53 protein-coding genes (1 of these 53 running past the window's edge) are annotated in these 57671 nt (G+C 56.0%); 23 read left to right on the top strand and 30 right to left on the bottom strand.

Annotated features, from left to right (window positions below; translation table 11 throughout):
* Positions 1-299 carry the final stretch of a TRAP transporter large permease gene (locus tag QT230_RS13000; RefSeq protein WP_308322279.1) on the top strand. 964 nt of this gene lie to the left of the window's left edge, so the window shows 299 of its 1263 coding nt (coding positions 965-1263); its start codon lies off the left edge, out of view; the stop codon is at positions 297-299.
* A gap of 61 nt (positions 300-360) precedes the next feature.
* Here the strand turns inward: QT230_RS13000 and QT230_RS12995 are convergent, their stop codons facing one another.
* From QT230_RS12995 to QT230_RS12975, 5 genes are read right to left on the bottom strand one after another with little or no spacing between them, the layout of a single operon-like run.
* A complete protein-coding gene (locus QT230_RS12995) occupies positions 361-2817 on the bottom strand; it encodes a hypothetical protein (RefSeq protein ID WP_308322278.1) in 2457 nt (818 codons plus the stop codon).
* Positions 2817-3653, bottom strand: a complete 837-nt coding sequence (gene kduI / locus QT230_RS12990) for a 5-dehydro-4-deoxy-D-glucuronate isomerase (RefSeq protein WP_308322277.1) — start codon at positions 3651-3653, stop codon at positions 2817-2819. Before kduI ends, QT230_RS12995 begins: the two co-directional genes overlap by 1 nt.
* Before the next feature lie 34 nt (positions 3654-3687).
* Entirely contained in the window at positions 3688-4428 is a 741-nt protein-coding gene (gene kduD / locus QT230_RS12985) for a 2-dehydro-3-deoxy-D-gluconate 5-dehydrogenase KduD (protein ID WP_308322276.1), read from the bottom strand.
* A gap of 57 nt (positions 4429-4485) precedes the next feature.
* Positions 4486-5808, bottom strand: a complete 1323-nt coding sequence (locus QT230_RS12980; RefSeq protein ID WP_308322275.1) for a TRAP transporter large permease — start codon at positions 5806-5808, stop codon at positions 4486-4488.
* Position 5809: 1 nt separating this feature from the next.
* Entirely contained in the window at positions 5810-6316 is a 507-nt protein-coding gene (locus tag QT230_RS12975) for a TRAP transporter small permease (protein ID WP_308322274.1), read from the bottom strand.
* A gap of 176 nt (positions 6317-6492) precedes the next feature.
* On the opposite strand from QT230_RS12975, the gene QT230_RS12970 reads away from it, so the two are divergent.
* From QT230_RS12970 to QT230_RS12960, 3 genes are all read left to right on the top strand, one after another.
* On the top strand, positions 6493-7509 hold the full coding sequence (locus QT230_RS12970) for a LacI family DNA-binding transcriptional regulator (RefSeq protein ID WP_308322273.1): 1017 nt from the start codon (positions 6493-6495) through the stop codon (positions 7507-7509).
* Between the two features lie 117 nt (positions 7510-7626).
* Positions 7627-8598, top strand: coding sequence for a TRAP transporter substrate-binding protein (locus QT230_RS12965; RefSeq protein ID WP_308322272.1), 972 nt, complete (start codon positions 7627-7629; stop codon positions 8596-8598).
* A 134-nt stretch (positions 8599-8732) separates the two neighbouring features.
* A complete protein-coding gene (locus QT230_RS12960; RefSeq protein WP_308322271.1) occupies positions 8733-9821 on the top strand; it encodes a glycoside hydrolase family 88 protein in 1089 nt (362 codons plus the stop codon).
* Between the two features lie 206 nt (positions 9822-10027).
* Here QT230_RS12960 and QT230_RS12955 read toward each other — a convergent pair whose 3' ends face one another.
* Positions 10028-11080, bottom strand: a complete 1053-nt coding sequence (locus QT230_RS12955) for a GlxA family transcriptional regulator (RefSeq protein WP_308322270.1) — start codon at positions 11078-11080, stop codon at positions 10028-10030.
* 428 nt (positions 11081-11508) lie between these two features.
* Here QT230_RS12955 and dctP point away from each other — a divergent pair, with 428 nt between their 5' ends.
* From dctP to QT230_RS12940, 3 genes are read left to right on the top strand one after another with little or no spacing between them, the layout of a single operon-like run.
* The gene (dctP, locus tag QT230_RS12950; protein ID WP_308322268.1) at positions 11509-12537 is read left to right on the top strand and encodes a TRAP transporter substrate-binding protein DctP; all 1029 of its coding nucleotides are present in this window, start codon (positions 11509-11511) and stop codon (positions 12535-12537) included.
* A 58-nt stretch (positions 12538-12595) separates the two neighbouring features.
* The gene (locus tag QT230_RS12945; RefSeq protein ID WP_308322266.1) at positions 12596-13102 is read left to right on the top strand and encodes a TRAP transporter small permease; all 507 of its coding nucleotides are present in this window, start codon (positions 12596-12598) and stop codon (positions 13100-13102) included.
* Entirely contained in the window at positions 13102-14385 is a 1284-nt protein-coding gene (locus QT230_RS12940; RefSeq protein ID WP_308322265.1) for a TRAP transporter large permease, read from the top strand. The genes QT230_RS12945 and QT230_RS12940 overlap by 1 nt, the downstream gene beginning before the upstream one ends.
* 107 nt (positions 14386-14492) lie before the next feature.
* On the opposite strand, the gene QT230_RS12935 is transcribed toward QT230_RS12940, so the two are convergent.
* On the bottom strand, positions 14493-15548 hold the full coding sequence (locus QT230_RS12935; protein ID WP_308322264.1) for a substrate-binding domain-containing protein: 1056 nt from the start codon (positions 15546-15548) through the stop codon (positions 14493-14495).
* Positions 15549-15677: 129 nt separating this feature from the next.
* On the opposite strand from QT230_RS12935, the gene QT230_RS12930 reads away from it, so the two are divergent.
* The 6 genes from QT230_RS12930 (at position 15678) to QT230_RS12905 (ending at position 23048) form a co-directional block, all read left to right on the top strand.
* A complete protein-coding gene (locus tag QT230_RS12930; RefSeq protein ID WP_308322263.1) occupies positions 15678-16172 on the top strand; it encodes a formate dehydrogenase subunit gamma in 495 nt (164 codons plus the stop codon).
* Complete coding sequence (locus QT230_RS12925) at positions 16169-17725, top strand: NADH-ubiquinone oxidoreductase-F iron-sulfur binding region domain-containing protein (protein ID WP_308322261.1); 1557 nt, start codon at positions 16169-16171, stop codon at positions 17723-17725. Before QT230_RS12930 ends, QT230_RS12925 begins: the two co-directional genes overlap by 4 nt.
* Positions 17722-20607 carry a formate dehydrogenase subunit alpha gene (fdhF, locus tag QT230_RS12920; RefSeq protein ID WP_308322260.1) on the top strand — a complete coding sequence of 962 codons (2886 nt, stop codon included), beginning with the start codon at positions 17722-17724 and terminating at the stop codon, positions 20605-20607. The genes QT230_RS12925 and fdhF overlap by 4 nt, the downstream gene beginning before the upstream one ends.
* Complete coding sequence (gene fdhD / locus QT230_RS12915; protein ID WP_308322259.1) at positions 20604-21446, top strand: formate dehydrogenase accessory sulfurtransferase FdhD; 843 nt, start codon at positions 20604-20606, stop codon at positions 21444-21446. Before fdhF ends, fdhD begins: the two co-directional genes overlap by 4 nt.
* A gap of 11 nt (positions 21447-21457) precedes the next feature.
* Positions 21458-21703 (top strand): formate dehydrogenase subunit delta, encoded by a 246-nt coding sequence (locus QT230_RS12910; RefSeq protein WP_308322258.1) that lies wholly within the window; start codon positions 21458-21460, stop codon positions 21701-21703.
* 418 nt (positions 21704-22121) lie between these two features.
* Positions 22122-23048, top strand: a complete 927-nt coding sequence (locus QT230_RS12905) for a YihY/virulence factor BrkB family protein (protein WP_308322257.1) — start codon at positions 22122-22124, stop codon at positions 23046-23048.
* Positions 23049-23065: 17 nt separating this feature from the next.
* Here the strand turns inward: QT230_RS12905 and ureG are convergent, their stop codons facing one another.
* From ureG to QT230_RS12855, 10 genes are all read right to left on the bottom strand, one after another.
* The gene (ureG, locus tag QT230_RS12900) at positions 23066-23704 is read right to left on the bottom strand and encodes an urease accessory protein UreG (protein WP_308322256.1); all 639 of its coding nucleotides are present in this window, start codon (positions 23702-23704) and stop codon (positions 23066-23068) included.
* A gap of 31 nt (positions 23705-23735) precedes the next feature.
* The gene (locus tag QT230_RS12895; protein WP_308322255.1) at positions 23736-24467 is read right to left on the bottom strand and encodes an urease accessory UreF family protein; all 732 of its coding nucleotides are present in this window, start codon (positions 24465-24467) and stop codon (positions 23736-23738) included.
* A complete protein-coding gene (ureE, locus tag QT230_RS12890; RefSeq protein WP_308322254.1) occupies positions 24457-24984 on the bottom strand; it encodes an urease accessory protein UreE in 528 nt (175 codons plus the stop codon). Before ureE ends, QT230_RS12895 begins: the two co-directional genes overlap by 11 nt.
* Before the next feature lie 9 nt (positions 24985-24993).
* Entirely contained in the window at positions 24994-26709 is a 1716-nt protein-coding gene (ureC, locus tag QT230_RS12885) for an urease subunit alpha (protein WP_308322253.1), read from the bottom strand.
* Complete coding sequence (locus QT230_RS12880) at positions 26706-27026, bottom strand: urease subunit beta (protein WP_308322252.1); 321 nt, start codon at positions 27024-27026, stop codon at positions 26706-26708. The genes ureC and QT230_RS12880 overlap by 4 nt, the downstream gene beginning before the upstream one ends.
* 116 nt (positions 27027-27142) lie before the next feature.
* Positions 27143-27445, bottom strand: a complete 303-nt coding sequence (locus tag QT230_RS12875; protein ID WP_007112420.1) for an urease subunit gamma — start codon at positions 27443-27445, stop codon at positions 27143-27145.
* Positions 27446-27482: 37 nt separating this feature from the next.
* Entirely contained in the window at positions 27483-28367 is an 885-nt protein-coding gene (locus QT230_RS12870) for an urease accessory protein UreD (protein WP_308322251.1), read from the bottom strand.
* A 456-nt stretch (positions 28368-28823) separates the two neighbouring features.
* The gene (locus QT230_RS12865) at positions 28824-29387 is read right to left on the bottom strand and encodes an SCO family protein (protein WP_308322250.1); all 564 of its coding nucleotides are present in this window, start codon (positions 29385-29387) and stop codon (positions 28824-28826) included.
* Positions 29388-29423: 36 nt separating this feature from the next.
* Complete coding sequence (locus QT230_RS12860; protein ID WP_308322248.1) at positions 29424-29864, bottom strand: copper chaperone PCu(A)C; 441 nt, start codon at positions 29862-29864, stop codon at positions 29424-29426.
* Between the two features lie 24 nt (positions 29865-29888).
* Entirely contained in the window at positions 29889-30227 is a 339-nt protein-coding gene (locus tag QT230_RS12855; protein WP_308322247.1) for a hypothetical protein, read from the bottom strand.
* A 181-nt stretch (positions 30228-30408) separates the two neighbouring features.
* Between QT230_RS12855 and QT230_RS12850 the strand changes: the two genes are divergently transcribed.
* From QT230_RS12850 to QT230_RS12820, 7 genes are all read left to right on the top strand, one after another.
* Positions 30409-30594 (top strand): hypothetical protein, encoded by a 186-nt coding sequence (locus QT230_RS12850; RefSeq protein WP_308322246.1) that lies wholly within the window; start codon positions 30409-30411, stop codon positions 30592-30594.
* Between the two features lie 166 nt (positions 30595-30760).
* Positions 30761-31729, top strand: a complete 969-nt coding sequence (locus tag QT230_RS12845) for a metal ABC transporter solute-binding protein, Zn/Mn family (RefSeq protein ID WP_308322245.1) — start codon at positions 30761-30763, stop codon at positions 31727-31729.
* Between the two features lie 23 nt (positions 31730-31752).
* A complete protein-coding gene (locus tag QT230_RS12840) occupies positions 31753-32535 on the top strand; it encodes a metal ABC transporter ATP-binding protein (protein WP_308322244.1) in 783 nt (260 codons plus the stop codon).
* A gap of 3 nt (positions 32536-32538) precedes the next feature.
* A complete protein-coding gene (locus QT230_RS12835; RefSeq protein ID WP_308322243.1) occupies positions 32539-33633 on the top strand; it encodes a metal ABC transporter permease in 1095 nt (364 codons plus the stop codon).
* The gene (locus QT230_RS12830; protein ID WP_308322242.1) at positions 33630-34550 is read left to right on the top strand and encodes a metal ABC transporter permease; all 921 of its coding nucleotides are present in this window, start codon (positions 33630-33632) and stop codon (positions 34548-34550) included. Before QT230_RS12835 ends, QT230_RS12830 begins: the two co-directional genes overlap by 4 nt.
* 227 nt (positions 34551-34777) lie before the next feature.
* A complete protein-coding gene (locus tag QT230_RS12825) occupies positions 34778-35167 on the top strand; it encodes a DUF2946 family protein (protein WP_308322241.1) in 390 nt (129 codons plus the stop codon).
* Positions 35168-35313: 146 nt separating this feature from the next.
* Positions 35314-36654 carry a PepSY domain-containing protein gene (locus QT230_RS12820; protein WP_308322238.1) on the top strand — a complete coding sequence of 447 codons (1341 nt, stop codon included), beginning with the start codon at positions 35314-35316 and terminating at the stop codon, positions 36652-36654.
* A 79-nt stretch (positions 36655-36733) separates the two neighbouring features.
* On the opposite strand, the gene QT230_RS12815 is transcribed toward QT230_RS12820, so the two are convergent.
* From QT230_RS12815 to QT230_RS12800, 4 genes are all read right to left on the bottom strand, one after another.
* Positions 36734-37279, bottom strand: a complete 546-nt coding sequence (locus QT230_RS12815; RefSeq protein WP_308322236.1) for a copper chaperone PCu(A)C — start codon at positions 37277-37279, stop codon at positions 36734-36736.
* A 150-nt stretch (positions 37280-37429) separates the two neighbouring features.
* Positions 37430-38929: a sodium/proline symporter PutP gene (putP, locus tag QT230_RS12810; RefSeq protein ID WP_308322235.1), complete on the bottom strand. Its 1500-nt coding sequence runs from the start codon at positions 38927-38929 to the stop codon at positions 37430-37432.
* A gap of 265 nt (positions 38930-39194) precedes the next feature.
* A complete protein-coding gene (locus QT230_RS12805) occupies positions 39195-39989 on the bottom strand; it encodes a pyrroline-5-carboxylate reductase (protein WP_308322234.1) in 795 nt (264 codons plus the stop codon).
* Positions 39952-40638 (bottom strand): TetR/AcrR family transcriptional regulator, encoded by a 687-nt coding sequence (locus tag QT230_RS12800; protein WP_308322233.1) that lies wholly within the window; start codon positions 40636-40638, stop codon positions 39952-39954. Before QT230_RS12800 ends, QT230_RS12805 begins: the two co-directional genes overlap by 38 nt.
* Before the next feature lie 144 nt (positions 40639-40782).
* On the opposite strand from QT230_RS12800, the gene QT230_RS12795 reads away from it, so the two are divergent.
* Positions 40783-42819, top strand: coding sequence for an NADH:flavin oxidoreductase (locus QT230_RS12795; protein WP_308322231.1), 2037 nt, complete (start codon positions 40783-40785; stop codon positions 42817-42819).
* Between the two features lie 250 nt (positions 42820-43069).
* On the opposite strand, the gene QT230_RS12790 is transcribed toward QT230_RS12795, so the two are convergent.
* From QT230_RS12790 to QT230_RS12775, 4 genes are all read right to left on the bottom strand, one after another.
* Positions 43070-46291 carry an HsdR family type I site-specific deoxyribonuclease gene (locus QT230_RS12790; RefSeq protein WP_308322229.1) on the bottom strand — a complete coding sequence of 1074 codons (3222 nt, stop codon included), beginning with the start codon at positions 46289-46291 and terminating at the stop codon, positions 43070-43072.
* Positions 46292-46382: 91 nt separating this feature from the next.
* On the bottom strand, positions 46383-47321 hold the full coding sequence (locus tag QT230_RS12785; RefSeq protein WP_308322228.1) for a hypothetical protein: 939 nt from the start codon (positions 47319-47321) through the stop codon (positions 46383-46385).
* A complete protein-coding gene (locus tag QT230_RS12780; protein WP_308322227.1) occupies positions 47318-48715 on the bottom strand; it encodes a restriction endonuclease subunit S in 1398 nt (465 codons plus the stop codon). Before QT230_RS12780 ends, QT230_RS12785 begins: the two co-directional genes overlap by 4 nt.
* Complete coding sequence (locus tag QT230_RS12775; protein WP_308322226.1) at positions 48705-50276, bottom strand: class I SAM-dependent DNA methyltransferase; 1572 nt, start codon at positions 50274-50276, stop codon at positions 48705-48707. Before QT230_RS12775 ends, QT230_RS12780 begins: the two co-directional genes overlap by 11 nt.
* Positions 50277-50471: 195 nt before the next feature.
* Here QT230_RS12775 and QT230_RS12770 point away from each other — a divergent pair, with 195 nt between their 5' ends.
* Both QT230_RS12770 and QT230_RS12765 read left to right on the top strand, forming a co-directional pair.
* Entirely contained in the window at positions 50472-50921 is a 450-nt protein-coding gene (locus tag QT230_RS12770) for an antitoxin Xre/MbcA/ParS toxin-binding domain-containing protein (RefSeq protein ID WP_308322224.1), read from the top strand.
* Positions 50918-51382: an RES family NAD+ phosphorylase gene (locus tag QT230_RS12765; protein WP_308322223.1), complete on the top strand. Its 465-nt coding sequence runs from the start codon at positions 50918-50920 to the stop codon at positions 51380-51382. Before QT230_RS12770 ends, QT230_RS12765 begins: the two co-directional genes overlap by 4 nt.
* A gap of 16 nt (positions 51383-51398) precedes the next feature.
* On the opposite strand, the gene urtE is transcribed toward QT230_RS12765, so the two are convergent.
* The 5 genes from urtE to urtA form a co-directional block, all read right to left on the bottom strand.
* On the bottom strand, positions 51399-52106 hold the full coding sequence (gene urtE / locus QT230_RS12760) for an urea ABC transporter ATP-binding subunit UrtE (RefSeq protein WP_308322222.1): 708 nt from the start codon (positions 52104-52106) through the stop codon (positions 51399-51401).
* The gene (gene urtD / locus QT230_RS12755; protein WP_308322221.1) at positions 52106-52945 is read right to left on the bottom strand and encodes an urea ABC transporter ATP-binding protein UrtD; all 840 of its coding nucleotides are present in this window, start codon (positions 52943-52945) and stop codon (positions 52106-52108) included. Before urtD ends, urtE begins: the two co-directional genes overlap by 1 nt.
* Positions 52942-54120, bottom strand: coding sequence for an urea ABC transporter permease subunit UrtC (urtC, locus tag QT230_RS12750; RefSeq protein WP_308322220.1), 1179 nt, complete (start codon positions 54118-54120; stop codon positions 52942-52944). Before urtC ends, urtD begins: the two co-directional genes overlap by 4 nt.
* Positions 54121-54123: 3 nt before the next feature.
* Complete coding sequence (urtB, locus tag QT230_RS12745) at positions 54124-55755, bottom strand: urea ABC transporter permease subunit UrtB (RefSeq protein ID WP_308322219.1); 1632 nt, start codon at positions 55753-55755, stop codon at positions 54124-54126.
* A gap of 93 nt (positions 55756-55848) precedes the next feature.
* Positions 55849-57210 carry an urea ABC transporter substrate-binding protein gene (gene urtA, locus QT230_RS12740; protein ID WP_308322218.1) on the bottom strand — a complete coding sequence of 454 codons (1362 nt, stop codon included), beginning with the start codon at positions 57208-57210 and terminating at the stop codon, positions 55849-55851.
* Positions 57211-57671 lie beyond the last annotated feature (461 nt).

The raw sequence follows: 57671 nt of genomic DNA, 5'->3' as shown, positions 1-57671 counted from the left end.
TGCTCACCGGGGTGTTTATCGAAACCGCCAGTGCGCTGATTATTCTTACGCCAGTGCTGCTGCCGCTGGTGCTGCAGCTGGGGATTGACCCGATCCACTTTGGTTTGATTATCGTGGTGGGGCTCTCCATTGGCATGATTACCCCGCCGGTGGCGATTAACCTCTATGTGGCCTCTTCGATCACGCAACTGCCGCTGGAGCGCATTACCCGAGCGATCATCCCTTACCTGCTGGGGTTGATCGGGGTGCTGCTATTGGTGGTCTATGTGCCGATTTGGATGGGCTGGTCGGGGGGTTAAACCAACGACAGCCCCCCCCGCATAGGCTTTCCAGATTGTCGTAACCGCTACCGTGCACGCGTTAGTCGAGAAGCTCACGATATCCAGTCAGTGTGAAAGCACTGGGGTTTATTAAGCGCCCTTCGGCCTCCACCCGGCCATCGTCGTGGAACAGCACTCGACCGTAATCAGGGTCTTCGACGACCCAGGCCTGCTGCTCGCGCACGGGATCGATCTGGTGGCGCGCCAGGAAGTCTTCCGCAGAGGAGCCGCGCCCCAGCCGCACGACCCACCAGCTGCGCTGCCCGGGGACACGTATTTCGTGATGGGCGGAAGCGCCGCGCTGCATCAGCCGCGGGGCTCCGCTGGTGGTCAGCGCCAGCACGCCGCGTCCCGAACGGGCCACCGCGCCGCGCTCGTTGAGCTGCCACTCGTCGAACACCGGAGTGGGGAACCAGCAGTGGGTGAAATTCGGCTGGCTGTCGTGGCCTTCGAACACCACAATGGCCAGGTTGCGGTACTGCTGGACGCGGGGAATACTGGCCGAGCCACCCCAGAACGAGGGGCGACCGAAGCCCGCCTGCACCCGTTCACCAGGATGATTGATCCAGGTCTGGGCGTGCGGATCAGTACCGATACGTGCATGAATCAGCGTCTCCTGATAGCCCCACTCGAACCAGCGGTAGCGGGCGGCGCTGCCCATGGCAGTGTCGCGGGTCTTGTAGTGATAGAGCCGGGAGAAGCCGTTCTCGCCCTGCTGATAGATCCACTCTTGGCCCTCGTCGGCCTGCCAACAGGCTCGCTGGCCCAGTGTCTCGGGCAGCGTTAGACCGTGATCGCGCAGGCACAGCGCCAGTTGCGCCAGGCAATGGACATGGGAGCCGAAACTACCTTTGCGCCACAGCAAACGCGCCAATCCGGTCAGTTCCAGGGTATCGGCGACGCACAGCGAGTGCTGATAGCTGCGTCCCTGAGCACCGGTGAGAAAACCCTGGTGGGCGGAGTTGGCGACGATCGTGACCAGCCGTTCGATGGCACGCGCGGCACGCTCGCGCAGGATATCGTCGGGGCTGAGGGCGTGGATGGCGGTAAAACCCTTGAGGTCGATCGGGAAGTAGGGGGCAGAGTTAAACTCGGCCATCTCCGCACTCTCGAAATGGTCGAACCACGCCATTAGCCTCTGTCGCCCCGTCTCGCGCTGCTCGGCACCGATTCGCCCCGAGCGCCGGAAACGAGATTCCGAATGCAGATGACCGGCGAGATAACAGGCGGTGTGGAAAAGCAGCGCGTGGTTCTCGGAGAAGTACCACTGCACATCGTTGCCCGGCTCGTCCATCCAGTAGCGGTAGTCAAGGATGGCGGCATCGATACGTGCTAACAGCGTTGGCGACAGCCGGTGACCGTGATTGATACGCGACCAGAGCAGCGGCACCAGCGAGAAGTCGGCGCAGTCATGGCACTGCTCGATGGCCGGCAGCTCCGCCTCGATGATTCCTTCAGCGGTGGCGTGCATCGCCTCGCTGCCCTCGTCGAGACAGGCCAGCGCCCGCTCGGTATCCGACTCGGCGTTGGCGGCGATCCAGCCGAGCGCCTCTTCGATTCGGCCGGTCAACGTTTCGGCGGGGATGCCGAGCGCGGAGCGGTGAGTGATCTCGGCACCCAACCGCAGCGTGGTGGTGAAGCCTCCGTGGTTGACGGTGATATCGAAATAGCGATAGTCGGCCGGTAGCTCGCGGGATGGGCATAGACGCACCCGCTCGGCGCCAGCAGGAATCTCGAAAGCTATCTGCCGTTTTCCGTGAGACATGAAGTGCCCGGCAATTTCCGCCCTGGCCGCCACGCTTCGCGTAAACGGGTGGGGACAGACCAGCTCGATCTCCTCGCCATCGTAGACGGCGCGATCAAGGTGCATTGCCTCCAGGGCGCGCTCTACCTCGCGCACCGTCTCGGCTTCGGTCTCGAAGGGATAGCCAACCTGGGCGGCGGGCCCGGAAAGCCAGATGAGGGAGAGGCGAATCACCGCGTCGCGTTCGCAGAGATCCTCGAACTGAAAGACAATATCATTGTTGCCGACCTGCAACTCGGCCTTGATCTCAGTCTCGGCCATCGCGTTGCGGGTCGCTGGCGAGAGCCAGCCGGCGCTCCGGCCATTGACGTAAATGCGGGCTGTGCCACAGATCCCCGCGCGCAGATGGGCCGTGCCCGCCTGTTCGGCTTTAATGGCGGTCCGCGCCCAGCCACGGATGCGTGTAGGGCGGAACCAGAACCCCGACAAGTCCAGCCATGGCGAACCCATTGGCAGCACGTTGCGTGCTCCCTGCCAGTCAGGTAACGGTTGCGGTTCGGGTGGTCGATCGCGCCGCTCGGCTATATAGGCAGTACGGCAGGGATAGGTGTGCGGAATCCAGTTCTTCTCCTTGGTCAGGAAGAAGGTGGAATCCATCTCGCCTTCCATGGTGGTGTCGGCCACATCGTAGGCCTCTTCCACCAGCGGTAGCACCTGCCAGTAGGTGAGCGACTCTCCGGATTGAAGATTCATTAGCGCAGACTCGCAATGGATACGGGATCGACATCTTCGTAGGCCTGGTTTTCTCCGGTCATGCCCCAGACAAAGGCGTAGGGGCCGGTGCCGGCACCCATGTGAATCGACCAGGCCGGCGACAGCACGATATCGCCATTGGCGACCACCAGATGGCGGGTGTTATCGGGGCGCCCCATGAAGTGCATGACGCGATCCTCTTCGGCTAGATCGAAGTAGCAATAGGCCTCCATGCGGCGCTCATGCAGATGTGGCGGCATGGTGTTCCAGATCGATTGAGGGGCGGGGTCAGTAATGCCCATCAGCAACAGGCACGAGGGTGCCACTTTCGGGTGGATATACATTGCCAGCGAGCGGACGTTGCTTTTGGCACTGTCGCCCATGGTGATGACTTTCGCTTCCGACTTCGGAATCAGCCGATGGGGAACATCCGCGCCGGCGGGCACTGAGTTCATGTAGAAGCGGGCCGGTCTGGCGGCATCATCGCTGCCCAGTTTGATCTCTTTCGCCCCGCGACCGACGTAGAGCACATCGCGGTTGGCCAACGCATGGCGCTCCCCGTCGATCTCGATCCAGCCCGGCTGCCCCAGGTTGGCGATGCCCATCTCGCGCGCATCGAAGAAATAGGGGGTGCCGACATCGCTGCCGTCGCCGAAAGTCAGCGGCGACTGAAGAGGCACGGCGCCGCCCACGATCATGCGATCCAGATGGGTATAGGTGAAGGCGATCTCACCGGGGGTGAAAAGGCCCTCGACCATGAAGGTTTCACGTAGCGCTGCGGTATCCATGGAATCGATCTGATTGGGACCGGCGCCGTATCGTGTTGTCATGCTCATGATGTTGCTCCCTGATGGATGGAAAAATAAGAAATCAACGCGCCAGCCAGCCGCCATCCACGTTCAATACGGTGCCGTGGATGTAGTTGGCGGCCGGCGATGCCAGAAAGACGGCGCTGTCAGCGATATCACGGGGTTCGCCCCAGCGGCCGGCGGGAATACGGGCGAGGATCGCCTCCGAACGCTCGGGATCATTGCGCAGCGCCTCGGTGTTGTTGGTGGCGATATAGCCCGGCGCGATCGCATTGACGTTGATACCGTGGGCCGCCCACTCGTTGGCGAGCATTTTGGTCAGTCCCGCCACGCCGTGCTTGGAGGCAGTGTAGGAAGCCACGCGAATACCGCCCTGGAAGCTCAGAAGAGAAGCGATATTGACGATCTTGCCTGTGGCCTCGCGCTCCAGCAGCGCTTTGGCGAACGCCTGAGAGGTGAAAAAGAGCGCCTTGAGGTTGACGTCTATCACCTCGTCCCAGTCCCGTTCGGAGAAGTCGGTGGCATCGGCGCGGCGAATCATGCCGGCGTTATTGACCAGCACATCGATCCGCCGTGATTGGAAGAGATCGGTGGCCGCCATGGGGTCGGCGAAGTCGATGATCATCGGCTCGGCGTTACCGCCATTCGCGGTGATGGTGTCGACGGTCTCCTGCGTCGAGCGACGCCCGGCGCAGATGACGCTGGCACCCGCCTCGGCCATGGCGATGGCGATGGCACGGCCAATACCGGTGTTGGCGCCGGTGACCAGTGCCGTGTGTCCTGTGAGTGAAAATCGTGACATGGGAACTCCTCTACTTTGTCTGTCTCTTCATTGGATCGGGTCGTCCATTCAAGCGCGTTACATCAGGCCGAAAAGGCGCGGCAGCCCCAGCGACAGCCAGGGAATGTAGGTGACCATCAGCAGAGCGATCACCAGCGCGAAAAAGAACGGCAGAATCGGTCTCACGACCTGATCGATACGCAGCCCGGCGATCGAGCAGCCTACGAACAGCACACTGCCCACCGGTGGTGTCATCGAGCCGACCCCGAGATTGAAGATCAGCATGATGCCGAACTGCACCGGGTCCATGCCCATTTGCTGGGCGATAGGCAGAAAGATGGGCGTGAAGATGAGCACGGCAGGGGTCAGATCGATGAAAAAGCCGATGACCAAAAGACACAGGTTCATGATCAGAAAAACGATAATCAGGTTGTCGAACTGAAGGATCGTATCGGCAATCATGTCGGGGATGCCCGCGATCGTCATGACATAGGACATAACGCCCGACGCTGCGATAAGAAACAGAATGGAGGCGGTCAGGATCGCCGAGCGACAGAGAATTCGCAGATATTCCCGGGGCGTGGTCATGCGGTAGGCCAGCGAGAGAATCAACGCATAGAGTACGGCCACCGCCGCCGCCTCGGTCGCGGTGAAAACACCAATGACGATACCGCCGATGATCACCACGATCATTCCCAGTGCCGGTAAGGCGCGAAGAACGATCTGTAGCGCTTCGTCAGGCGTGCTGCGAACGCTGCTCCGGTAGCCGCGCTTCCTGGCGATAATGCCCGCCACGATCATGACGGTCAGGCCCATCAGCATGCCCGGGATGTAGCCAGCAATGAACAGTGCCGAGATCGAGGTTCCGCCAGAGACCAGAGAAAACAGAATCAGCGGACCACTGGGGGGAATCAGAATGCCGGTCGGTGCGGAGGCGATATTGACGGCGGCGGAGTAGTTGGTCGCGTAGCCCTCCTTGCGCTGCAGTGGCCCCATGGTGCCGCCAACTGCCGCTGCGGCGGCAATCGACGAGCCGGAAATCGCCCCAAAGAGCATATTGGCAATGACATTGGTATGCGCGAGGGAGCCCGGCAACCGCCCTCCCACCAGGCGAGCCAGGTCGATCAGCCGGATGGCGATACCGCCCTTGTTCATGATGTCACCGGCCAGAATGAAGAAAGGGATGGCGAGCAGGGTGAAGCTGTCCAGCCCGGAAAACATCTTCTGGGTCGAGATGAAAAGCGCGGTTTCTGGAGGAAGGTAGGCGATACCCACCAGCAGCGATGAAAAGACGATCGCTACCGATATCGGCGACCCCATGAAAAGCAGCAGGAAGAAAACACCGAAGAGGACAAAGGCGGCGTTAAGCGGATCCGCCATGAAGTTCATAAAGGCCATCATGTCAGAACCCCTCAGCACTAGATTTGGCGTAAGGCAAGCGCAGGCGACCTGTCATGATCAGAAAGACGTTGATGAGCTGCAGAACAGAGATGAGCAGCGCCGATATCGGCAAGATTAAATAAACGTATCCCATTGAAAGCTGCATGATGGGCGACACCTGATTCAGCGCCGACATGCTGGCTTGCCACCCTCCCCACAGCAGAACAAGCCCGGCAAACGCCAACACCACGAGGGCGTTGATGAGATACAGAATTCGACCGGCCTTTTCTGGTAAGAGAGAAGGAATCAGATCCAGGGAGAGGTGTTTGTTGGCGCCAAAACAGTAAGCCGAACCTGTCAGCGCCATCCAGATCATCAGAAAGCGCAGACTCTCCTCAGTGTAAAGAGCAGGAACCCCCAACAAGTATCGTGCCGCTACCTGCCAGAGCATCAAGCAGACCATGGCGATCAACATCATCGCCATCAAAACCAAAAGAACTCTTTCCAACCATCTTTTGAACGAAAGCATGAGATCACTCCGGGATCGAACCACGGAAATAGAAGGGTGCTGTTTGTTGAATAACAATTTTATTGGACCAGCATCCAAATACTGAATACCAGAACTTAAATTTGCAATATGAAAAAAAATTTCATTTCTTATACAATAGTCCTGAATGTCTTGGCCGATCCACAGGGGGCGGTGCGATGAGTAAAAAGGGAAGACGACTGAAACTTGCCGATGTGGCAGCTCACTGCAATGTTTCGCTCAGCACCGCATCGCGGGCGCTATCGGGTACGCCGGGAGTGCGTGCCGACCTGCGCGAGCGCATTCTCGCCACGGCACGTGAACTGAACTATCAACAGCCCAGCTCACTGGCCGGTATGCGCATCGTGGTGCTGGCCAGCGCCAGGGCGCTGGTGGACTACCAGCGCAATCAATTCACGACTCATGTGCTATACGGCATCAAGGCCCAGGCCAAGCTGTTGGACATGGAGCTCGACATGCAGAGCGCGCCCGACCGCGAGAGCGAGCTGGCATTACTGAAAGAGGCCGAAGCATCGAAGGAAGTGGCCGGGCTGCTGTTCCTGGCGGTGGACGACGAAGTCGTGCTGGCACAGGCGCGAACGCTGGCCAAGCCCATCGTATTGGTCAATGGCGACGATCCGTTGATGCAGCTCTCAAGTGTGGCGCCGCACAACCGGGCAGCGGCGGCCGCCGCCACCCAGTATCTCGTCGATCTGGGGCATCAGCGTATTCTGTTCTGCACCAACCCGGGGCGTCGCACCATCGAGCGGCGCCGCGAGGGCTGGCTCGAATCGCTGCCCATCGAGGTACAGGCAGATCGGGATGAACTCGTCGTTGAGGTCGATGAGTGGACGCCGGAAGCAGCGAGGGCAGGAATCGCGGCAAGGCTCGATCAGGGCGACGATTTCACCGCCGTGCTGTGCGCCGGCGACAGCCTGGCCATCGGTGTGGTGCTGGAACTCCGCGCCCGAGGGCTGCGGGTTCCGCAGGATATCTCGGTGGTCGGTATCGATGGCCTCCCGCAGGGAGAATTTCTGATACCCGCGCTGACCTCGGTGCATATTCCCATGCACAGCATCGGGCAGGCTGCGATCAATCTGATGCGCGATCATGTGCTCGACGAAAACTTCACTGCCCGGCGCGTCGAACTTGCCTGTGAACTCGTCGTGCGCTCCTCATCAGGACTAAAGCGCTAGATATGAAATTTTTTTTCATATAGATATTACTTTTCATCCCGGGCAGAATCGATCCGAACCTTGCAGAAACGGGGTTGTAAACAATTGAGTCTGCAAATGGATTTACGGGAGAAAAGCATGAAAATATTAACAACAGCTCTCACAGCACTCTCGGTGGTAACGCTAAGTATCGCCAGCGCCAATGCTGATGTACGCATGAGGCTAGCCAATACACTATCAAACGATCACCCGAGTAGCGTTGTGCTTCAGCAGTTCGCCGACGAAGTCCATGAAAAAACGGATGGCGAGGTGTCGATCCGTCTTTTCGTCAATGCTGTATTGGGCTCCGAACGAGAAGTCCTTGAGCAGCTTCAAAACGGCGCCGTTGATATCACCCGCGTAAGCGCAGCAAGCCTGGAAAACTTCGCGCCTATTTTTCGCGTCTTCTCACTTCCTTACATTTTCAAGGATGAGGATGATTTCTACGCAAAAATGAGAGGGCCTGTCGCCTCTACTGTGTATGAAGCGACTGAGGACGATGGTTTTCAGGGGCTGACATTTTTCGATAGCGGTGCCCGCTCTTTTTACAACATCTCCAAGCCGATCGAGACCCCCGAGGATCTTCAGGGACTCAAGCTCCGGGTCATCAATTCCAATACGTCCATCCGCATGATGGAGTTAATGGGTGGGACACCGACGCCGATTCCCTACGGAGAAGTCTATACCGCGCTGCAGTCGGGCGTTATCGATGGCGCTGAAAACAACCCCACCGCTCTCACCATCGGCCGCCACGGTGAGGTGGCGAAATACTACTCCCTCGATCAGCATCAGCGTATTCCCGACTTTCTGGTGATCTCCAACCGTGCCATGGAGAAGCTGAGCGACGATCAGCAGAATATCGTCCGTGAGGCGGCTGCCCATGCCACGCAAGCCTATCGCGACCTGTGGGGCGAAGCGGTGCGCAAGGCCCTTGCCGATGCCCGCGAGATGGGAGTGGAGATTAACCGGCCTGACCAGGAGCCGTTTCGTCGCGCCGTTCAACCGCTTATTGATGAGTATCACCAAGACGACCTGATCGGCCCTCTACTGGAGCAAATCATTTCGGATTGACCCCGCCTAACCGGAGTGAGCTGTTGAAGCGATGTCATCCCCTTGACTCCTTGAAGGGTGGAGGCATCTCACCCAGCGGCTTACTCCTCTTGTTCAGCTCAACGTGTTCTCGGTTACATGGAGATGGTTTTGTCATGGGCGCTCTGCCAGAAATTTCGAAAGATGAACTTACACGCCATATCGCGCTCGTTATCAAAGGAATGACCGAACTGCGTCACGACGGTCGCTTTCACGAGCCAAACCTTGATGGCACCGCAGGCGATTACGTCAGTTTCAACAGTTGGGAGTGGCCACAGGGCGTCGGGCTCTACGGGATCGCCAGACTCTGGCAGCATACCGGCGATGAAGAGGCGAAAAAGCTGCTGGACAACTGGTACCAGGCCCAGTTGTCCTCCGGACTGCCTCCCCTCAACGTCAATACCACTGCGCCCATGCTGGCTCTGTCGATTCTGTGGTCAGAGACCGGCGATCCCCGCTGGGAGAGCACCCTGGCCAGTTGGGCCGAGCAGTTGATGACGGAGATGCCACGCACACACTGCGGAGGGTTTCAGCACAACGTCTCGGACAAGATCAACGACGATGAGCTGTGGGACGACACCCTGTTCATGGTGGCGCTTTTCCTGGCCAACTATGGTCGGGCCGCCGATCGTCCGGAGCTATCCGAAGAGGCCTGCCTTCAGTTCCTGGTGCATACCCACTACTTGAGCGAGCGCGAAACCGGCCTCTGGTTCCACGGCTGGACGTTCGATGGCCATCATAACTTCGCGCGGGCGCGCTGGGCACGGGGCAATTCCTGGATTTCCGCCGGTCTGCTGGACTTTCTCGAAACGGCCGACCTGACGCCGTCGCTTGAGCGTTATTTTGCCTGGGTGCTGCGCGCCCAGATGGAAGCGCTGATCGACTACCAGTGCTCCAGTGGCGCTTGGCGAACGCTGGTAGACGACGAAACCTCCTATGAAGAGATCTCCGCCACGGCGGCGTTCGGCTACGCCTTTCTGAAAGGGGCACGGCTCGGTTATGGTGACGAGCGTTGGGAGCGGGCCGGCAGATTGGCGCTGCAAGCAGTGATCGATAACATCAAGGAAGATGGCACGGTTGCCAACGTTTCCTACGGCACGAGGATGGGGCACACGCTGCAGTTTTATCGGGATATTCCGATTCATCCCACTGCCTATGGTCAGTCTATGTCGCTTTTGTGCCTGGTGGAGGCGCTTCAGCACTGAGTTGCCTTAGATAAGAGCTGCTACCGCTGGAGCGCATTACCCGGGCGATCATCCCTTATCTGCTAGGGTTGATCGGGGTGCTGCTATTGGTGGTCTATGTGCCGATTTGGATGGGCTGGTCGGGGGGTTAATTCAGCCCCCTGTCGGTTACTATGCAAAGGGAGCGTTCGCGCTCTTTTTGTTTTTCATTTAGGCCGATTCACCCTTTATTCATACGTGCCTCCAGCTTGGTACAACTTTCTAAACTGAGTCGGTGACATTTCGAACAGCTGATAAAAACAGTTCCTGAAGTGAGAAATGCTGACAAAGCCTGTTGCGACAGCCACCTCGGCGATAGGTTTGTTGGACTGCTGTAGCAGCTGCCGAGCACGCGTTAAACGCAACTCCATATAGTACCGAGACGGGCTGGCATTCACATGATGACAAAATAATCGCTCAAGTTGGCGCCTCGATATATTTACCCACTTAGCAATCTCAGACATCAATAAGGGCTCTTCGATATTATTTTTCATGAGCTGCAAAGCCGTTTGTAGCGCTTCAGGTAGCGTGCCGTTTTGATCAACGCTGATCGTTGAAATATCCGGGGCCTCTATGGATTTATCACAACTCAACATCTCTTCAACGGCACAGGCCACATCATTGCCACAATCACTTCTCACAATTTCAACCATCATGCTTAGAGAGCTACTAGCACCCGCACAACTTAAGCGATTACGGTCAACGATGAAACTACGCTTAGAGACCGATACATCTAAAAACTCCTCTGCCATCATTGCCCTTCCATCGGGATGGTAGGCACACTGATAGCCACTCAATAGTCCTGCTTCCGCAAGAAAATAGGCACCATTCCATAGCCCCCCTAGCACCACGCCCTTACTATCCGCCTGCTTGAGCTTCGTTCGCAGTATAGGCGTGAGCTGAGGCTGTACACGCAATCCCCCGCATACAATAAGCGTATCAACTTGATACTTATTAAGATCAAACGCCGATAGCGCTATATCTGCTTCAATCCCAATGCCTAAATCTGACAGCATACTTCTATCTCTAGCCCCAACGACTAACACTTCATAAACAGTATTCGACTTCATCAAGTTTGTGGTAACTAAGGCATCGACTGCTCCAGTAAAGGACATCATGGAGAAATGATCGAGCAGTATGAAGGCCACCCGCTTAACTCTGACAGAAGACTCCCTCGAAACCTCTGGACGAAGATAAACCATGTTTTTATTCTTTAATGAACTAATAAACCTCTCTCTCATATCACCCCCCATCCAAGGATGTCACTTCGCTATTATTTAAACCTTATGGAAATAAAACAATACCCTCACCCACTTAAAACAGAGCAATAAATGTGCCAAAAGACCACTTATCCAGAAAACATTTTTTGCCGATGCTTGGCTTGTCGAGCCCTCGCCCACCAGCATTGCTTACACAGCTTAGGCTGCTGCCCAATATGTGAAATCTAACCGTGCCGGCAATCACTATCGCCGTGCCACGTAAATTAAATCGACATTGACTTAATATTTGGCTAATAAAACTAGAAATCACTCAAAACCGCTACTAACAAAAGTTCATTAATTATTTTTCAATGTCGCTTATTAGGTGAGAAATGTCGCAAAAATAGCGCTTTTAGCAAGACTCCTGCCGCAAGATGAAATAACCCTCTACCCCAACGAGACATCCACATATGAATAACTTTAAAACCAAAAAAATGGTGTTTGGAATTTCTCTTCTCGGCTCCCTCGCTATCATTCAAAATGTACAAGCAGATGATATCACCTTAACTTTTCATAGCGGCTTATCTCAGTCTAGACCTGAAGCGGAGCAGATCGATAGATTTGCTCAGTTGGTTAAAGAAAAATCAGATGGAGAACTGGAAGTCGAGGTCTATCATGCAGGCGCTTTAGGATTAAAAGAAGCCGACATGCTAAGAATACTCCAGCAGGGCATGGTCGATATGGCATTGCTATATGGAGAGTATTATACCCGCGATGCACCTGCCCTGGCGTCAGTTTATGCTCAAGGCGCTATTACCGAGCCATCACAGCACACTGAGATTCTAAGCGTTATTAGAGAACTCTATAATGAAGGCTTTGCGAACTGGGATATTCAAATAGTAGGCGGTGTGGTTGCTCCTATATTTGACGTCGGTTTGCACTGCAAAGAGCCGGTCCACACGCTTGAAGAACTACAGGATAAAAAAGTGCGTGTTTGGTCGAGACATTTGGTCGACACCTTTGATTTACTAGGGATTTCTGCTCAGGTCATTCCGCAAAATGATATGTATATGGCACTCCAGACAGGCGTTGTAGATTGTGCCTACTACCTATCAACCGTTGCGCCCACCGTATCGCTACAAGAAGTGACTGAATACGAATCGTACTTGCACCCTTGGGCAGCCTCACCATGGTTATTTGGCATTAGCGAAAAAGCGCTTTCAAGCTTAAATGATAACCAGCGTCAGGCATTAGAGGAAGCGGGCCAAGAAATTTGGGAAGCAACCAGTGAATCTGCCGTCGACCCAGAGCGCGAAGCACAAGCGCGCCAAGAGCGTGCGGCCCTTGGCATTACCATGCTACCGGCATTTTCTGATGAGGATCTTGACACCTTTGTAACGGCCGCTTGGAGTGCATGGCAAACCATGGCTGAAGAGTCGGGCGAAGACGGCGCACGTTACTACAATACGGTTACTCAAGCTCTTTCAGATAATCAATAATTAGATAGCTAGAAAAAGAGCCAATTTTTACATTGGCTCTTTTTTGGAGCATAAAAAAATGATTGAAAAAATGAATAGGGTTATTCATAAAGCGGCCTATGGTTCTTTTCTTCTTGGCGTTCTCAGCGGTGTTAGCATGACGGCACTGATATTCATCAGTACATTAATGCGTTACCTGGGCGGCCGCCCCCTACGCTTTTCGGATGAACTCGCTGGCCTTCTCTTCTTATCATTAACCTTTCTTTGTCTGCCTCATGTACTTAATAAAGGACGCCATATACGAATTGAAATACTCATCAATTTAGTACCGTTAGGTATCGCCAAAGTAATGGATTTTATTGGTGTTATAACACTGCTTACCTTCTGCTCTATTTTTGCCTATGAGTCCTGGAATTTCATGAATTTCTCGTTTTCGCTTAATTCACGCACGGATATCAGCAGCATTCTACTCTGGCCGTGGATGGCGATTATGCCGTTTTCGATGGTGCTCTGTATGCTAGTTCAGATCACCCATGGCCTGAAGCAGCCAGCGACTGATGCCAACTTAACAGAGGATGCGATTTAATGAGCTGGCTACTATTAAGTGCAAGCTTGGTTGTATTTCTGACGAGTGGGGCCATCTTAGGTGCGGCGCTAGGATTGACAGGCTTATTACTACTCTATTTCCAGGCGAATGGTGCAACTCCTTTAGCCATTAATGCCACGTGGAATATGCTGACAGATTTCACCTTAAGCGCTGTACCGTTATTTATATTTTTGGGTGAAATACTGCTGGCAAGCGGCGTATCCAAACGCGTCTATAATGGCCTCACACCTCTATTTGCCCGCGTCCCAGGCCAGTTACTGCATACCAATATTGCCGTTTGCACGCTGTTTGGTGCAGTGAGTGGCTCTAGCACCTCCACGGCAGCCGCCATAGGGGCGGTTGGCTATCCAGAGCTTAAAAACAGAGGGTACAATCCAAGCGTTGTGGTCGGCACGCTCGCAGCTGGAGGGACACTTGGTCTGTTAATTCCTCCAAGCTTAGCCCTTATTATTTATGGCGCAACGCAAAATGTATCCATCGGGAAGCTCTTTATCGCGGGTATGTTGCCGGGATTACTGATTGCTTTCGCCTTCTCCATATGGATTATTATACGCTCCAAAATCGGTGAACCTGTCACCCCAACGAGCAAAGAAGAAATAACCCGCTCGCATATTTTAAACGGGTTAAAAGAGATTTGGCCTCTTCCCGTATTAATCTTCTTCGTGCTGGGTACGATTTACATGGGCATAGCAACGCCGACAGAGTCGGCAGCGCTTGGGGTGGTTGCCAGCATCGTACTTGGTTTGACGTGGGGAGATTTAACGTTAAAGCGTCTTTGGCTAGCGTTTAAACATGCCTCTATCATGTTTACGGCGATTGGCATGATTCTGATTGGAACGGTTATCCTTTCTCAAGCGGTGAGCTTATTAGGCATTCCACGCGCAGCGGTAGAAACCATCGGCAACTTTGGCTTAGGCCCTTATGGTGTATTGTTGATGATTGTTATCATCTATATTGTTTTAGGGTGTTTTTTCGATGGCATATCGCTACTGCTGATGACACTTCCTATAACCTTCCCGATGATCACGAGTTTAGGATTTGACCCCATTTGGTTTGGTATTATTGTCACTCTGCTAATAGAGATAGGAATGATCACTCCCCCTGTAGGACTCAACCTTTTCGTCTTATCTTCTATCTCAAAAAATGAGGTGGATTTAACCGCCGCTGCGAAAGCGTCGCTGCCTTATTGGCTGATCCTATTAGGTGCAGTGGGGCTGTTCACTCTATTCCCCAACATCATCTTGTGGTTCACTAATTACTGAAGAGCCCGAAAGCCAAAGCCACTTCTCCTTGAAAAACGACCCACTCTTTAGTTAAAGAGTGGGCCGTTTACGTTATCGACAGACTTATTACGTTAATTCATGTAGCCCTATAAAAAGCTAGCAATATCGATAACGCTGCCACACTGGCTGGGACTATAACCCGGCAGCCGCTGCACCGCCTCTTGAAAGGCAGCGCCGCGCAATGCCTGCAAGAAGTCGTCAAGTTTGGGCTCTTTCAGAGAGCGGTTGTGGCAGGCCAAAAAATAGTCTTCGGTGGCCAGCGGCACAAAATCAAGTCCAAACCGCTGCGCGGCCGCCTCGACACCAAAGCCTGCATCCGCCATTCCTGCCGCCACATAGGCTGCTACTGCCGAGTGAGTGTACTCCTCAATCTCGTAACCGTTGACGTTGGCTGCTGCAATACCGGCCTCGGCCAGCAGGCTGTCCAGCAGTTCCCGGGTTCCCGACGATGCCTGACGGTTGATAAACGTCACCGGCCTATTGGTCAGCGCCGCCACACCATCAATGCCCAACGGGTTACCCGGCGCCACCATTAGCCCCTGCTGACGAGCGATAAATCCTATCAACCGATGATAACGGGGCTTAAGCAAGCGGCGGTATTTACGCCGTGCCTTTTCACCTACGGCGCCCCTGGGTAGATGACAGCCCGCCAGGTCGCAGCCATTGCGGTTAAGGGCCGCCAGTGCCTCCATAGAACTACAGTACTGCAGGTAAAGCGGTAGCTCGCCCAGGTGCTGTGGCAGCAGCTCTATCGCAAAACCGTGGCTGGCGTGGAGGCGCAGTACCGGGTGCACGCCTTCCTGGTGCTGCTGAATGGCAAGGTTCAGCTCTGAGCTCAGGCTATCAAGCTGCGGGCTTAACCGGGCGGTGGCACGTTGTTCAGCCCACAGCAGCTTTTCACCCAGCGGTGATAATTGCGCCCCTCGCCCACGCGCCATGGCGACCAGGGAAACACCAAAAAACTCCCCGCCCTGGTGCAGTAAATTCCACGCATGGCGGTAGGAAATACCCACCTCCTCGGCGGCATGGGTCAACTTGCCATGACGATGCACCGCCCCCAGCAGGCGCAGAAGGTGGGTATCGAGACGGTGCCCCTCTTCATCGCTAAAGCACCAGGTGGGCGTTACCTTGATTCTTTTCATAGGCACACTATTTCATATTTTTAAGTCGATAACTTGATGCTAGCGTTGTCTTAACCGTGATGCACGTCTTTTTAAATATGAAAAGCAGTGCATATTTAAAACATAATAAGCAGTCGTGAGGAGGGCATCATGAACCATTCCCAGGAGTGGGCGCCGCAGGCGATTCAGGCCGAGATCGACGCCCTGAAGCACAAGCCCGGCGCTCTGCTGCCGATACTTCACGCCCTTCAGGATCGCTTCGGCTTCATCCCCGAGGCAGCGGTGCCGCTCATCGCTGAAGCCTTGAACCAGACTCGCACCGAAGTGCATGGGGTGATCAGCTTCTACCACCATTTTCGCACCGCGCCTCCTGGCCGCCACGTGGTACAGATCTGCCGCGCCGAGGCCTGCCAGGCGGTGGGTGGCCGCGCCCTGGAAGCCCACGCCAAAGCGCATCTAGGCGTGGATTACCACCAGACCACGCAGGATCGCGAAATCACCCTCGAAGCCGTTTACTGCCTGGGCAACTGCGCCTGCGGCCCGTCCATTCGCGTTGACGACAGCGTGCGCGGGCGGGTTACCCCGGACGCCTTCGATGCATTGATGGATGAGCTACAAATCCGGCCGCTGGAGGTGATGGGATGAGCATTCGCGTTTTTGTGCCCCGCGATACCACCGCGCTTTCGCTGGGTGCCGACATGATCGCCAGCCGACTGAGAAGAGAAACCGCCGCACGCGGCCAATCGATCACGCTGGTACGCAACGGCTCCCGCGGCCTTGCCTGGCTCGAGCCGCTGGTGGAAGTCGAAACCCCCATCGGGCGGTTCGCCTACGGCCCGGTAACGCCGGGGGATGTAACGGCGCTGCTCGACAGCGGCCTGCTCGAAGGCAGCGTCAGCCACCCCCTGGCGCTGGGTCCCACGGAGGAGATTGACTACCTCGCGCGTCAGCAGCGCCTGACCTTTGCGCGTATCGGCATCACCGACCCGTTGTCGATTGACGACTATCGCGCCCACAGCGGTTTTTGCGGCCTGGAGGCAGCGCTGCAGCGCGAGCCCCAGGACATCGTCGAGGAAGTCAAAGCCTCCGGCCTGCGTGGGCGTGGCGGAGCCGCCTTCCCTACCGGCATCAAGTGGCAAACCGTACTCGACACGCCTGCCGATCAGAAATACATCGTCTGCAATGCCGACGAAGGCGATTCCGGCACTTTCGCCGATCGCCTGGCGATGGAGTGCGACCCTTACATGCTGATTGAGGGGATGACCATCGCCGGGCTTGCCGTTGAGGCAACCCAGGGCTATATCTACCTGCGTTCCGAATACCCACTGGCCAAGCAGGTGCTCGACGAAGCCATTGCCCGCGCCGAGCAGGCCGGTTACCTGGGCGACAACCTTTGCGGCAGTGGCCGTACCTTCCATCTGGAAGTACGCCTCGGCGCCGGGGCCTATATCTGCGGTGAGGAAACCTCGCTACTCGAAAGCCTGGAAGGCAAGCGCGGCATGGTGCGCTTCAAGCCACCGCTGCCCGCCATCGAAGGGTTGTTTGGCCGCCCCACGGTTGTCAATAACGTGCTCTCGCTGGCCGCCGTACCGTTCATTCTGGCCGAAGGCGCCGAGGCCTACGCCACTCACGGCATGGGCCGCTCGCGGGGCACCCTGGCCCTCCAACTGGCGGGCAACGTCAAGCGTGGTGGTCTGGTGGAACTCGCCTTTGGCACCACCCTGCGCACGCTGATGGAGGATTTCGGCGGCGGCACATTAACCGACAGGCCCTTGCGCGCCGTCCAGGTGGGCGGGCCGCTGTGCGCCTACCTGCCTGAGAGCCAGTGGGACATGCCGCTGGATTACGAGACCTTCGCCGAGGTCGGCGCAGGCGTCGGCCACGGCGGCGTGGTGATGTTCGACGACAGCGTCGACATGGCCGAACAGGCACGCTTTTCGATGGAGTTCTGCAAAGAGGAGTCCTGCGGCAAGTGTACGCCCTGCCGGATTGGCTCGACCCGGGGCGTGGAGGTGATTGACCGCATTCGCGCCAACGACAATCGCGAGGCCAACCTCGCCCTGCTGAGCGACCTTTGCGAAACGATGGTAGACGGCTCGCTCTGCGCCATGGGCGGCATGACCCCCTTCCCGGTACAAAGCGCGCTGAAACACTTCCCCAGCGACTTCCAGCGTTCGGCGAATGGAGAGCAATCATGATCCAACATTTCGATCCACAGCGTCAGGCAAACAGCGTCGACTTCAGCCGCGACTGCGGCACGCCCGCTCCAGCCGCCAGCGCGGCCACCGTCAACCTCGAGATCGACGGTGTCACGCTCAGCGTGCCGGTAGGAACCTCGGTACTGCGCGCGGCGGCGCTGGCGGATATCAACATTCCAAAGCTGTGCGCCACCGACAGTCTGGAGCCTTTTGGCTCCTGCCGACTCTGCGCCGTGCAGGTGGAGGGGCGCCGCGGCCTGCCTGCGGCCTGCACCACGCCGGTCGTAGAAGGCATGAAGGTGACCACCCAGAACGAGCGACTGGCCAAGCTGCGTCGCAACGTGATGGAGCTGTACATCTCCGACCACCCGCTGGACTGCCTGACCTGCCCCGCCAACGGTGACTGCGAACTGCAGGACATGGCTGGCAGCGTGGGGCTACGCGAAGTGCGTTACGGGTTCCAGGGCGAGAACCACCTCCAGGCCAGCAAGGACGAATCCAACCCCTACTTCAGCTTCGACCCCAGTAAGTGCATTGTCTGCTCGCGCTGCGTACGCGCCTGCGAAGAAGTGCAGGGCACCTTTGCGCTGACCATTGATGGCCGCGGATTCGAATCCAAGGTGGCGGCGGGCCAGAACGATGCGTTCATGGACTCGGACTGCGTTTCGTGTGGAGCCTGTGTGCAGGCCTGCCCCACCGCCACACTGATGGAAAAAAGCGTCATCGAACACGGCGTGCCCGAGCACAGCGTGGTAACCACCTGTGCTTACTGCGGCGTGGGCTGTTCGTTCGAGGCCCAGATGAAGGGTGACCAGCTGGTACGCATGGTGCCCTACAAGGGCGGCGACGCTAACCACGGCCACTCCTGCGTCAAGGGGCGCTTTGCCTTCGGCTACGCCACCCACCCGGACCGCCTGACCACGCCGATGATTCGCGACAGCATCGACCAGCCCTGGCGTGAAGCAAGCTGGGAAGAGGCGATCACCTTTGCCGCCAGCCGCCTTAAAGCAATTCAGGCCGAGCACGGCCGTGAGAGCATTGGCGGGATTACCTCATCGCGCTGCACCAACGAAGAGACCTACCTGGTGCAGAAACTGATCCGCGCGGCGTTTGGCAACAACAACACCGACACCTGCGCGCGGGTCTGCCACTCGCCCACCGGCTACGGCCTGAAAACCACGCTGGGCGAATCCGCGGGTACCCAAACCTTCGACTCGGTAATGAAGGCCGACGCCATTATCGTGATTGGCGCCAACCCCACCGACGCCCACCCGGTATTCGGCTCAATGATGCGCAAGCGCCTGCGCCAGGGCGCCAAGCTGATCGTCGCCGACCCGCGCCGCATCGATCTGTTGAAAACGCCGCACCTGAATGAAGCGCAGCACCTGCCGCTGCGCCCGGGCACCAACGTGGCGCTGGTCAACGCGCTGGGTCACGTGGTGGTGACGGAGGGTCTGGAAGACAAGGCGTTTGTCGCCAAGCGCTGCGACACCGATGCCTATAACCGCTGGCGTGAGTTTATTGCTGAGCCGCGCCACTCCCCGGAGGCCAGCGAGGCAACCACCGGCGTGCCCGCCGAGGCCGTGCGTCAAGCGGCTCGCACCTACGCTACGGCAGGCAACGGTGCCATCTACTACGGGCTGGGCGTTACCGAGCATAGCCAGGGCTCCACCATGGTGATGGGGATTGCCAACCTGGCCATGGCCACCGGCAATATTGGCCGCGAGGGCGTGGGCGTGAACCCGCTGCGCGGTCAGAACAACGTGCAGGGCGCCTGCGATATGGGCTCCTTCCCCCACGAACTGCCAGGCTACCAGCACGTATCTGACGCCACCGCCCGTGGCCGCTTCGAGGCCGCCTGGGGCGTCCCCCTGGATGACGAGCCGGGGCTGCGCATCCCCAATATGTTCGACGCTGCCATTGAGGGCAGTTTCAAGGCGCTTTATGTACAGGGCGAAGATATCGCCCAGTCCGACCCCAATACCCAACACGTTGAAACGGCGCTGCGCTCGCTGGACTGCTTGATCGTTCAGGATATCTTCCTCAACGAAACGGCCAAGTTCGCCCACGTGCTGCTGCCGGGTTCAAGTTTCCTTGAGAAGAACGGCACCTTCACCAACGCCGAGCGGCGCATCAACCGGGTGCGCAAGGTAATGCCCCCGGTAGCAGGCAAGGAAGATTGGGAAGTTACCCAGGACCTGGCCAATGCGCTGGGCTACCCGATGCACTACACCCACCCGTCCGAGATCATGGACGAGGTCGCTCAGTTGACGCCAAGCTTCGCAGGCGTCAGCTACGCCAAGCTCGAAGAGTGCGGTAGCCTGCAGTGGCCTTGCAACGCCGAGTACCCGCTGGGCATGCCGACCATGCACGAGACGGATTTCCCCATCGGCCTGGGGCGCTTTGCGATTACCGAGTACGTGGCCACTGAAGAGCGCGCTAACCGCCGCTTCCCGCTACTGCTCACCACCGGGCGGATTCTCAGCCAGTACAACGTGGGCGCCCAGACCCGGCGTACCGATAACCAGCGCTGGCACGATGAAGACGTGTTGGAACTGCACCCGTCAGATGCCGAACTGCGCGGCGTACGTGACGGTGACTGGCTGGGCATCACCAGCCGCGCCGGGCAAACGGTGCTGCGCGCTCGGCTCAGCGAGCGCATGCAGCCGGGGGTGGTGTACACCACGTTCCACCACCCGGGAAGCGGGGCTAACGTCATCACCACCGACAATTCTGACTGGGCCACCAACTGTCCGGAATACAAGGTCACGGCGGTGCAGGTGGAGAAAGTCAGCCAACCCTCCGCCTGGCAGCAGCGCTTTAGCGCGTTCGACCTGGCCCAGCGTGACTACCTGACCAAGGCCCACCAGGAGACTCCATGAACACCGAGTACACAAGCGACGCGGTGGTGTCAGCAGCTCTGACACGACAGCCGGTGGAGGTGCGCCGCGGTACCACCGGCTGGCACACCGATGCCGAGGAGGACTTTTTGGCGCTGGAAATACCGGTAGCGCTGGTCTACAACGGCATCTCCCATGCGGTGATGATGGCAAGCCCCGCCGACCTTGAGGATTTTGCCCTCGGCTTCAGCCTTTCCGAAGGAATCCTGGCAAATACCGATGAGTGCTACGACCTCGATATCCACGAAGAGCCTCAAGGTCTCAGCGTTCAGCTCACCATTGCCAGCCAACGGATGGCCGAACTCAAACAGCGGCGGCGCAGCCTGACAGGACGCACCGGCTGCGGCTTATGCGGCACCGAAGCCCTGGAACAGGCCATTCGCCCGATCCCCTCTGTCATAGCGCCGTCGCTTAGCGATGCCGCTATACAGCGCTCACTGCGGGAGTTAGTCGCCCATCAGCCACTCCAGGCGGCCACAGGTGCCAGCCACGGCGCCGCCTGGTGCGATGCTCGGGGGAACATTAAACGGCTGCGCGAGGATGTGGGCCGCCACAATGCCCTGGACAAACTGATCGGTGCCCTCGCCCGCGAGGCCGCTCCCCTCGGCGAAGGGTTCGCGCTGGTCACCAGCCGCGCCAGCTACGAGATGGTTCACAAATGTGCCAGTGCCAGTATCGGTGCCCTGGTGGCGGTATCAGCGGCTACCGCCCTGGCCGTGGAGCAGGCCCAGGCATCGGGGCTGCTGCTGGCAGGCTTTGCGCGACCCGGTCGCCACTTGATTTACCACCGCCCCTTCACGGCGGCTATTGCCCACGGCTGAGGAGACATGCAATGTCGGCGCAAAACGATACCCACCTGATTCACATGACTAACCAGATTGCCGCTAACCTGGGCGGTGGTCGCGATGCGGAAACGGCGGCAGCGGCCACCTGTCGCCACCTGGAAACCTTCTGGGCACGCTCAATGAAGCATCGTCTGGTCGCAGCCCTGGAACACGAGGATGGCGAGCTGTCACCTCTAGCGCGGCGGGCCGTCATCCTGCTGGCGGAAAGGGTTGCAAAACGTCATGCCGGATGAGCATTGAACATCTTCCAAAATCAATCTTGATAGGCGAGTTTTGGCGTATAGATTGATTATTTATCGACCTGCCATGTGCCAGCTTTAACCACTTTTTTTATTTTTTCTGCTTTATACGCAGTAATTTAGCAATTACTAGCTAATTTCATAACCTAGGTTAATGTTATATCGAGCTTAAGCGTTCATGGTTAAGGGGTGGTGGCCAAGGATGGCCCGTTTTTAAGCAAGTCGCTTAGCCACTCTCTTCGGTTGCCCTGACCTTTCTACCGCCTGGTCAGGGCGACCTTTTTGTTTTCGGCTAGACAATGATTGGTCTTCCTTGCTCTTTGCGATTGCTGTTTGCGATTGTTCCCAGCGTTTGCTATTTGCCATGCCCATGAGCGTATGATGGCACTAGTGAACAAGGAGAATGGCAAGTATGGTTCGAAACCACGCATTTTTTAGCGCTGTCTTGCTCCTGCTCCCTCGGCTGGCTCACTTTACCTGGCGTGTATTACGCAATTTCCTAAAAAATCACGGTATCCTGCTTGCCGGTGGCGTGGGCTACAATATCCTGCTCTCTATCGTGCCGCTTTTTGCCGTGCTGGTGGTGCTATTAACCCATGTGGTGGATCAGCAGCACCTGCTTAATGTGCTGTCGATACAAGCACGCCATATGGCTCCCGCCCATGCCGAGGTCTTGGTTGAGGCCGTGCGCAGCCTGCTGGACTCCCGCGATGTCATCGGCATTCTGAGCTTTCCCATTCTGCTACTGTTCAGCTCATTCGCCTTTCGTATGCTCGAAGATGCTTTAGCGATTATTTTCCATGCGCCGGATAGCCCGCATATCAAGCGCAGCGCCTGGGTGTCGGTCATGCTGCCTTACGCTTTTATGGTGGTACTCGGGGCGGCGCTGATGATGCTGACCCTGGTGGTCACCCTGGCCAGTTCGCTGAATGCGCTGGTCATGGCCATTTTCGACCGAGAACTGCCATTGGCGGGATTGTCAGAACCGGTGCTTAACCTAACCAGCTTCATCGGCGTTTTTCTACTTTTCAGCGCTATCTACAAAGTACTGCCGGTGGTGCGCATCGCTTTACGCCGGGCAATCGTAGGCGGCTTCGTCGCAGCATTGATGTGGGAGGGAGTTCGGCTGTTACTGGTTTACTATTTCGCCAATCTGTCGTTCGTAAACGCCGTCTACGGTTCGCTGGCCACGCTGGTAATCGTGCTGATTAGCCTGGAAGTGGGCGCCATCATTTTACTGCTGGGCGCCCAGGTGATTGCCGAACTGGAACGCAATACCCGCCTTGGCATGCCATGGCATGTCGACCCGAGCCGTCAGCCGATCACCCGGGTCAATTGAGCATAGGGGTTACACCCTCAATTAGCGGTCGCTGCAGCCTGCGGGCGCCGCTCGTCCAACATCCCTTTATCGAGAATAAAGCGGATGATCTCTTCAAGCCCCACCCCGTCATAGAGATTGGTAAACACAAAGGGCCGCTCGCCGCGCATTTTCTTGGAATCGCGCTCCATGATGTCTAACGACGCATGTACCTGCTCGGCGATATCGATCTTGTTGATGATCAGCAGGTCAGATTTGGTGATACCGGGGCCACCTTTGCGGGGGATTTTGTCACCGGCGGAGACGTCGATCACGTAGAGCGTGAGATCGGAAAGCTCAGGGCTAAAGGTCGCCGAGAGGTTATCGCCGCCGGACTCGACCATTACCAGTTCCAACTTGGGATGCCGCCCCTGCAGTTCGTCAATGGCCGCCAGGTTCATGGAGGCGTCTTCACGAATCGCGGTATGCGGGCAGCCGCCGGTCTCTACGCCCAGGATACGGTCCGCCGGCAGCGCATCGTGCTTGAGCAAAAAGTCGGCGTCTTCGCGAGTGTAGATGTCATTGGTGACCACGGCGATATCGTAGTAATCCCGCAGCGCCAAACAGAGTTGCTTGAGTAGCGCGGTTTTGCCAGACCCTACCGGGCCACCCACACCAACGCGTAAACAGTGAGTCATCATTATCTCCTTAAATTAACTTTACATCTATTTAACTTCTAAACAGGCGTGAATACTGGGTTTCGTGCAACGCACTGGCCAAGGCCAAGCCGGGCAGCACGGGGCCAAGCTCGTCGTCATCCAGCGTTAGCGCTTGGTCAACGGCAATCACTAACGCTGGTCGCAGCTGCTCAATCACGCGCTGAGCCGCCGTGTGGCCTAGCGGCAAGGCCTTACAGGCTACCGCCAGTTGATTTTCCAACCACGCCCAGGCAAAGCCCAGCAGCGTTTGGCGAACGGACACGCCGCGAGCATGCGCCGTGTAGGCGAATAGCGTCACGTAGCCTGGCTGGGGCGGCAACAAGGGCGTTAGTAAGTCCTCACTTGGCAGCGATTCTTCTCTTGGCAATAAGTCCAAGCTGCCCAGCAGGCGTTTAAGCGAAGCACCCAGGCGGCTATCTTCCGCGGCTAACTCAGCGGTTTCCCGGGTGGCGGCCAGCCACTCATCCCAGGTTGCAATTGATTGACTGTCCGCCTGATCAAACGCTTCGTGCAGTCGCGCTAACACCGGCAGTTCGCAGCGGGTTAGGCCATCTTCCAATACCCCGCTGAGCCACTCGGCAAGGCTCGCTTCATCGCGCACCCAGTCCAGCTCAAAGGCGCTCTCTAGGCCTTGGGAGAAGGCAAAAGCACCGATGGGCAGCGCGGGGCTGACCAGTTGCATTAAGCCTAGCAGCGCCAGCTCACCGCTTTGGCTTGCTAGCGCGGCTGAATCAGTGGGCATGGTGGTGCTCATGTGCGTGGTCGTGGTCGTGGTCGTGAGAATGGCCATGACCGTGTGAATGGGAATGCCCGCCGCCCACTTGGTTATAGGCGCCGGGCTCTGGGTCGAAGGTGTCGTTGTGGTGCTCTAGTTCAGCACCCAGCAGTTCGGCAAGCTCTTCCAGCACGTGGTCTGGCGGAAAGCGCACCCAAGCGCCCTTTTCGTCTTCACCCAGCGCCAGTTGTACATGACGATTGCCCAGGTGGTAAGCAAGCCGCGCCAGCGGTAAGCCAGCACTCACTCGCGCGGTCACCACCGGCTCTACGGCGGCGCAGATGCGCACGACTTCGCCACTTTCAGCTTTCAGGCCTTCTCCGCTGCGCAGCACCGGGCCGCGATCCAGAAACAGTCCCAGTTCACGGCCGCTATCGCTTTGCGTTTTTAAGCGCCCGCGGATGCGTAGCTCAAAGGGCAGCGTGAGTGTGTCGCTCGCCGCGCTTTCCTCTATCAGCCCTAAACGTTCTATCAGTTTCAGCATGACGGCTCCTTAAAACAAATGATAACGCTGAGCCAGCGGCAGCTCGGTGGCGGGCTCGCAGGTTAATATTTCGCCATCGCAGCGCACTTCATAGGTTTGCGGGTCGACGGTTAAATCGGGGCAGGCGTCGTTGAGCTTCATATCCTGCTTGCGCACCTGGCGCACGTTTTTACACGCCGCCAGTTGGCTATTAAGGCCCAGTGTCTCTTTAATGCCAGCGTCTAACGCAGCTTGGCTAACGAAGCTGAGCCGGGTCTGGCTAGCCGCTCGGCCTAATGCACCAAACATATAGCGGTAGTGCACCGGCTGGGGCGTGGGAATCGAGGCGTTGGGGTCGCCCATGGGCGCCGCCGCAATCATGCCGCCTTTAATCATCATCGCCGGTTTTACGCCGAAGAAGGCCGGTTTCCACAGCACCAGATCCGCCAGTTTGCCCACTTCGATAGAGCCTACTTCATGGGCAATGCCGTGGGTGATCGCTGGGTTAATGGTGTACTTGGCGATATAGCGCTTGGCACGGAAGTTATCGGCACCCAGGGCTTCATCTTCTGGCAGCAGGCCGCGCTGTACCTTCATTTTATGCGCGGTTTGCCAGGTTCGGCAGACCACTTCGCCCACGCGACCCATGGCTTGAGAGTCTGAGGCGATCATCGAGATTACGCCCAGATCGTGCAGGATATCTTCCGCGGCGATGGTTTCGCGGCGAATGCGCGAATCAGCGAAAGCTACGTCTTCGGGGATATTGGGGTCGAGGTGGTGGCATACCATCAGCATGTCGAGGTGTTCGTCGATGGTGTTGACCGTGTAGGGCCGTGTTGGGTTGGTGGATGACGGCAGCACATAGGCTTTCGAGCAGGCGGTGAGGATATCCGGGGCGTGCCCGCCACCCGCGCCTTCGGTGTGGTAGGTGTGAATGCAGCGCTCATTAAACGCCGCCAAGGTGTCTTCCACAAAGCCCGATTCGTTTAGGGTGTCGGTGTGGATCGCTACCTGCACATCGTAAGCATCAGCGACGTTGAGGCAGTTATTAATCGAGGCAGGCGTGGTACCCCAGTCTTCGTGGAGCTTGAGGCCCATGGCGCCCGCTTGAAGCTGTAGCTCCAGGGACTCGGGCAGGCTGGCGTTGCCTTTGCCCAGAAAGCCGATGTTCATGGGCATATCGTCCACCGATTGCAGCATCTTACCGATGTGCCAGGCGCCGGGAGTGCAGGTGGTGGCGTTGGTGCCGGTGGCCGGGCCGGTGCCGCCGCCGAGCATGGTGGTAATGCCGCTCATCAGCGCTTCTTCCACCAGCTGCGGGCAGACAAAATGGATGTGGGCATCCAGAGCGCCCGCGGTGAGAATTTTGCCTTCTCCGGCGATGATTTCGGTGCCGGGGCCAATGATGATCTCTACATCCGGCTGGGTATCGGGGTTGCCCGCTTTGCCAATCGCGGCGATGCGGCCATTTTGAATGCCAACATCGGCTTTGACGATGCCCCACCAGTCTAAAATCAGCGCGTTGGTGATCACCGTATCCATCACGGTGTCATCAGCGCGCTGGCTTTGACCCATGCCGTCGCGGATGACTTTGCCGCCGCCGAACTTCACTTCATCGCCGTAGTGAGTGGCGTCTTTTTCGACTTCAATCCACAGCTCGGTATCGCCCAGGCGTACACGGTCGCCTACCGTGGGGCCGTACATATCGGCGTAGGCTTGCCGACTGATCTTGTTAACCGGTTTCATTGCTTACCTCCATCCAGCGCACCCATCACATCGCCACGGAAGCCGTAAATTTCCCGCTTGCCGACATAGGGAATTAGCGTGACTTCACGGGTTTGGCCGGGTTCAAAGCGAATCGCCGTGCCTGCGGCCACATCCAAGCGGTAGCCCCGCGCCTTGGCGCGATCAAAGGTCAGTGCGGGATTGGCTTCGGCAAAGTGGTAGTGGGAGCCGATCTGAATCGGCCGGTCGCCGGTATTGGCCACTTCAATGCTGATCCGCTCACGGCCCAAGCACAGCTCGATATCACCGTTTTTTAACTTGTACTCACCGGGAATCATTTGATTGCTCCTTCGTTTTGTTGTGAGGTGTAAGGAGTAAGATGTGAGGAGTAAAACCACTCACCCCTAACCATTCACCCCTCACCCTTAACCCCTCACTCCTCACAATTAATCCCTCACACAATCGGCGTATGGACGGTGACCAGCTTGGTGCCGTCGGGGAAAGTGGCTTCAACCTGCACGTCGTCGATCATTTCGGCGACGCCTTCCATCACATCGTCGCGGCTAAGGATCTCGCGGCCATAGCTCATTAAATCGGCTACGCTGCGGCCATCACGGGCGCCTTCCATAATCTCAAAGCTGATTAGCGCCACCGCCTCGGGGTAGTTGAGCTTTAAACCGCGTGCTTTGCGGCGCTCGGCCAGTTGGGCGGCGGAGAACAGCAGCAGCTTGTCTTTGTCTCTCGGGGTTAATTCCATGGCATATGTCTCCAGCAGTGCATCACAGGGGTACGGATTAGGTTAGCCAAATTCGCGGCGTATGCGCTTCACGCGCTATCCAAAGGGGGCGAAGTAAGTACCAGGCTTGCTCACACAGCGCCCAGGCTTCGTTACGCGAGCTGCCCAAATAGCGCAGCAGCAATACATCTTGGCGCACAGTCACTGCCCAGCGTGGGTTATCCGGCAGCGCTTCACGCAGGGCATCAATCGCCGCAGGCGCATCAGGAATGCCCACCGCCCATAGCGTCGCTTGCACCGTTGCACCGCCTTGGCCCCAGCGGCCCTTAAAGCGTGGGTGAAGCGGATCTAGCGGCTGGCGTTCTAGCCACAGCGGCTTGCCGTCCAGGGTTAAGCGAAAGTGCTGCTCAATGCGCCCGGAAATGTAAGGTAACTCGCTGGCCGGCCGGCCTAGCGCCATCACTTCCCAGCCTAGGCAACGGGCGCTGCCGTGCAAATCAATCGTGGTGCGTTGCTCGCCTTTGGAGCCATCAAAGGCGATGGTCTCCTGGGGAAGCCACTCAAGGGTGCCGCCATCTTCAACGCTCAAACGGGTGTGCTGGGTCCAGGCAACGCCCTGACTGTCAGCTTTATAGAGTTTATTAGCGGCCGGGGTCGTGAGTAGCGCATGGGCACCATGCTCTACATGGGCGCTGATGGTGAGTGCATCGCCGCTGACCAATCCGCCCGGCGGGTGCAGGACATAGATATGACACGCCTCATCACTGCCTTCCGGGTAAAACGGGCGCTGCACCCGTAGCGGCCCGGCGTGGCGAGCTTGCACCATGCGGGTGACACCGTTGCAGTTGGCAAAGCGTAACGCCAACGAAGCCGCCCAGTGGCGGCCTTCGTCGAAGCGGTGGCCGGAGGCAACGTGTGGTTTTGCGAGGTCGCACAGAATCATGGGTAGCTATCGCTTCCTTTTCACTAAGCCTTGGGCAGACAGATATTCACTGTGCCTTTAACTTAATAGAAGCAATTAATGCGCCAAAATGGTGAAAACCTCTATTGGGTGCTCAATGCGGGGATATAAGCCTAACGACATGGCGAAACCCTTGTCTTTTTCGCACCAAAAAAGATCGAATGCAGCACAAAAAGCACCAAATAAGTGCACTAAAATGGGTGATAGTCAGGATGACCGTCGTAGAGCATAACGCCCACGCTAATCGTCACGTTAAAAGCATATCGGCGGCGGCAAGCTGATGCTTATCTTTATAGTACATATCCTAATGACTTCTTATTGATCAACAACTGGCAAGACACTCCAAGCAGTGCTGTCAACAGAACTTAGTCGCTAAAACAGGTTTTTAGCGACTAAATCCACAAACGACTCACATTGAGGGGGATGGATAACGTAAAGTTAAAGGCTTATTAAGCGATTAAGATCTGCAACGATCGACTTCAGCGTGTCTCCTTCGCGAATCATGAACGCTGCTTGACCCTGCTGATCAAACGCAAAAACTGCGCTGGTATGTGTGACGTTATAGTTGCCACTCGCATCCTCATCACCATAGCCATAGGTAACACGATAGCGGTTAGCAACGGCATCTATATCGGCATTGCTCCCCGTCAATCCTACGAACTCAGGCCCAAATGCGTCCGTATATTGCCGCAAAACATCGATAGTATCCCGACGGGGATCAACGGAAATAAACAGCACCTGTATGTGCTCGCGTGCATCTGTATCAAGCTGTCTTATGGCAGAGGCCATTTTAGCTAGCGTGATGGGGCAAATATCAGGACAGTGTGTGTACCCAAAGTAAAGCAGCGTTGCTTTATCTTCATATAGCGTTTCATCGACTTCCACACCGTCTTCATTGACTAAATCAAAGTCGAGTGCCGGCATTATTTCGGAGATGTCGGTCGTACGCCACTGCTGATCGCTACATCCCACCAGCAACAGCAACGCCAGAACAAAAAGCAACCTGTTACACATAGGCAATATTCACCGCAACAGTTATTAGTGGGCGCCAGGCGCCACCACATTAAAGGGGACCTGAAGCTCTTGCTGATCTTTAAAGTGCAGCACAACCTCTACACTATCACCCTCTTCTAGCACCTGAGTGCGATGCATAAACATGAGATGATAACCCATGGGGGCGAAGATAAAGCTTTCACCCGGCGCAACTTCAATTTCTTCAACCGCATGCATCTGCGCAACATCATCTTCATTAGTGCTGACATGCAGTTCTGTCATATGAAACGAAGCGCTTTCTGCACCCACTAACACTAACGGCGCATCACTGGTATTGGTAAGATTAAAATAACCTGCACTAGGTAAATCACCCGGTAGCAGACTTAACTTAGCGTCGGTTACTTCAACCTCAGCTGCGTGCACACTTCCTGCGCAGAGTGTCAGTATAAATAACCTCAGCGCTGCATTTGCCACTACTTTTAACATATAAGCACTCCACTTCATTGATTATTAACAAATAGATGACAGCCCACAGTTTGACTGATACCGGCGAGAGTTAATATCGAGGATGAGATGATCATTAACCATGTCATAGAAAAATGGCTTGAAGCCTTTTCCAGCAAAAGATGCTTTGTATAGGCCACACACACCGTAGCCATAGTTAACACTTTGAAGATGCTGTAGCTCTATGTTACTTGAGGTTTGCAGCGCTGCCGCCAGCGCTCGTTGGACATCATCATTTTCCTGCTGATCAGTCATGGCCTGATCAGCAAACAGTAACCCACCCACTACCAGCATTGCAGCAATGGGAAATACAATTAACAGTATAAAGGAACGTTTCTGGCGCATAACGATGCTTCTCGGCAATATCTCGCAATAATATTTAGGCAAGCAAGTTACTTTAACGAGTATCATTCTGTTTAGCTAATGAAAGAGGCTTTTTGCGCCAATCTGCCGCACCCATTGGCTTTCCAAACAGCCGGGAGAACTGCCGACGACATTGACTTTATCGAGCGGGTTGGCATGTGCAATGTTTGCCCACGCGCATGCCCAGTCGCCTCAGCTACTGTTGCTTGATGAACCGACCAACCATCTCGATATTCACCACCAGTTAGCCATGCTGGATCTTGTAAACGAGCTGTCGGTAACGGCCGTGATTGCCCTGCACGACATACATCACGCCTTGCGCTTCTTCCCGCCTTATTTTGGCCATTAATCTGGTTCATATTGCTGCTCCACTCAGCACTTTTATCCGCTTGACATCGGATTAATCGCGCCACAAACTTAGCCAAGGCTATACTTGTTTCCTTAAGACAAAAAGTTTGCACGGAGCAACTCCGCTTCCTCTCCTACCTACCTCATGTCGAGTCTGGAGCTTAATAATGGCAACAAAACATGCTGTGATTCTATTGGGAATGCTTTCTTTCAGTACGTTGGCAGCCGCTGATGAAACGCCCTTAAACGTGGTGGCAACGATTGGGATGATTGCCGATGTGGGGCAGGAAGTAGGCGGCGAATGCGTTAATGTGGAAGCGATGATGGGCCCAGGCGTTGACCCCCATCTATATCAGGCAAGCGCTAGCGACGTGGCCTTGCTACGGGGCGCCGAGTACATTCTCTATTCGGGCTACTCCCTGGAAGGACAGTTGGGGAGCGTGCTGGAAAATTTCTCGGCGCGGACACCTACACTTGCCGTGGCCCCCGCCTCCATTGATCCCGCGTCTTTGATCACCGCTCAGGATGTCTACGGGGTTGACCCTCACCTGTGGATGGATGTCTCTTTATGGGCGCAAACGCTGCCCACCTTGAGCGATGCCTTTAGCGAAGCACGCCCTGAGTGCGCCAGGACGATTGAAGCCAATACCGAGCGCTATCAGGCTCAGCTACAAGCACTGCATGAGTGGGTCAAAGAGAGTATCGCCAGCATCCCCGAAGAGCAGCGCGTACTGGTCACCGCCCACGACGCGTTTAGCTATTTTGGCCGTGCCTACGACATTAAGGTTGAAGGTATCCAAGGGATCAGTACCGAAACCGAAACCGGGATCGCCGATATTCGTAACATGGCGGATAGCGTTGTGGCGCGTAACGTGCCCGCAATATTTGTCGAGAGCACGATCAACCCGCGCACCATTCAGGCAGTGATTGATGCTGCCAAGCAGCGCGACCATGATGTCGTGATCGGTGGTGAGCTATACTCCGACGCCATGGGCGATGAAGGCACGGTCGACGGCACCTACATGGGGATGGTCTACCGTAACACCCAGCACATTGTCAAAGCATTAGGCGGTTCGCTGGCGCCGCTACCAAGCGCACTAGACGACTGGGCCAGCGAGTGGCAACTCGCTCAATAAGCATTCGATAAGGCAGCGTATCCATGGCGACATCCGTCCCTACAGAATCCGCTCTGAGCATTAAAAACCTGACGGTGAGCTACCATAACCAGCCAGTGCTTTGGGATATCGCCCTGGATATTCCCGCCGGTGTGATGGCGGGTATTGTCGGCCCTAACGGCGCCGGTAAGAGCACGCTGATCAAAAGCCTGCTAGGGCTGGTGCCTTCACTATCCGGTGAAGTGCTGGTGCATGGGCGCCCCTACGCCGCCCAGCGAAAACGGGTAGGCTACGTGCCCCAGCGCTCAAGCGTTGACTGGGATTTTCCCACCACTGCGCTGGATGTGGTCACCATGGGACTTTACGGGCGCTTGGGCTGGCTCAGACGGCCGGGTCGAAAAGAGCGTAACGAAGCGCAGGAAGCCCTTGAGATGGTCGGCATGAGCGCCTTTGCCAATCGCCAGATTAGCCAACTCTCGGGCGGCCAGCAGCAGCGGGTGTTTCTCGCCCGCGCGCTGGTTCAACAAGCCGATGTGTACTTTCTCGACGAGCCCATGGCTGGCGTAGACGCCACCACGGAGCGGGCGATTATCGATATTCTGCGCCGCCTGCGCGATGCGGGGAAAACCCTGATTGTGGTCCACCATGACCTGCAAACCGTGCGTGCCTACTTCGACTGGCTACTGCTGCTTAATGTGCGTGTGATTGCCAGCGGCGATGCCGACGATGTGTTTAAGATCGACCATCTTCGCCAGGCCTACGGCGGCCAAATAGCCCTGCTGGGCGATAGCGAATCGCAGATATTCGCCGCCCCGAAGGGGAAATAACCCATGCAGTGGCTCGACCTTCTGTCGGATTATACTTTTCAAAATGTCGTGATAGGGGCTTCGCTGCTGGGGCTGATCAGTGGCCCCTTGGGCTGCTTTGCGATGCTGCGCCGCCAGAGCCTGCTGGGCGACGCGCTGTCCCACGCAGCGCTCCCCGGGGTGTGCCTTAGCTTCATTATCACCGGCAGCCGCGATATCGGTGGGATTATTATTGGCGCACTGGCCACCGGCTCGCTTGCCGCGCTGACAATGCTGCTTTTGACCCGTCATAGCCGCCTCAAAACAGATGCGGCCATTGGCGTTTGTCTGAGCATCTTTTTCGCCCTGGGCATTGTGCTGTTGACCTATATTCAGGGCACCAACAACGCCTCCCAGGGCGGTTTGGAGGCATTTCTGTTCGGTCAGGCTGCCGCAACGCTGCGCTCGGATCTATGGATAATGGGTGCGATTACGTTGGCTACCCTCGCGCTACTGGGCATATTCTGGAAACAGGCCAAGCTGGTGACGTTCGATGCCGAATACGCGCGCACGCTTGGCATGCCCACCACCGCCATCGAGGCAACGCTAACCGCGATGGTGGCGTTGGCCGTGGTGGTCGGTCTGCAAATGGTCGGGGTGATATTGATGGCGGCAATGATCGTAGCGCCAGCTGCTGCCGCGCGCCAGTGGAGCCGCCACCTTGGCAGCATGCTCGCCATTGCTGCGGGAGTCGGGATTGTGAGCGGTGTGTCAGGCGCCACTATCAGCACCCTTTCGCGCGGTTTGGCGACCGGTCCGCTGATTATTCTCACCGCGACGGCGATCGTGCTCATCTCGCTGGCGCTAGCCCCTGGCCGGGGCCTACTCTGGGGCGCCATCAAGCACTACCGCCAAAAAGAGGCGCTCCAAAGACAGCAACTGCTCTACACCTTTTATAAGCACCCCCGCGCCGCCCAGCGCTACCGGACGACGTTTGGCTCGCGCCGAGTGCTGGGCAAACTCAACCGCCAAGGCTACCTCGCCCGTTCCCCTGACGATGGCATCGAGTGGTCACTGACGCCCCAAGGCCAAGCGGCGGCCAAACGCGTGGTGGCGACGTTTGAGGAGGTCGCGCCATGATCGCGGAGCTACTGACCAACACGGCCCTCCCTATTATCCTGGTCGGTGCCATGGTGGGCATCGCCTCGTCGGCGGTAGGTACCTTTCTGGTGCTGCGCGGCAACAGTATGCTATCCGATGCCATTAGCCACTCGATCGTCTTTGGCATCGTAATTGTCTGGCTTTTGACCCAGCAGCAGAGCGGGCCCATCCAACTGGTCGGCGCGGCATTAACCGGTCTTTTAACGGTACTGCTGACCGAGGCGCTGGCCAATACCAAGCGCGTCAAACAGGACGCGGCCATCGGCCTGGTATTTCCTGCGCTCTTCTCGATTGGCGTGCTATTGCTCAATGTCTACGCCCACGATGTGCATATCGATACCCACACCGTGCTACTGGGCGAGATTGGTTTTGTCTGGCTGGATACGATCGACCTGTGGGGCTTGCCCGTGCCCCAGGCGCTAGTTTCAATGAGCGTCATGACGCTTCTCAACTACGGCTTTATCGGGCTATTTTACAAAGAACTGAAGCTGGCAACGTTTGATCCGGCGCTGGCCAAGACCTTTGGCTTTATGCCGACGATTCTCTTCTATGGGCTGTTAATGCTGACCAGTTCCACCGCCGTAGCGGCCTTTGACGCGGTCGGTGCAGTGCTGTTTATCGCCTTTGCCATCGTCCCCGCCTCGGCGGCTTACCTGCTCACCGACCGTCTGTGGATGATGTTTATCATCGGCGCACTGATCTCGATAGCCTCAAGCCTTTCCGGCTACTACCTCGCTATCCACCTGAACGTCTCTATTGGCGGCATGATGGCGGTGATGACCGGCGTTTTTCTCATGCTCGCCTTTTTGGCGGGGCCCCGCTACGGCGTGCTTACCCAGTTGGCCAAGCGCCGCCATGCCCGTAAGGCCCCAGTAGAGCCACCCACCTCGCCTTAACCGCGCAGCAGCTACCCACTTGGCGGGAAGCACGCACCCACTGCTAAAAGGGCTTGGCGAACTCGCGTCAAACCGGGTGTGGATAACTTAAACCGTCAAGGCTCCTGTCTGTCAGCACGTGGCAATTGACCGCACAAATTTTACTTATCAATAAAGCGCTTTCCGCTAAGATTACGAGGACGTTTGTGTAACAACATAAAACCCTGTCCATAAAGCGTATCGAGTAGATGCAACTATCACGTTCAGCAGGCTCTGTTTGGTATCGCACTGCGCTTTTCATGGCGCTGGTGGCGATGTATCTGCTGCTTGTGGGCCCCCTCTTTTCACAGCTGCAGGCAGCGAAGCAAGCGCACCACGCCGCCTATGATGCTGAGCTTTGCGGAACGCTTCCAGAACCTTCCAGCTCTTCAGGTTCTCACGCACACTGGCACCATCAGTGTGAATACTGCGTGGTGTGGCAGCACTCCCCCACCTCTCATACCTATTTACCTGCCATCGGCATACGCGCGTTTATCACGCCTATGCAGCTACCGACGGTGTTCGTGCAGGGCATTGCCGCCTTGCACAACTATCCCCACGCGTTAACCCGAGCACCGCCTTTGCTGAGTACCGTTTAATACCACACAACTCAGCCAGCCCGACCGCCTTTTATGGCTGTCAGGCGCTATTACAGATGCCTGCTGTTGATGCATTGGGCTGCTCCGCGCCGTGGGGCTCCCAAACATCTTCGGCCATGGTCGCATAACGGCCTGGAGCTTCTCCTATGTCTAAACCTTTCGATTTATACCGCGCGGTATGGCGGTGGCACTTTTATGCGGGCCTGCTAGTCCTACCGTTCTTAATCACGCTTTCGATCACCGGAGCGCTTTATCTCTTTCATGACGAGCTGGATGCGCTGATCCATGCTGATCTCAAACGTGTGGCTGTTCAAGAAGTTACCCAACCGCCGGCTTCCTTGGTGAGCGCCGCGTTAGATACCCACCCCGGCACGGCGGTGAAATACACCTCGCCGCCGACACCGGAGAGCTCGGCGGAAATTACCGTCACGACCCCAGAGGGAGAGCGATTAGCTGTTTATGTAAACCCCTACACCGCCGAAGTGCTCGGCTCGCTGGATGACCGGGGCACCGTAATGTGGACCGTGCGCTATCTGCATAGCTTTAAATATTTCGGTTCCACGGCTCGGAAAGTCATCGAAATCGCCGCAGGCTGGTCGATCCTGCTGGTGCTCACCGGCATTTATCTTTGGTGGCCACGTGGCAAGGGCAATGGCGGCGTGGTTAGCGTGCGCGGCAAACCGAAAAGCCGGGTGTTTTGGCGCGACCTTCATGCCGTACTGGGTGTTTTTGTCGGCGGCTTTCTAGTCTTTCTGGCGATTACAGGCATGCCTTGGTCGGGTGTATGGGGCGCGCAGGTGAACGAGTGGGCCAACGGGAACAACTTTGGCTATCCCTCTGGCGTTCGCGTTGAAGTCCCGATGTCCAACGCCTATCTCAGCGACCAAGGCACGACCAGCTGGTCTCTGGAGCAGGCCCAAATGCCGGAGTCCACGCCGCCCCCTACACCAACACCGCGTATCGGCTTGAACAATGCCGTGGCCGCGTTCGAGCAGTTGGGCTTACAGCAGGGTTACGCAGTGAACCTGCCGAATTCCGCTGCCGGCGTTTATACCGGCTCGATCTACCCAGACGACCTCAGCCAGCAGCGCGTTATTCATCTCGACCCGTACAGCGGCGAGCCGCTGGTAGACATGAGCTACGCTGATTACGGCCCACTGGGCAGATGGTTGGAGTTTGGGATCAATGTGCATATGGGACAGGAGTTTGGCTTGGTGAACCAGCTGTTCCTGCTGGCGGTCTGCTTGGCGATCATTCTGCTGGCTGTATCGGCAGCGGTAATGTGGTGGAAGCGACGCCCCAGCGGTGCAATGGGCGTACCGCCCCTACCGACGGATAAGCGCGTTTTCCGCGGCCTGATTGCGATTTTGGTGGTCGGGGGGATTATTTTCCCGCTAGTCGGCGCTTCATTGATCGTGATGCTATTGATTGATTGGCTACTCGTTCAGCGTCTTCAGGAAAGACGATTAGCTAAGCAAGCCGCCTAATTGTTACTTAGCCCCTTATTCATCAACGCCAACTATTCCTCGGCGTTGATGAAAAGAAGCAGAGTATCGCGCCGCTGAATTAATGTGCCATTTCTCCATGCGCTTCATGGTGGTGATCGCCATGGTCACCATCTTCTCCCTCGGGTGAAGCGCCTACCGGAACTACCTGCAGTTCAGCCTCAATACTCCCAGCGTGCTGAAACTCCAGCGTCACAGCGATAGGCTGACCTTCCTCAATTGGTGAAGATAGCCCCATAAACATTAGGTGCAGGCCACCAGGCGCTAGGGTCACCGTTTCACCGGCGGGGATCTCAACCCCACCAGGGAGATGCTGCATACGCATGACGTCACCATCCATCTCCATGGTATGGATCTCAACCCGATCAGTGAGTGAGCTAGTCGCGCCTACTAAGGTGTCACTCCCCTCACCACTGTTAGTGATCGTCACGAAACCGCCGCCCGTCGCGGCTCCTGGCGGCGTGGCTCGGGCCCAGGGTTGCGCTATCTCCATATGCGAGGTCTGCCCTGGCATGGCGTCGTTGTGGTCGTCGCCGTGGTGGGCAGCCAACAGTGGAGAACTGATTAAGAGAAGAGTCGTTAACAGCGTTGCGCAGCGCATGAGCATAGTAATCTCCGTTCGTAAGGCAGCAAGAAATATAAATCCTACAGCTATTGGCCCTCTACAGCGATCGCCATAACGAACCTTAAGCAGGCTCTCGATCCTCCGCCTGGGCACGCATCCCCTTAACCGCGATGAGGTTCTTCATGCATTTACCTACTGCTGATTGTTATTGAGCGCTAATTCCATCTCATGGAATTGACGCGAAACTGACGCTAACGGCGCTGCCGTGCTCAATGAAACACCCACTATCGTGACAAGCGAGAAAACGAAGCCAGGGACGATTTCATACAGATCGAATAGCCCACCCGATAGCCGAGACCAGACAATGACGGTAATACCACCCACCACAATGCCGGCAAGCGCGCCCCACTGATTCATGCGCTTCCAGTACAGACTTAAAATAAGAGTGGGGCCAAAGCAAGCGCCAAACCCAGCCCAAGCGTAAGAGACCAGCCCGAGCACTTCAGAACCCGGTGCCAGTGCGAGCAGTAGCGCAACAATAGAAACACCCAACACGGCTAGTCGGCCCACCCCCAGCAACTCTTTTTGAGTAGCATTCTTACGAAAGACAGCCTTGTAGATATCATCAGCAATGGTGGAGGAGCAGATAAGCAGCTGCGAATCAGCGGTCGACATAACGGCGGCTAAAATTGCAGTGAGCAAAACGCCAGAGACTACAAGGTTAAACAGTATATCTATCATAAACATAAAGATACGCTCTTGGTCATCAAGGCCGTCAGGGAAAAAGCCGTGACCTAAAACGCCGATTAGCAGAGCGCACACTAGCCCAATAGCCGTCCAAGAGACCGCGACACGCCGCGCAAAAGGAATATTGCGGTGGTCATTGATACCCGCAAACCTTGCCAAAGAGTGGGGCTGGCCGAAGTAACCCAAACCCCAGGCGAGCGAGCTTGCAATAGCGATCCAAGTTAAGTTTTCACCGCTGGCAGCATTCGTTAGCCATTGAAGCACGAGGGGCGAGGCTTCCTGCACGGATGCTAGAGAAGCGTTAATGCCACCTAGCTCCATCACGGCAGCGACGGGAACAGCCACGAGGGCAAAAATCATCATGATGCCCTGTAAAACGTCAGTCCAAGAGACGGCTAGGTAACCACCGAAGAAGGTGTAAGAGATAATCGCCAGCACCCCGAGAATAACAGCAAGTGAGTAGCTCATACCAAAAGCGGTATTAAGCAGTTTGCCACCGGCTACTAACCCTGAGCTGGTATAAAACAAATAAAAAACAATAATAAACAGCGAGGCAATAACGCGTAACACCTTGGTGTTCTGTTGAAAGCGCTCGGCAAGAAACTCTGGAATCGTCAGTGAGTTATTCGCAACAAAGCTATAAACCCGCAACCGCTGGGCAACGATTAGCCAGTTTAAAATTGTGCCCATCAATAAACCACCGGCAACCCAGAATGAAGATAATCCCGATAGGTAGGCAGCCCCAGGCATCGCGACCATCAACCAGCCCGACATTTCAGATGCCCCCGACGAAATGGCCGTCGCAAATGGACCCAGTGTGCGCCCGCCTAAAGCATAATCAGAAAAGTCCGATGACCGCCTCCAGGCGACAACACCAATGACAAACATTACAACGAAATATAGGGCAAAGGTGATAATCACTATCGCGTTATTATTATCCAGCATAAAACTGGCTCCTTTTTAGACACAAAGTAGGCCTAACAGCACGGCATAGCGCTGCGCTTTACTATTAATGGCAAGTCGTTGTCCGGCAGTAGCGCTGCCGGTAAACAAATACGCGAGTTATCTTCGTATCGGTCGCCAACCAGCGAGAGGCGCCGTTATGGGGAGTTCGTACATATTGTTGAGGTTCATACTCGTTCCTTTTTGTAGCACGCTGAGAGCGTTGTATTGTTGGACGTTCGGTAAAGCATGACGGCGGTATATGCGATTAATTCGGTTTTGAGGTTGCGGCGCGATGGGCGGCATCTACACCGCTATAAACGGCTTCGCGAAAACCATGCTGGAGCATTGTGTTTAAGCCTTCAGTCGTTGTACCACCGTAATCCTGAAAGCGGGCGATCATATCGGATGGCGAGGCGCGCTCCTCAAGCATTAGCTGGCTACCGCCTAACAATGTTTGCAGCACGCTGCGCTGCGCCATCTCTGGGGTAATGCCTCGAGAAACGGCATGACGGATTAACGCATCCGCCAATAATGCGGGGAATGCGGGGCCGCTACCTGAGAGCGCCGTCAGGTAATCAATTTGCGATTCAGCATTTACCTCATCACTAACGCCACAGGCAGAAAACAGGCGCTGAACGAAATCGCGCTCGTCCTGGCTGACCGTCTGAGACGCGCACCAGGGTGTATAGGATTGGCCTATAGCGGCCGCCGCATTGGGCATGGCGCGCACGACTCGATCACTACCCGTTGCCTGTGCAAGTGCTGCTATCGGCACTTTAGCCATTAACGAAATGACTAATCGATTTTCAAGCGACAGTGTAAGTAGACTGAACTGATCAGGTCTCACTGACACCACGACGATATCGGCAACCTCTTGCAGTGCATCAGCGCTCTCGACACAGGTCACGCCGGGCCAATCCTGGTAGCGGTTATGCTGACGACTGGCGGTTACCACCAGCTGGTTTGGCGCGATAAGCCTACTGGTCAACACAGAACGTCCCAGCGCGCTACCCAGCCAGCCATTACCGCCGATAATGCCGAGCGTTAATGTCGGTTTCATCCGTTACCTCCTGTTGCGCCGCCATCTCTTCGGTCGTAAACCGCGCTTTATGCCGTGCAGCAAACCGCTCAAGATCAGCATGGGTACACAGCTGCCCGGTGAAAATATTGATGTACTGAGCCACTCGGCCAATCCGCGTATCCTTGGTCTCTTGCGTATGCATCGAGATATAGCCGATTTGAATCAAATACACTGTGCGAGCACGGGTATCGGCTTCCGATGGGTCATAGCCATAGCGGATAAACATGTTTTTCAGCGCTTGCAATCGCAGGTTATCGGCTTGGCTAACTCGCTTGGCAACCGCTTGATCTTGCAGACTCCAGCTTCTAATGGCGTACTCAAATTCAGAATCAAATACCGCCGGGTCAAACCAACAGTCAAAGATATTGAGCGTGGCTTCCACAATCGAAGACGCATATTTCTCCGATTGCTCAATGACTGCCTGTGTATTTTGACGCTCCCACCTCTCCAGTAGTGCGGTAAGCACCTCTTCGCGGTCTTTAAATAGCCAGTAAAAGCTGGTTCGCGATGTCTTTAACTTCTTTGCTAACGGTACGATCTTGACGGCACTGACTCCCGAGGCAATCAGCAGCTCGTAAGCAGCATCAATCCAAGCCGTTTGGTTAATCGTGTCGCGTCCGTTTTTCACGTATCTCTCTCTTTGCCATGGTGATGCAGTCGATCATACCAGGAAGCCTGTCATCTCAATGTACATTACTGTCAATTATATTGACAAGTATGTACAGGCAAGACTAGCGTGTGTCAACCATCAAAACAACAAGGGAAGACGACCGTGAACAACGACCCTTTGCTACAGCCGTTACAACTAAAACATTTAACTCTGAAAAACCGGGTTATGCTGACGTCTCATGAACCCGCCTACCCCGAAGACGGAATGCCTAAAGAGCTTTACCGGGCTTACCACGTTGAGCGCGCCAAGGCGGGCATTGCCCTGACGATGACCGCCGGTTCGGCGGCGGTTTCCCGGGATAGTCCGCCAGTGTTTAACAATATCCTGGCTTACAAAGATGAAGTGGTACCGTGGATGCGCGATCTCACTGAGGCATGTCACGAGCACGGTACGGCCGTTATGATTCAGCTAACGCACTTGGGCCGCCGTACCCGCTGGGATAAAGGCGACTGGCTACCGACAGTTTCAGCATCCAACCATCGGGAAGCCTCCCACCGCGCCTACCCGAAAAAAGCTGAGCTTTGGGATATTGAGCGGTTGATCAAGGATTACACCGATGCCGCCGAGCGCATGTACGTTGCGGGCCTGGATGGCATGGAAATCCAAGCGTACGGTCACCTGATGGATCAGTTCTGGTCGCCATTGACCAACGAGCTGGATGCGCCTTACGGCGGCAGCCTTGAAAACCGGCTCCGGTTTACCTTTGAAGTGCTTCAGAGCATTCGCGAGCGTGTTGGCGAGAAGTTCTTACTTGGCGTGCGCTACACCGGAGATGAATGCCTCCCCGGCGGCTTCGATGCCCGGGATGGCATGGCCATTTCCCACCAGTTGAAAAACAGCGGCTTGGTAGATTTCCTCAATGTCGTCAAAGGGCACATCGATACCGATCCGGGTCTGACAGACGTCATTCCTATCCAAGGGATGCCTAGCGCACCACACCTGGATTTTGCGGGAGATATTAAGCGCGAGGTCGACTTCCCCACCTTCCATGGGGCTAAAATTCAAGATGTTGCGACGGCTCGTTATGCGATTGCATCCGGCAAGGTCGATATGATCGGAATGACCCGCGCCCATATGGCCGACCCTCACCTGATGAAAAAAGTCATCGAAGGTCGTGAAGAAGAGATCCGCCCCTGCGTGGGCGCCAACTACTGCCTGGATCGCATTTATCAGGGCGGCGCTGCGTACTGTATTCACAACGCCGCGACCGGTCGCGAAACTACCATGCCGCATACCATTCAGCCCGCTGATACCAAACGCAAGGTGGTGGTGGTTGGCACAGGCCCCGGCGGGCTGGAAGCCGCCCGCGTGGCGGCCGAACGCGGACACGAAGTCGTCGTATTTGAAGCAGCAGATGCCCCTGGCGGGCAGATTCGTTTAACGGCGCAAAGCGAGCGTCGTCGAGAAATGATGGGAATCATCGACTGGCGCTTTGAGCGATGCCAAGCCATGGGGGTAACGTTTCACTTCAATGTCTTTGCTGAGCAGGATGAAGTGCTCGCCGAGTCGCCAGACGTGGTCATTGTGGCCACGGGCGGGCAACCTAACGAAGAGGCGCTACAAGAGGGTAATGAGCTGGCAGTCACGGGTTGGGATCTGCTCTCAGGCCATGTAGCGCCGGGCAGAAACGCGTTGGTCTATGACGATGCGGGCGACCACACCGCCCTGCAAGCCGCTGAGATGATTGCCAAAGCAGGCGGCAAGGTCGAATACATGACGGCCGACCGCGCCCTGGCGCCAGAAGTCATGGCAATGAATCTAGTGCCCTACATGCGCACGTTACAGGTGCTGGACACGACGTTCACTCCGACGTTCCGCTTGACCGGCATCAAGCGTGATGGCAATGAGCTGGTTGCCTTAGTCAGCAGTGATTATACCAATGTTGCCAAAGAGCGGCGCGTGGATCAGGTCGTTGTCAACTTTGGCACTTTACCGATGGAAGATCTTTACGAAGAGCTGAAGCCGCTGTCCAGCAATCAAGGGGCCGTAGACTATGACAACCTGATTGCCGGCATACCACAGCCGCTGTCTACCGAGACCGAGAGGAAATTTCAGCTGTTCAGGATCGGGGATGCGATCTCGCACCGAAATACCCATGCAGCGATTTATGATGCCCTGCGTATCGTCAAAGATCTGTAAGATTTTGAGTTAATTCTTATGTAGAACACAAAGTCGATACGCTTATCAATGACGCAGAGTGTCAGTGGCACATTACTTTGGATTAGTGCCCTTCGCTAGCACCGATCCCGGCTTATCAGGCCAGGATCGGTCGAGGTATAGAAAACAGATATTGTTTTTGGTGCGACTCAACCAGCTGTGGATAACTTAAACCGTCAGATGCTGCTTGATTAGTTCGTTTATCTCGGCTTTTTGGCTCGGCAATTGGGTGTCAGATACGATGCTGTTTGAAGTTTTCTGCCTGCTCAAATACATCTCGATAGACCTCAGCATGGGTCACTGGCGGGTAGCCGTTCTTGGATAACAGCATGATCAACTCAACGCGAAGCGCTGCTTTGATATCCTGGCGATTGTTCCAATCTGGGTATTTGGTCTTGTCATCAACAACCGCCTTAACGCCTGCTGCCAGCGCCAGCAGCCGCTCTTCTTCATAGGCAAACTGATACTTTACCGCTACTGCTTTGAGAATGTCGTAAAACGCCTTCTCCTCAACGGTGATACCCAGTTCTTCAAATGAGCCCATTTCCTGCTTGAGTTGTGTCATCAGTTCCAAAAAACTATCGACAGCTTCCTGGTGAACCTCGCTGGTGAAGGCGTCTTCCTCCTTGCGCTCGTTATAGAGCTCAACAAGAGAACGAAATTTCTTCGAGAATTCAATCGCCTTGTGCTGGTTGGTTTTTTTCAGTTCATTCAGCGCTTTAGCCAGCAGCTGTTTTAACAGTTCAATTTTGGTGTTAGGCAGCTTGATCTTCTCAAGGCGCGCCAAGTAGTCCTCATCAAAGATATCGATAGTATCTGCGCTCTCCTCGCCCAGCGCAAATACCGCCTCCACGCCATCGGCTCGCAGCGCCTCGCTGATCATCTCCCGCACCTTGGCATTCATCTGAGCGGTATCGGGCGCATCGCCTTTGGTCAGTTTGTAGACAATTGAACGTACAGCGAGATAGAAGTGCACACGGTCACGCTCGCCCTGACACAGCTTTTCGCTACCACAGCAAACGTCATAAGCTGCTTTGAGCCGTTTCACCAATGCCATGAAGCGCTTCTCACGCTTGCCTACGCTCAGTACGAATTCGGCCGCGCGGTTGAGACAGTCAAGCTGCGCCAGCGGCTCACCTTTGAAGTAAGCGCTATCATCAAAGCCGTGCATCAACTTGGCCAACAGATCCAGATCGTTCTTCACCGCAATCAGTGACGTCTGGATATCCTCGAAGCTGGTTTCATCGGCTTTCGAAAACTGAGCGAGCGCCTGGTTCATTTGGCGCTTAATGCCGATGTAATCAACGACCAGCCCCTTATCCTTGCCCGCATAGTTGCGATTGACTCGGGAAATGGTCTGAATCAGGTTGTGGCGCTGCACAGGTTTGTCGATATAGAGCGTGTCCAGGCTTGGCACATCAAAGCCGGTTAGCCACATATCCACTACAATAGCGATCTTGAAATTGGATTTATCCCTCTTGAACTGCTGGTCTAGCGTCTTGCGGTACTCCTTGCTGCCCAGCAAATCGTAAAGCACTTTTTCATCATCCTTGCCGCGTGTCATCACCATATTGACCCGCGCCATCGGCTTGAGCTTCTCGCGCTCGGCCGTAGTCGGTTCGCTGCCTTCCTCGAATGCCTTAATCTCGAACCAGCCGGGCCGTATCGCTTTGATGGCCTGATAGAGCTGCCATGCGATCTCACGGCTGCTAGAGACAAACATCGCCTTGCCACACACGGTCGAGCCTTCTTCCAAGCGGCGTTCGTAGTGGGCGACGAAATCCTCAGCAAGTACTCGAATACGGTCAGGATCGCCCAGAATCGAGTTCATCGAGGCCATTACCTTCTTGCTCTCTTCGATCTGGTGTTCGTTGCTACCCGCCTTGGCGCACTCATCGTAGTAGTTCTCGATCTCGCGAAGCCGGGCATCGTCCAGTGTCACCTTAGCGGCGCGGCCCTCGTAGACGATACGCACGGTGATCTCGTCGTTGACCGATTCGCTCATGGTGTAGCTGTCGACCACCTCACCGAACACATCGAGCGTGGCGTCGATCGGCGTGCCGGTAAAACCCACGTAAGTGGCGTTGGGCAGCGAACGGTGCAGGTAAAAGGCAAACCCGTAGGCCTTGCGCACACCCTTTTCAGTGATCTGTACCTTCTGATCCAAATTGATCTGGCTACGGTGCGCTTCATCCGAGATACAGACAACATTGCTGCGTTCGGTGAGCAGTTGGGTGTCTTCGGTGAACTTGTGAATCGTGGTGAGAAAGACACCGCCACTGCGTCGACCGGCCAGCAGCTCGCGCAGGTGCGTACGGCTCTCCACTTCGACAATGGTGTTGTCACCGATATAACCGCGTGCATTGGTAAACTGCCTTGAGAGCTGGTCATCCAAATCGGTGCGGTCAGTGATGAGCACAATGGTGGGGCTTTCAAATGCCAAGCTCTTCATCAAACGCCGAGCAAGAAACTGCATGGTATAGCTCTTGCCGCAGCCCGTGGCGCCAAAGTAAGTGCCGCCCTTACCATCCCCTTTGGGGCGCTGCGCCGCCATGATGCTGTGATAGAGCTTGTTGACCGCGTAGAACTGCGGGTATCGGCACACGAATTTCTCTTGCTGGGGGGACTTATCCGGAAAGAAGATAAAGTCGCGTAGCACCAGTCGCAGCCGATCCCGATCGAACAACCCTTGAATCATCGCATGCAGCGAATTGATGCCGTCCTTGTCGACAGGCTCGAAGCCCGTCACCTTGCGCCAGCTATAAAAGAACTCGTAGGCGGCAAAGAGACTGCCCATCCGCGAATTCACGCCATCGCTGATCACACAGAGCGCGTTGAAGACGAAAAGCAGGGGAATATCACGCCGGTAGCGCCGAGTCAGCTGCTTCCAGGCTTCATGAATCGAGGTTTGATGCTCCCCAATGGCGCTTTTGAACTCGAAGACGACTAGCGGCAAGCCGTTGATATAGAGAATCGCATCGGGAATGCGGATATTCTCCTTGCCCTCGATCTTCAGTTGGCTGACCAAGGCATAACGGTTGGCATCCGCTGTGTAAGACCCTAGCGGCTCAGCCACCTGAGCCAGGGGCTCGGCCGCAGGCTGAGCACCGAGCTGTTCCAACCCCGTGTCATCGAAAAGCTGAATGTGCAGGTCTTTCTCGGCGGGGTCTTCACGCTTGAGCAAAAAGCCATCCGCCAGCCATCCGCAGAAGGTTTTATTACTTTCGTAAAGATCACCTGGCGAGAGACCTCGAAGGCGCACGATGATCGAATCGATCTCGCTTTTAGTAATGCCGAGATCGCCGTAGCGAAGCTGTAGAAAAGCACGCAGATCGGCTTCGATCATCACGTCATGCGGTGCACGCTCGATAGTCGCGCCTAGCCGATGGGGGTACCCCTGCTCGCTAAGCAGGGCAATAATGGCAGCTTCTAGCTTCGCTTCGGTAAACTTCATGCGGTGACGCCGTCGTTATTTTAATTCAACATATCATGATCGGCTGATAGACGCCTGACTTGAAGCCTGTCTTTAAACTAAGCGCACGCGACTACTTGTTCCAAGCACTCTTGGTCAGCTTACCAGTCTGCTGATAGATGCCCACTTGCTCAATAAAGTGATGGAAATCACGATTTTCCTCAACGATACGATTAACAGACTGCCAGTCGACGGCGAGCTTTTCGCGCGCAGGAATGAGAATCTGGCTATCAAACAACGAATCCGTATTGAGTAGCAGCACGCCAATACCGTGCAACGCACAGAGCATCTGTATCTCTTCTTCAACATTACCCAGTTCGGTGGCTACCAAATAGCCGAAGTGCGCCCAACTGGAGTTTGAGACTGCCTGGAAGAAGCACTGGCGCACGTTGCCGGGCTGTAGCGTTTTCTTAACCTCGAATGACCATAATCGCACCGTGCTGTCGTTACCGTGGCGCACGCAGTCGCGCACCGCCTCGTTCCACCCTTTATCTAGCGGTTGCAGCGCAACGATATCCGGATGCAGCCACTGGTTGCCGCCCTTGCCCTTGCTGTTTTTTGAGGTTTTCTCGTTGATGCGCTGGCACTGCAACCCCAGCTCTTCGTTTAAAAACTCAATCAGCAGCGGATAAAGCGCTTGTTCGCTCAGTGCTTCTTCGTGGTTTGGCGCAAGCGATGCCACCGGTGGGGCCTCGGGAACAGGTGCCTCGGCAATGGCGTCTGCCTTAGCCGGGTTGGGCTCCCAGTAGTAGAGGCGAGGCCGGGGCTTATCGCGGGTCGCGACATTAGAGCAAGTTTTCTTGGCCTTTACAGTGCGCTCGCCGCCAATTTCCGCTGCAACCTGGGCAATTAGCTTCTCTTCGGTGCCATAGTTGGGATTCTGCTGCTTCTCCGCCATCGCTTCTGGGTAGCGCTCCAGAAACATTTGCGCCAGCTCCCGCGCCGTTAACTTCTGACCAGGGCAGGCTTCAAGGGTCTCGATGATCATCTGAACGCGGGTGGGCTGACTCATGCTAGTTCGGCCTCCAGTACTTTGTCGACGGCGGCTTCGATGTTTGGGGGTTGGAGTTCGCCGGAGAGCAGTTTGGGGAGCAGGGTGTCGCGGAGCTGGGTTAACTCTTCGCTTTCCAAACGGCTACTCAACATTTTCTCAACCAGGGGCTTTATTAATTCGCCTGCTTTATCTATTAACTTAGCCTCTGGAACCAGACAGAACGCTTCTGTGAGATGCTGACGTTTTATATGGCCCATGGTCACTGCCTTGTCCGCAGCGATACGTTGAAAAATTTCCAAATGACGTTGAGTCCAAAGAAAATAAAACCATTTTGGATATTTCTCAGAGGTCACCTTAAACAGATGTTGATTGAGCGCGGCTTTACCACCACTCCATATGTCAATCATCAAGGTTCCTGACCAAGAAAAAACAACATCACCATTATGAACAATGCATTCAGGTTTTATGTTCACTGAGGCTTTTTCAACACCATCTGCTTTTCTTGCTCTCAACTGTGCAATTTTTAGGACAGGTAAGAAGTCTTCTCCTTCATTGGGCCGGAATTTTTGCAAAGCTAAACCGTTCTGGTAACGTGCGATCTGATCCAATGACTGTACTGCCCAACTCTCCGGCACCCACCCCAGCACTTCATCTTCCTCAAACCGATCAGGAAACAGTCGCAGTGTCTCGGCAGGCAGACGCGCGGGCGCTGCTTCATTGTCTGCGGCCCACATCGCCTGCCGACGCGCGGCGCGCTCGGCCAGTGGCTCGGGGATGGGGTTGCCGGCTCCCAGCGCGTTATCGATCACCGGATCGAAGTCAACAAACCAGCTTTTGAACAGCGCCTGGGCCATCTGTTCAAGGGTTTGGTTGATTTGTGTGTTGAGGGTTATTTTCTCATCCAGACGACATAAGATCCCAGCTATTTTTTGCTGTTCGGGTAGTGTTGGGATAGGGAACCTTAAGCGTTCAAGAGTCTGAAGATTTATATTGTCTTGAACACTACCCGTAGCTTGCCGCTGAATATCTTTTCTTAATATTCGAAAGCAATACTCTATAAAATGAACATTGCATTTTTCAGGGTCAGCAATAAACCCAATTACGCTATCAGGAAAACAAGCAGGAAAAGTTAAGATGCTTGTTTCAGCAATATTGGCAGCTATTGTGATACATAATGTTCCTTCTGGCCAAAGCCTGCTTTGCTTCAAACCATCTTCGCTATAGGTTTGAGAGTAACAAGTAATTCTTCCACCAGATGCTTTTATGTCACCTGTTTGGACAAATGGATAAGGCCCACCGTAAAGGTGCTCCGCATATCTTGGACGGTGTCTTGATCGGCCTCTGTTGACCTCACCAAGATCACTCAGCTTTACGGATGCCCAACCGTAAGGAATGAAAATATCAGAGTGCATAACCCAACCCCGCCAGACTCTCTCTGATCTGCTTTTCCAGCGTTGCCGATTCAGACAACTGCTCACTTAGCTTAGCCGTCAGCTCGCTCATCTTGGTCTCAAACGGAATACCGTCGTCCTCGACTTCAGCAGCGCCGACGTAGCGCCCAGGAGTAAGCACGAAATCGTGGCTTTTGATCTCGTCGAAACTCGCGCTTTTGCAGAAACCGGCGATATTTTCATAAGCACCGGCTTCCGGCTGGCCTCGCCAGGCGTGGAAGGTGCGGGCGATGGTGGCGATATCGTCGTCGGTAAGGTCTTTCTGCTTACGGCTGATCATGGTGCCCATCTGGCGGGCATCGATAAACAGCGTTTCATCCTCGCGGTCGCGGTAGCCTTTCGTTGCGTTGGCCTTCTTGCTGTTGGTGAGAAACCACAGGCAGACCGGAATCTGGGTAGTAAAGAAGAGCTGGCCCGGCAGCGCGATCATGCACTCGACCAAGTCATCTTCGATCAGCTGTTGGCGAATCTTGCCCTCACCGCTGGCTGAGGAACTCATCGAGCCGTTAGCCATTACGAAGCCCGCCGCGCCCTGGTGGCTAAGCTTGGAGAGCATGTGCAGAATCCAGGCGTAGTTAGCGTTACCGGTGGGCGGCACGTCATAGTCGGCCCAGCGCGGGTCGTCGGTTAACTCGGCGGGCGCGCGCCATTGGCTCTGGTTGAAGGGCGGGTTGGCCATGATGAAATCAGCCTTGAGATCTGGGTGCTGGTCGCGAAAAAAGCTGTCTGCCGCGGCTTCGCCCAAGTTGCCCGAAATACCGCGAATCGCGAGATTCATCTTGGCGAGCTTGCGGGTGGTGTTGGCATACTCCTGCCCATAGATCGAGACTTCCCGGCGGCTACCTTCGTGGGCCTCGATAAACTTGAGCGACTGCACAAACATCCCGCCCGAGCCACAACAGGGGTCATAAATCTTGCCCTGATAGGGTTCGAGCATTTCCACCAAAAGCGTCACCACGCTCTTGGGAGTATAGTACTCGCCGCCGCGCTGACCCTCGTTGGACGCAAACTTGCCCAGGAAATACTCGTAGACCCGCCCAACGATATCTTCCTCGCTCTGGTGCTGCTCCTTCGCGATGGTCTCGATATTGTCGATGGTGTCGATCAACGAACCGAGCTTGCTGGCACTGAGATCGAGCCGCGAGAAGTAGTTATCCGGTAGTGCACCTGCCAGCGAGGCGTTATTCTTCTCCACCGTGCTCATGGCGGTGTCGATCACCAATGCCAAGTTGTCCTGCTTGGCGTGTTTCTGTATGTATCCCCACCGCGCCTCTTCCGGCAGGTAGAAGACGTTATCCATAGCGTAAAAATCCACCATATCAACGTAGTCGGTGCCGTACTCTTTCTCGACCTTTTTTCTACGCTGCTCGAACTTGTCGCTGATAAATTTCAGGAAGATCAGGCTCAGCACCACGTGCTTGTATTCCGCCGACTCCACACTGCCGCGCAGCTTGTTGGCGCTGTCCCACAGGGACTCCTCGAAGCCTTTGACGACTCCTTTTTTTGCCTGCGCTTTTGCCATTCTGGTGACTGCCTTGCTGAATATGAAATCCGGCGCAAGCGCCGGGAAAAATGTGTAGGAGTATAGCGAACAGTGACGGCCTCTCGGTAGGGCAATTCCTAAATGGTTTCTTTATCACGCCTCTCTCTTGACTCACAAGCCATCGCGATATATACCATTTGATATAACATCGAAATATCAAATGAGAAAATCATCATGGATATCCACTTTACTCAATACCAGCCACCAAAAGCGTTAGCTACTGGCTTCTGGCAAGAGATTGGCTTGCCAGCCAGAGGCCGCAAGCTGCATGAGCTTTTGCATGAAGGCGTGGAATACCGGGTCTATCCCAGGCTGGCGAAGGTGTCAGGTATCGAGCAGAAAGCACTGGCAGGCTACGTCGACATACCCTCTGCCACGTTGAGCCGTCGCGCCAAATCAGGACGTTTCAAGATGGCGGAAAGCGACCGTCTGTATCGCTTTGCCGAGCTCTTCAAATCGGCGCTAGATCTTTTCGAGGGCGATGCCGAGGGCGCCCGCGCCTGGCTACTTAAACCCAACATCGGCCTGGGCGGACGGCGCCCCGTTGAAATGAGCGCTACATCGGCAGAGTACCAAACGGTGTTGAACCTGATTGGCCGGCTGGAGCACGGGGTCACTGCATGAGCGAGGTTTTTGCCTACCGGCTGGTCAAACGGAAATATCAAGACACCGCCTTTGATGGCGAGGGGGCTCGCCTTTACGGTGGTCGCTGGAACAGCCCAGGCAATGCCTGTGTATATGTGGCAAGCTCTGAATCACTGGCACTGCTCGAAATCATGGTGCATTTAGAAAGCTATCGATTGCTCAATGCGTATGCGCTGTTGCGTCTGACGCTGCCAGCCGAAAGTATTATGGGCGTTGGCACAGAAGATCTTCCGGAGAATTGGCAGGAAGCGCCCGCGCCAGCAGAGACCGCAGAGTTAGGCGATGGCTGGCTGGCATCAAACCAGAGTCTAGCGCTGGCACTGCCAAGCGTGGTGGTGCCAAGAGAGCTCAACTATATGCTCAACCCGGCACACCCCCTGTTTGACCAAATCATCGCCACGGCCGAGGCGCTGCCTTTCCAACCCGATCCAAGGTTTTGAACCGGGTGTGGATAACTTAAACCGTCAGATGCTGCTTGATTAGTTCATTGGAAAGCTCGCTGATCTCGCCCTTAGCGACCGGGCGGCCGCGATCCATAATCACAAAGCGGTCGGCGTACTTGCGGGCAAAAGGTAATTTTTGCTCTACCAGCAGCACCGTTAGACCGTCTTCGTTGATCAACCGGCGGATCACCTGGCCGATTTGGGCGACGATATTAGGCTGAATGCCCTCCCCCGGTTCGTCCAGAATCAGCATTTTTGGCTCGATCACCAGCGCGCGGCCAATGGCCAGCTGCTGCTGTTGCCCGCCGGAGAGATCACCGCCACGGCGATTTTTCATCTCCTTAAGCACCGGGAACAGCTCGTAGACTCGCTCGGGGATTTTTTTCAGCCCATCGCTGCGGGCGGCAAGGCCGGTACGCAGATTATCTTCCACGGTGAGCAGCGGAAATATCTGCCGTCCCTGGGGCACATAGCCGATGCCCAGTCGCGAGCGCTCCTCCACCGCTTTTTTGGTTAGCTCGATCTCGCCCGTCTCAGTGGTGTAACGCAACTTGCCGTTTTTCACCGCGACTTCACCCATCACGGCTTTTAATAGCGTGGTTTTGCCTACGCCGTTACGCCCCATCACGCAGGTGCACTGGCCTTTGGGTACATCAAGATCCAGATTCCAAAGTGTGTGGCTTTCGTCGTAAAACTGGTTGAGTTTTTCGATCGCAAGCATCAGGCGGCCTCCTCGTCGTCCTCTGAGCCGAGGTACACCTCAACCACTTTGGGATCCATTGAAACTTGGTTCATGGTGCCTTCCGCCAGTACGCTGCCTTGGTGCAGTACGGTCACCTGTCGAGCGATTGAGCGAACAAAGCCCATATCGTGCTCCACCACGACTACCGACTGCTTTCCAGCCAGCCCCGTTAGCAGCTCGGCGGTGCGCTCCATCTCCTGCTCGGTCATGCCTGCCACCGGCTCATCCACCAGCAGTAACCTTGGGCGCTGCATTAGCAGCATGCCGATCTCCAGCCACTGCTTCTGACCGTGGGAAAGAATCCCCGCGGGCTGATGGCGAAGCTCTGTTAAGCCGATGGTTTCCAACACTTCATCGATACGGTCTTTAATTTCGCCGGTCATACGCGCGGTAAGCGTAGGAAAAATCCGCTTATCCGCCGCCATGGCCAGCTCCAGATTTTCAAACACCGACAGCGCTTCGAACACCGTGGGCTTTTGAAACTTACGGCCAATGCCCAGGCTGGCGATATCGGGCTCGTTCATATTCAACAGGTTATGACGGCTGCCGAACCAAACGCTGCCACTAGTGGGTCGCGTTTTGCCGGTGATGATATCCATCATGGTGGTTTTACCCGCCCCGTTGGGGCCGATAATGCAGCGCAGCTCGCCGTCGTTGATCGTCAGGTTGAGGTTATTGATGGCTTTAAAACCATCGAAGCTCACGGTGACGTCTTCCAGGTAAAGAATCGGGCCATGGCGAACGTCCACCGGCGATGCCTGGGGCGCCATAAAATCGAACACCCGGTCACGCTGGGTCAGCGATTGCAGCAGACTCATGCGGAAGCCTCCTCGGGCGTGCTATGGGAATTATTAGGGTCAGAATTCGCTGTATCATCGCGCTTACGACGCTTGAGATAGAGAAACAGACCCGCCACGCCTTTAGGCAGAAACACGGTGACCAGTACGAACAGCGCCCCTAGCGCAAACAGCCAAGCATCGGGCATTACGCCAGTAAAGATGGTTTTGGCGTAGTTGACCAAAATGGCGCCAATCACCGCACCATACAGCGTGGCGCGGCCGCCTAGCGCTACCCACAGCACAATCTCAATGGAGAAAATCGGCGAGAACTCGCTGGGGTTAATAATCCCCACTTGAGGCACGTAGAGCGCCCCCGCCAAACCGGCCAGCATGGCGGAAACCACAAACACAAACAGCTGAAAGCGTTCGACCCGGTAGCCGAGAAAGCGCGTGCGCGCCTCGGCGTCCCGAGTAGCCACGCTGACCCGACCCAACTTGCTGGTGACAATGGCGCGGCAGAGAATAAACCCTAGCGCCAGGGCAACGCCGGTGGCCAGAAAAAGCCCCAAACGGGTGGCGTCACTGCGTAAGTCAAAGCCGACAATTTCGCGGAAATCGGTCAGGCCGTTATTACCGCCAAAGCCCATTTCGTTGCGGAAAAACGCCAGCATTAAGGCAAAGGTCAGCGCCTGGGTAATGATCGATAGATACACCCCGGTGACCCGGGAGCGGAACGCTAGAAAGCCGAACACCAGCGCCAGCAGCCCCGGCGCCAACAGCACCATGGCAAAGGCAAACCAGGCCATATCAAAGCCTTGCCAGAACCACGGCAGGCTGTCCCAGTTCAGGAACACCATAAAGTCCGGCAGTACCGGGTGGCCGTAGGTGCCGCGATCGCCAATTTGGCGCATCAAATACATGCCCATGGCGTAGCCGCCAATGGCAAAAAAGGCGCCGTGGCCGAGGCTTAAAATACCCAGATAGCCCCACACCAGATCCACCGCCACGGCCAGCAGCGCGTAGCTTAGGTATTTACCGAACAGATTGACCGTATAGGCGCCAATATGCAGCGGGTTTTCCGGCGGCACCGCCACGTGTAGCAGCGTCACCAGTGCCAGCGCGGCGACTAAAACGCCGAGAAAGATCTGCGTCGAGCGTTCGCTGAACGGGCGTGTTAGCCAAAAGTTTGTCGATGATTCGGTCGTTAATGACATCGTTTAGCCCTCCGCAGCCCGGCCCTTCTGCGGGAAGAGTCCACGCGGGCGTTTTTGAATGAATAGGATGATAAAGACCAGCACGATAATTTTGGCCAGTACCGCGCCTGCCCAGGGTTCCAGCACCTGGTTGATAACCCCCAGCGAGAGCCCGGCGACCAACGTGCCCCACAGGTTGCCCACACCGCCGAACACCACCACCATGAACGAGTCGATGATGTAGTTCTGCCCCAGGTTGGGGCCAACATTAGTCAGTTGGGAGAGCGCAACACCGGCAAGACCGGCCACGCCGGAGCCCAGCGCAAAGGTCATGATATCCACGCGGGTGGCGCGAATACCCATGGAGCGAGCCATGGCGCGGTTCTGGGTCACGGCACGTACCTCCAGCCCCAGCCGGGTGCGGCGCATAATCAGCATTAGGCACGCGAACACCACCAGCGCAAAGCCAAGCACGACCATACGGTTGAGCGTGAGCGACAGCGCATCGTTGACCACCAGAGAGCCGCTCATCCACTCCGGGGTGATCACGGTACGGTTAAGCGGTGAAATCACCGTGCGCACCAGCTGCTGGAGAATCAAACTGATACCGAAGGTCGCCAGCAGGGTTTCCAGCGGGCGGCCCTTGAGGAACTGGATAACGCCGCGTTCGATCGCCACACCGGCTAGCGCGGCGACCATAAAGCCTGCAGGAATCGACAGAATCAGCGCCAACCCTGGTTGGCCAGGCAGCAGTTGCTGCATCGCCCAGGTGGTATAGGCACCCAGCATCATCAGCTCGCCGTGGGCCATATTGATCACGCCCATCACACCAAAGGTGATCGCCAGGCCAATCGCCGCGAGCACCAGCACCGAACCCAGGCTCAAACCGAAATAGAGGGTTTCCAGACCGCGGTTGATTTTGAGCTGCTGCTCGATGCTTGCCAGCGAGGCGGCAGCGGCGTTGGCCACCACCGGATCATCGCTATTCACCGCTCGGCTTAACGCTACGCGAGAGCGCGGATGCAGGCTGCCATCCAGCGCCTCAATGCCCGCCATTTCACCCGCCTCAGCGCGATAAATTGCCACCGCCTGGGTCAGGCGATAGCGCACTTGATCGTCTTCTTCCTGCTCGATTAGCTCGTTAATGGGCTGCACTAGCTCACCGTCTACCTCGCCCAATAAGCGCTCTGCCGATGTGCGGCGGCGCTCAACGTTGGGCGAGTAGAGGTCAACCACCGCAATGGCGCTGCGCAGTTGATTGCGCAAATTGTTGTTGATACCAACACGCTCCAGGTCACGGCGGGACATCTCGCCCAGCGCTTCGCCAGTCAATACATCGGCCACCGGCCAGTCGCGGCCGCGGTTCTCCAGTACCAGCACAAAACGGCCGTCGTCGGTGCGCTGTAAGCGCCCATCCAATAAGGCCTGCAGCCAGTCACGGGCGCGCTCGTCGTCGCTTTGCAAGATAGCGGTGATGGCTTCGCCTTTGGCGGTGTAGGATTCAACGTCCAGCGCTTCTAGCAATTCAAGCGCGGCACTGTCACTGTTAGCGCCTGAGCTTTCAGCGCTAGTGGCGGCGTCTGTTTGCGCCTGCGCGGTGAGGGTGGCCCCCACCAGTAGGAAACAGAGCAGCGCCAAGGAAAGGAAACGCCTCATGGGGTTCTTCCTTTGGTTAACTAAGAGGGAAAGATAGCGTGCTCCTTGCCGCGCCCACCATCGAAACACGGCGCGGCAAGGGGATGTTATGCGTTACTCAGCGAGGGCCGCTTCGGCTTCTTCTGCTGCGGTGCTGCCACCGCATGAACCGTTAACGACGTTAAAGTTGCCGCACTCCATCGGCTTGCGCCAATCGGCAATCAGGTCACGGGAGCCAGGCAGGTAGTCAGACCACGCATCTCCCGCCACGGTAGACGGCGTCTGCCAAACGATATCGAACTGGCCGTTGTCCTGAATTTCACCAATCAGCACCGGTTTGGTGATGTGGTGGTTGGGCATCATCGCGGCATAGCCGCCGGACAGGTTAGGCACGGTGACACCGATAATGGCGTCTTTTACCGTATCAACGTCCGTAGTACCTGCTTTACGCACCGCTTCGGCCCACATATTGAAACCAATGTAGTGCGCTTCCATTGGGTCGTTGGTGACGGCCATATCGTCGCCGGTGTACTCAATCCAGGCGTCGATAAAGTCGTAGTTGTCGTCGTTATCGACGCTCATAAAGTAGTTCCAGGCAGCCAGGTGACCAACCAGCGGGCCGGTATCAATACCAGTCAGTTCCTGTTCGCCCACCGAGAAGGCGACGACCGGAATATCGGCAGCGTCGATGCCCTGGTTAGAGAGCTCGGTATAGAACGGCACGTTGGCGTCGCCGTTAACCGTGGAGATCACCGCGGTGGGTTTGCCCTCTTCGCCGAAGCGACGAATTTCGGCCACGATGTTCTGCCAATCCGAGTGGCCGAACGGCGTGTAGTTGACCATGATGTCTTCTTCCGCGATGCCGTGCTCATCCTTAAGGAACGCTTCGAGGATGCGGTTGGTGGTGCGCGGATAGACATAGTCAGTACCGACCAGCGCAAAGCGCTCGATACCCACTTCGTTAATCAGGTACTCAACCGCAGGAATCGCCTGCTGGTTAGGCGCCGCGCCGGTGTAGAAGACGTTTTCCGAGGACTCTTCGCCTTCATACTGTACCGGGTAGAACAGCAGCCCGTTGAGCTCTTCGACCACTGGCAGCACCGCTTTACGGGAAACCGAGGTCCAATTGCCGAAAATCACGTCGACTTCTTCTTGGGCCAGCAACTCACGGGCGCGTTCGGCGAATAGCGGCCAGTTAGACGCGGGGTCAACCACCACGGCTTCTAGCTGGCGACCCAGCAAGCCGCCGGCTTCGTTCTGCTGTTCAATCAACATTTCGACGGTATCTTTAAGAACCGTTTCACTGATCGCCATAGTGCCCGAGAGGGAGTGCAGGATACCGACTTTGATGGGGTCTTCGTCTTGGGCGATGGCCTGGGTGCTGGCCCCCATAACAGCGGCGGTCAGTAGAGCGGTCGCGAAACGGCCACATAAAAGGAATGGGTGCGGATGTGTCGAGCGCTTGAGAGTGTTCATTGTTAATCTCCTTGCACCCCTTATGGCTGGGGTTTGTTATGACCGGGGCTTGATGATTGGCTTCGCACTTGGGGTTGTTGTGTTAGCTCCCTAATACGTTTACTAGCCAATACGTTTACTAGCCATTAACACTTGCAAGGGGTGCGCCAGTTTGGCACAACGTTAAATTATGGTTATTTAATCAAACACTTAATAATGTTACAAAAACCCAGGCGCTCATCAAGCGCACCAAAACGAAGCATCAATCTCTTTTAAAGCACTCTCTAAATGCACCGTTAAGATGCAGTGCACCAGCTAGAGAGTCACTACTCCAATGAGCAATCCTAGCTTTTCGATCGAGTAGGAAGGGGAGTCGCCTCCCCTGTCCTCTCACACCACCGGGCATACGGTTCCGTACCACGGCGGTTCATGAAGAACGCTTGAGCCATCTTACCGCGTCCAGTATCGAGATCAGTCCCTGG

This window comes from Halomonas sp. SpR8 (assembly GCF_031010195.1).
GTDB lineage: Bacteria > Pseudomonadota > Gammaproteobacteria > Pseudomonadales > Halomonadaceae > Vreelandella.
Note: the sequence above shows the minus strand (reverse complement) of the source record. Positions and strands in the feature narration are given on the sequence as shown.

Bases quoted from the DNA above. Each gene is read 5' to 3' on its own strand.
- QT230_RS12995 (WP_308322278.1), bottom strand. From the start codon at position 2,817: ATGAATCTTCAATCCGGAGAGTCGCTCACCTACTGGCAGGTGCTACCG.
- kduI (WP_308322277.1), bottom strand. From the start codon at position 3,653: ATGAGCATGACAACACGATACGGCGCCGGTCCCAATCAGATCGATTCC.
- kduD (WP_308322276.1), bottom strand. From the start codon at position 4,428: ATGTCACGATTTTCACTCACAGGACACACGGCACTGGTCACCGGCGCC.
- QT230_RS12980 (WP_308322275.1), bottom strand. From the start codon at position 5,808: ATGATGGCCTTTATGAACTTCATGGCGGATCCGCTTAACGCCGCCTTT.
- QT230_RS12975 (WP_308322274.1), bottom strand. From the start codon at position 6,316: ATGCTTTCGTTCAAAAGATGGTTGGAAAGAGTTCTTTTGGTTTTGATG.
- QT230_RS12970 (WP_308322273.1), top strand. From the start codon at position 6,493: ATGAGTAAAAAGGGAAGACGACTGAAACTTGCCGATGTGGCAGCTCAC.
- QT230_RS12965 (WP_308322272.1), top strand. From the start codon at position 7,627: ATGAAAATATTAACAACAGCTCTCACAGCACTCTCGGTGGTAACGCTA.
- QT230_RS12960 (WP_308322271.1), top strand. From the start codon at position 8,733: ATGGGCGCTCTGCCAGAAATTTCGAAAGATGAACTTACACGCCATATC.
- QT230_RS12955 (WP_308322270.1), bottom strand. From the start codon at position 11,080: ATGAGAGAGAGGTTTATTAGTTCATTAAAGAATAAAAACATGGTTTAT.
- dctP (WP_308322268.1), top strand. From the start codon at position 11,509: ATGAATAACTTTAAAACCAAAAAAATGGTGTTTGGAATTTCTCTTCTC.
- QT230_RS12945 (WP_308322266.1), top strand. From the start codon at position 12,596: ATGATTGAAAAAATGAATAGGGTTATTCATAAAGCGGCCTATGGTTCT.
- QT230_RS12940 (WP_308322265.1), top strand. From the start codon at position 13,102: ATGAGCTGGCTACTATTAAGTGCAAGCTTGGTTGTATTTCTGACGAGT.
- QT230_RS12935 (WP_308322264.1), bottom strand. From the start codon at position 15,548: ATGAAAAGAATCAAGGTAACGCCCACCTGGTGCTTTAGCGATGAAGAG.
- QT230_RS12930 (WP_308322263.1), top strand. From the start codon at position 15,678: ATGAACCATTCCCAGGAGTGGGCGCCGCAGGCGATTCAGGCCGAGATC.
- QT230_RS12925 (WP_308322261.1), top strand. From the start codon at position 16,169: ATGAGCATTCGCGTTTTTGTGCCCCGCGATACCACCGCGCTTTCGCTG.
- fdhF (WP_308322260.1), top strand. From the start codon at position 17,722: ATGATCCAACATTTCGATCCACAGCGTCAGGCAAACAGCGTCGACTTC.
- fdhD (WP_308322259.1), top strand. From the start codon at position 20,604: ATGAACACCGAGTACACAAGCGACGCGGTGGTGTCAGCAGCTCTGACA.
- QT230_RS12910 (WP_308322258.1), top strand. From the start codon at position 21,458: ATGTCGGCGCAAAACGATACCCACCTGATTCACATGACTAACCAGATT.
- QT230_RS12905 (WP_308322257.1), top strand. From the start codon at position 22,122: ATGGTTCGAAACCACGCATTTTTTAGCGCTGTCTTGCTCCTGCTCCCT.
- ureG (WP_308322256.1), bottom strand. From the start codon at position 23,704: ATGACTCACTGTTTACGCGTTGGTGTGGGTGGCCCGGTAGGGTCTGGC.
- QT230_RS12895 (WP_308322255.1), bottom strand. From the start codon at position 24,467: ATGCCCACTGATTCAGCCGCGCTAGCAAGCCAAAGCGGTGAGCTGGCG.
- ureE (WP_308322254.1), bottom strand. From the start codon at position 24,984: ATGCTGAAACTGATAGAACGTTTAGGGCTGATAGAGGAAAGCGCGGCG.
- ureC (WP_308322253.1), bottom strand. From the start codon at position 26,709: ATGAAACCGGTTAACAAGATCAGTCGGCAAGCCTACGCCGATATGTAC.
- QT230_RS12880 (WP_308322252.1), bottom strand. From the start codon at position 27,026: ATGATTCCCGGTGAGTACAAGTTAAAAAACGGTGATATCGAGCTGTGC.
- QT230_RS12875 (WP_007112420.1), bottom strand. From the start codon at position 27,445: ATGGAATTAACCCCGAGAGACAAAGACAAGCTGCTGCTGTTCTCCGCC.
- QT230_RS12870 (WP_308322251.1), bottom strand. From the start codon at position 28,367: ATGATTCTGTGCGACCTCGCAAAACCACACGTTGCCTCCGGCCACCGC.
- QT230_RS12860 (WP_308322248.1), bottom strand. From the start codon at position 29,864: ATGTTAAAAGTAGTGGCAAATGCAGCGCTGAGGTTATTTATACTGACA.
- QT230_RS12855 (WP_308322247.1), bottom strand. From the start codon at position 30,227: ATGCGCCAGAAACGTTCCTTTATACTGTTAATTGTATTTCCCATTGCT.
- QT230_RS12850 (WP_308322246.1), top strand. From the start codon at position 30,409: ATGTTTGCCCACGCGCATGCCCAGTCGCCTCAGCTACTGTTGCTTGAT.
- QT230_RS12845 (WP_308322245.1), top strand. From the start codon at position 30,761: ATGGCAACAAAACATGCTGTGATTCTATTGGGAATGCTTTCTTTCAGT.
- QT230_RS12840 (WP_308322244.1), top strand. From the start codon at position 31,753: ATGGCGACATCCGTCCCTACAGAATCCGCTCTGAGCATTAAAAACCTG.
- QT230_RS12835 (WP_308322243.1), top strand. From the start codon at position 32,539: ATGCAGTGGCTCGACCTTCTGTCGGATTATACTTTTCAAAATGTCGTG.
- QT230_RS12830 (WP_308322242.1), top strand. From the start codon at position 33,630: ATGATCGCGGAGCTACTGACCAACACGGCCCTCCCTATTATCCTGGTC.
- QT230_RS12825 (WP_308322241.1), top strand. From the start codon at position 34,778: ATGCAACTATCACGTTCAGCAGGCTCTGTTTGGTATCGCACTGCGCTT.
- QT230_RS12820 (WP_308322238.1), top strand. From the start codon at position 35,314: ATGTCTAAACCTTTCGATTTATACCGCGCGGTATGGCGGTGGCACTTT.
- QT230_RS12815 (WP_308322236.1), bottom strand. From the start codon at position 37,279: ATGCTCATGCGCTGCGCAACGCTGTTAACGACTCTTCTCTTAATCAGT.
- putP (WP_308322235.1), bottom strand. From the start codon at position 38,929: ATGCTGGATAATAATAACGCGATAGTGATTATCACCTTTGCCCTATAT.
- QT230_RS12805 (WP_308322234.1), bottom strand. From the start codon at position 39,989: ATGAAACCGACATTAACGCTCGGCATTATCGGCGGTAATGGCTGGCTG.
- QT230_RS12790 (WP_308322229.1), bottom strand. From the start codon at position 46,291: ATGAAGTTTACCGAAGCGAAGCTAGAAGCTGCCATTATTGCCCTGCTT.
- QT230_RS12785 (WP_308322228.1), bottom strand. From the start codon at position 47,321: ATGAGTCAGCCCACCCGCGTTCAGATGATCATCGAGACCCTTGAAGCC.
- QT230_RS12780 (WP_308322227.1), bottom strand. From the start codon at position 48,715: ATGCACTCTGATATTTTCATTCCTTACGGTTGGGCATCCGTAAAGCTG.
- QT230_RS12775 (WP_308322226.1), bottom strand. From the start codon at position 50,276: ATGGCAAAAGCGCAGGCAAAAAAAGGAGTCGTCAAAGGCTTCGAGGAG.
- QT230_RS12770 (WP_308322224.1), top strand. From the start codon at position 50,472: ATGGATATCCACTTTACTCAATACCAGCCACCAAAAGCGTTAGCTACT.
- QT230_RS12765 (WP_308322223.1), top strand. From the start codon at position 50,918: ATGAGCGAGGTTTTTGCCTACCGGCTGGTCAAACGGAAATATCAAGAC.
- urtE (WP_308322222.1), bottom strand. From the start codon at position 52,106: ATGCTTGCGATCGAAAAACTCAACCAGTTTTACGACGAAAGCCACACA.
- urtD (WP_308322221.1), bottom strand. From the start codon at position 52,945: ATGAGTCTGCTGCAATCGCTGACCCAGCGTGACCGGGTGTTCGATTTT.
- urtC (WP_308322220.1), bottom strand. From the start codon at position 54,120: ATGTCATTAACGACCGAATCATCGACAAACTTTTGGCTAACACGCCCG.
- urtB (WP_308322219.1), bottom strand. From the start codon at position 55,755: ATGAGGCGTTTCCTTTCCTTGGCGCTGCTCTGTTTCCTACTGGTGGGG.
- urtA (WP_308322218.1), bottom strand. From the start codon at position 57,210: ATGAACACTCTCAAGCGCTCGACACATCCGCACCCATTCCTTTTATGT.